This is a genomic window from Solibacillus sp., assembly GCF_040273735.1.
GTDB lineage: Bacteria > Bacillota > Bacilli > Bacillales_A > Planococcaceae > Solibacillus.
The window spans coordinates 1-57,671 of sequence record NZ_JBELZM010000015.1 but is presented as its reverse complement, the minus strand read 5'-3'; the positions used below and the strand labels follow the sequence as shown (position 1 = coordinate 57,671).

The window sequence follows — 57,671 nt, the reverse complement described above, 5'->3', positions numbered from 1 at the left end:
CCGAACTATTTCAAAAAGGCGATGAACTGGACATTCTGGTCACAGCTTTTAGTGCCGGTTGTTCTGTATATAATAGCGATCCCGTTATTGAAAGAGGTTACGACACTTAGCGCAGCGGAAATTTGGCTGACTGCTGCATTTATCGCAGTTTTGAAATTCATTAATGTTCGTGCCGAGTTCAACTACCGTTATGCGAATCGGGGTAATGCCATAATACTCGACCGTTTTGTACGGGCAATCGTGTCGATTATCGGAATCCAAATGACGTTGGCAGACGGTTTGATAGGCATCGTATTTCTTATTATGATGGCTTACTATACATTTACATTGAAGAAAAAAGTGCAGGATAATCCAGTGCCTTACGAACATTTTATTAAGCTTGAGCAAAACCGCATGATGCGTTTTTACCGTTTTGCCAACTACTTCACAGATGTCCCGCATTTAAAGGGCTCTGTAAAACGTCGTGCATGGCTCGATATTGCGTATAAAGCGATCAGCTATAAAAAGGAAAATACACAGGCATATTTAATTTACCGTACGTTTATCCGTACAGATGACCATTTTTATTTATGGGTACGGTTAACAGCGATTTCAGCTGTTATTGCAATGTTTATTACGATTCCATTTGTAACTTGGATCGTTGCAGGTGCTTTGGCATTTGCGACAACACTTCAGCTTAAGTATGCCCTCATGTCAGCAGGGGATTTCCGAATGGACATGCTTTACCCGATTCCTCGCGATACGAGAAAACAGGCTGTCGCAAAACTGCTTCGTCAACTAAGCATTGTACAGGCTATTATTGTGACACTTTGTGCAATGATGCAACCGCAGTTTTACATCGTTCCGGTTGTCATTATCGCAGTCAGTGAACTGACGATGAGAATGTCAAAATAAAAAAACGTAACAATAAATAAGGCACCCATTTTCTTGAGCGAAAATGGGTGCCTATTATGTTTATAACAAGAATCCTCCAATTAATAACCCGACGGCAATTACTATAATAGAAGGAACTTTAAATTTTTCCAAAGCAATATAGCTGCCGATAATCATTAAAATCGTTGGAATCAGTTTATTTGATTCATAGGAAGACTTTGCGAAATCGAAGGTTAATGTAATTAATAATACGGCAATTGCAGGTAATACAAAGCTTGATAACCGCATTACTTTAGGGGAATCTCTATATTTTTGTAGAAGATTCAATAGTGTGATCATCAAAATCAGGGTAGGGGCAACTGTCGCGAATAATGCTATAAAACTACCTAAAAATCCGCCGACTTCAAATCCGATATAGCCTGCCATCTTCGTTGCAATAGGACCGGGCAGTGAATTTGCCAGAGCAAGAAACTCACTGAATTCACTTTGCGTCATCCACTCATACCTGTCTACCACTTCATGTTCAATTAACGGGATTGACGCAGGTCCGCCACCGTATGCTAAAAGGTTCGGTATTAAAAATGCAATAAATAGTTCCCATAATATCATTGTTCTTTTCCTCCTTTAGCGGGCAATGCAAGCGCTAATATTAAGAGTGAACCAATGATGATCCCAGGGTGGAGATCAAATACGACTATTGTTATAAAGCTGAATAAGAAAATAATAGCGCTGATTTTTAGACCTAAAGCTTTATGCGATTTTTTTAAAAAGTCGAATGCATAAAGCCCCATCATAACTGTCACAATGGGTATTACCCCTTTAGACATATTATTGATAAAGTCAGAGTTGCTAAATTGGTTCAATGAATTTAATAGAATAATAATTAATAGTACAGTAGGCATTACCGAGGCAAACAGGGCATTGATTAACCCGAGCAATCCGCCAATACGGTAACCAATATAACCTGCCATCTTTGTCGCAATCGGTCCAGGCAATGTGTTTCCGATCGATAAAACATCAGAAAAATCATCATCCGTCATAAGTTTATATTTTTCCACCACTTCTTTGTGTAGTAATGGAATAATTGTCGGACCTCCACCGAAGCCAAGAATTCCAGACACGAAGAAAGCTTTAAACAACTGAATTTGAATTTTCACATCATAACCGCCTTTTAATTAGTTAGAAGCAGAATAGTTCGGAAAACGAAAGATTTTGTAAATATGTATTATTTTATATAAAAATGCTACGAAATACAATCGTAGCATTTTTCATAAAAGCATTATTCTTTTGAAGCTCCACTATATGTCGTAATATAAGAAGATGAGTTGAACATCGACTGTAACACTTGTGTCGTACCTTCAAAAACAGGGGCAAATGAAGTTTTATACTCATCGCTGGCTTTCCAAACTTCATAGGAAGCAGGTCCGCCCCATTGAATAATAAATATATAGGTTTCTGCTTTAACCGGACGCAATAACCGGTAGGCAATTACAGCGTCATTGGAATTCAATGCAGGGATGACGTCGAGAGCTTTTTTCTCGAAAACCGGGCGTTCATCTGACATAATGGGCATATTGAAAAAAGTAAAATAGCCCTTTTGTGTAAACTGCCCATCTTGTGCAATGACTTCGAATTTGCGAGGTACTGCGAAAATAGATTTTTTATCTGTTTCGTGCAACACCACCGAATTTCCATTTCCTTGCAATAAAATTAATGGGTGCTGTGGATTTTTTGTGATTAATTTTTCCATATAGTCAGGTGTTCCTGAAGTTACATAAAAATTCATATATACCGACCTCCTTACACTATTATTTCCATTTATAAAGATATTCAAGCCATTTGTCAAAAAGTTCTATAGCAGAAGAGACAAATTTATGACATTTATTGAAGAAATCTATACAATTATTTATGAAAAGTTTATAGTCGATGATGGATATCAATGACGTTTTTGAGGTATAGAATAAAAAAGAATTTACTTTAAGGGGTAGAAATCAAAAATGATGAAATTTAATGACACATTGTTACGTGCTGCTCGCGGTGAGCAAGTAGAACATACGCCAGTTTGGTTTATGCGCCAGGCAGGCCGTTCACAGCCAGAGTATCGTGAAATAAAAGAAAAATATTCATTAGAAGAGATTACAATGCAGCCGGAGTTATGTGCATATGTGACGCGTTTACCTGTTGAACAATACAATGTAGATGCAGCGATTCTTTATAAAGATATCGTTACCCCTTTACCAGGAATAGGAATTGATGTAAAAATAAAAGCAGGAATCGGTCCGGTAATTTCAAATCCTATCCGTTCAGCTGCTGATGTAGAAAACTTACGTGATTTCAACGCACAAGAACATACACCTTATGTGCTAGAAACAATTAAAATGTTAACAACAGAACAGTTAAATGTTCCGTTAATCGGTTTTGGCGGTGCTCCGTTCACGCTTGCGAGCTATATGATTGAAGGCGGACCAAGCAAAAACTACGCTAAAACAAAATCATTCATGGTTTCACAGCCTAAAGCATGGTTTGCTTTAATGGAAAAACTGGCTGACATGATTATTGTGGATATTACAGCGCAAGTAGAAGCTGGTGCAAAGGCAATCCAAATTTTCGATTCTTGGGTTGGTGCATTAAATGTGGAAGATTACCGTATTTTTATCAAGCCGACAATGACACGTATTTTTGCTGAATTGCGCGCATTAAATGTGCCGTTAATCCAGTTTGGTGTAGGTGCATCGCATTTAGTAAACGAATGGCATGACCTGCCAGTCGATGTAGTAGGTTTGGACTGGCGTTTACCAATCCGTGAAGCAGAAGCACGCGGCGTAACAAAAGCGGTACAAGGGAACTTGGATCCTACATTATTACTGGCAGACTGGAACGTAATCGAAGCACGAGCAAAAGATATTGTGGATCAAGGATTAGTGCATACAGGCGGACATATTTTCAACTTAGGTCACGGCGTCTTCCCGGAAGTAGATCCAGCTGTATTAAAACGACTAACAACATTTGTACACGAATACAGCCGCGAACAAATCGCAAAACGTTCATAATACAACAACAAATATAAATTTGATTATTCACCGGTGAAGGTGAGAAAACTGTATAGATGAAGGTTGACTGGAGAGCACCCCAAAATAAATGGGATGTAAAACCTTTAAAACTAATAAAAAAGAAACGTGTTTAAAAACATGCAGAGGTGAACTTACATGAAAGAAGTACGCGGGTTATTAGTAATGGCTTATGGTACGCCATATAAAGAAGAAGATATTGAACGTTATTACACACATATTCGTCATGGCCGCAAACCGAGCCAGGAACATTTGGACGACTTAACAGAACGTTACCGTGCAATCGGCGGTATTTCTCCGCTTGCGAAAATGACGGAAGCACAGGCCCATGCATTGTGTGCACGTTTGAACGAAGTACAGGACGAAGTGGAATATAAAGTATTTATCGGCTTAAAGCATATTGAACCATTTGTAGAAGATGCAGTAGAAGCAATGGTGAAAGAAGGAATCACTGAGGCGGTATCAATCGTTTTAGCACCACACTTCTCGACTTTCTCTATTAAATCGTACAATGGACGAGCGAAAGAAGCGGCGGAAAAATTGGGCGGCACGTTAAATATCACTTCTGTTGAAGCATGGTATGACGAGCCTAAGTTCATTGAATTCTGGAAAAATGCCGTGAATGGCGAGTTGGCAAAAATGACAGAAGAAGAGCGCGCAAATGCTTGCTTAATCGTGTCTAACCACTCATTGCCGGAAAAAATTAAACTTGCGGGCGATCCTTATGAAGAGCAGTTAATCGAAACAGCACGTTTAATTGAAGAGGCTTCTGATATTGTGAATGTTGAAGTAGGCTGGCAATCAGCTGGACAAACACCAGAGCCATGGCTGGGACCGGATGTACAGGACTTAACGAAGGAATTATTTGAGCAAAAAGGTTATAAAGCATTCATCTATACACCAGTAGGATTTGTTACAGAGCATTTAGAAGTGCTATATGATAATGACATTGAGTGTAAAGTTGTTTGTGACGAAATCGGTGCAAGCTACTATCGCCCGACAATGCCAAATACACATCCTTTATTCATTGATGCAATGGTAGATGCTATCAATAAAAAATTAGCGAAATAGTAGAGAGTGATGATGAGGGTGACTTTAAAAAGGAATAAGGTTGTTATCGTTGGCGGTGGCATCACTGGTTTGACGACGGCATACTATTTACAGCAAAAAACGAAGGCGCATAATTTACCGATAGATATCGTGCTGATTGAAGCGTCACTACGTTTAGGTGGTAAAATCCATACAGTGCGTCAAAATGGATATATTATCGAACGTGGGCCTGAATCGTTTTTTGATACAGGTAGCAGTGTCCGAGTGCTGGCACGTGATTTAAATATCGAACATGAGATGATTCAAAATAATTATGGTCGAACATTCATCGCAGTTGGTAGCAAGTTACACCAAATTCCGAGCAACATTCTGCTCGGAGGGTCACCTAAAATCTTCCCGTTCATGACATCGAATGTTCTATCTATAATGGGGAAATTCCGCGCAGCAGGCGATTTGTTATTACCGAAATTACCGCATGCGGCAGACGAACCGATCAGTGAATTTTTCAATCGACGCTTTGGTAAAGAAGTCGTAGAAAATTTAGTCGAGCCGGTGTTGGCAGGTACTTTTGCAGGTGATGTCGACCATCTTAGTATGCAATCGATGTTCCCGCAGTTTTATCAGTTGGAAAAAGAATACCGCAGTTTGCTTCTCGGTATGAAGAAAACCGGTAAAGGCATCTACGCGCTCGTAGATACTCCAGGTGAACTACATTACGAATCATTTGAAAACGGGCTGGAATCTTTAATTGAAACATTGGAAAATGCTTTAACCGATGTTACGATTTTAAAAGGATTGAAAGTGAACTCCATTGAAAAAAATAATGATGACACTCATCTTATTGAATTGAATGATGGGACGTCCATTCAAGCAGATAAAATTGTTGTTACGACACCGTTTAATGTAGCGAAAAGAATCTTCCCGGATTCAATAACAATGCAGCAAGTTCCGGATATGAATTATGCTACGATTGCTACGGTTACAATGGCATTTGAAAAAGGTTCGATGCAAAAATATGAAGATGCACTTAACTTCTTCGTTTCACGCAATAGTCATTTTGCAATTACAAGCTGTACGTGGAGTCACAGAAAATGGGGTAATGTTTCTCCGGAGGGCCATGAACTGCTTAGAGTTTACATTGGCCGTGTAGGGGATGAATCGATTGTAGAGCTGCCCGACAGTGAAATTGAAAAAATTGTATTGCAGGATTTGGAACGGGCGGTAGGTTTGGATGCCCAGCCATTGTTGACAACAGTTGCCCGCTGGAAAGAAGCAATGCCTCAATATACAATTGGTCATGAGTCTCGCATGTCAACTATGAAAAAACAGTTTTATCAAGAGTATCCGAATGTCTTTTTAACAGGAAGCTCCTATGAGGGAATTAGTATTCCAGACTGCGTATTGCAAGGGAGAAATACTGCCGAGCAATTACTCAACCAGTTGGCCGAGTCAAAATTAGCAATGTAACAATTCAATAGAATAGATGAAAGAATGCTGTATTAAAAGTAAACCGCTTTTAATGCAGTATTTTTGTTTGAATAATTTCCTAATGGTTCACAAATTTACCTTAATTATAGTATGCATCTGTGCGGAATTTTTAGTACGCTAATAAAGGTGGGGCAAAGATTGCAATAAATTACATAACAAGGATGGGAGATTTAACGATGAAAAAATGGTTTTACAGTTTAGTTGCAGTACCTTTTTTATTAGTAGGGTGTGGCGATGATCCTGAAGTGGAGACACTTGATACAGCCGAGGTACCGGCAATTGTAGATGTACATATTCAAACGGCTGATCATTTGAATGTAGGGGAAACGATTCAGCTTGCAGCACTTGTGACTCAAGATGAAGAAGCGGTAAATGATGCGAAAGAAGTGAAGTTTGAAGTATGGGAATCAGGTCTTCGTGATGAAGGGGAGATGCTGGACGGAGAGCTGACAGAAGACGGAATCTATGTCGCTGACTATAAGTTTGACCATGATGGCGTATATTATATGTTTGCCCATACGACGGCGCGCGGAATGCACGTGATGCCAAAGCAGGAGCTGATCGTCGGCAACCCTGATATGAGCAAAGTGCTGGAAGATACAAGTTCTGATTCGATGGAACATGACGAAGAAAATAAAGAAGAAAAAGAAGAAGATCATAATCATTAAGTATTGCAATATGAGAAGAACGGTGTATAATGGTGACTGGATGACCGAAGTGGTCTTTTGGTCACTTTTTTTGAGGAGGTGGATTTATGGATCGTCGACATGAAATTTTAATAGCTGCTACAAAATCTTTTACGTTATTTGGCTATAAAGCAACAACGATTGAACAAGTTGCAAAAATTGCAAATGTAGGAAAAGGGACTATTTATACTTTTTTTAAAAATAAAGAAGAGCTGTTTCAGGAAGTTGTCTTCCATTTAATCGGTGAAATGAAGCGCGAAACAGATCAGCTAATCGATATAAATGCGAGCTTTATGCAAAATGCCCATACAGCATTGATGAAAATGCTGCAGTTCCGTGAGCGTCATTTACTGTTTGCCAAACTAATAGATGAGGAGAGAGCACTGGGCACTCCTGAAGTACAGCAAATGCTGTTGAAAATCGAGTCGGAAATCATTTCATACGTCTCGATGCGCATTCGTAACGGCATTGCAAAAGATGAGGTCATTGACTGTAATCCTGAGCATGTAGCCTTTTTATTGTTTAAATCGTATTTGGCTTTTATTGTGGACTGGCAGTTGACACATAATGAACCACTCAATGAACAAGAAATTTTGACATTATTCAGCGAAACCATTTTCCGTGGTTTGGCAAAGAAAAATTAGTAGTCACTTCCTGGTGAAGTGGTTTCTTTTTACCATGAAATGACCGAATGACGATATTGGTCATATGGTTTTAGAAGGAGGAAATTATCGTGATAAAAGCAGAATGGCTGAAAATTTTTAAAACAAAGAAAATGCTTATTTCAGTTATTGCCGTTCTTTTTGTCCCTGTTATGTACAGCGGGATGTTCTTATGGGCATTTTGGGATCCATATGCCAATTTAAAGAGCCTGCCGGTTGCCGTTGTCAATGAAGACAAAGGGGCAATGATGGATGAGGAAACAATGGAGCTCGGTCAAACATTGGTCGATAAACTGATAGATAGCGAGCAATTCCAGTTTGAAGAAGTCGATGCAAAAGAAGCGGATCAAAAATTATTGGATCAAAAGTATTATATCTTAATTAAAATTCCGGAAAACTTCTCTGAGCATGCAACTACATTATTAGATGACGAACCACAAAAATTGGTTATTGATTATATTCCAAATGAAGGCTTCAACTTTTTAGGCGCACAAATTGGTGAAACTGCAATGGATCGCATTAAAGCGGAAGTAAATACACAGGTTTCAGCAACATATGCCGAAAAATTATTTGATTCCATTACACAGCTTGGTGACGGTTTTACCGAAGCGGCAGATGGAGCAGGGGAGCTGGATAAAGGTGCCGCTAAGCTGGCGGATGGCGCTGAGGAGCTAAAAGGTTATTTAGAACAATTGGCATCAAGCTCTGTCCAATTATCCGATGGTACTGACACTTTAGTTACCGGTGCTAAAAATGCTGCAAAAGGTGCTGGTGATCTGGCGGCAGGTGTAGCAAAAATTGCGGATGGCAGCAGCCAACTTGAAACAGGAGCAAAATCTGCAGCAGATGGCGCAAATACATTGCAGCAAGGTATTGAAAGCTATACTGATGGTGTTGCACAAGTAGCAAACGGACAAAAGGATATCACATCCGGTCAGGCGAGCTTAGCTGAAAACCTGAAATTATTAACACAGGGTACAGCGAATATTGATGACAAAGTAAAAGCGCTGGCAGATGGTTCAGCTAATGTAGCCGGCGGTATGGATCAATTGGCGGCTCAACTGGAAGCGATTTTACCTATGCTGCCTGAAGAAAATCAAGCAGCATTAAAAAATGCACTAGGGCAGCTGCAAGAAGGCAGTAAACAAGTAAGTGGCGGTTTAAGCCAGCTGCACGCAGGAACAAACGGATTGGACGATAAAATCGCGGCAATCAGTGAAGGTGCTAGTAAATTAAATGCAGGGCAGCAACAAGTAACAGCAGGTGTTGCACAATTACAGCAAAACTCAGCACAGCTAATAGAGGGTGCCAATTCATTAGCACAAGGCAATACGACAATTGCCGGAAAACTAAATGAACTAACAGCAGGCGCATCAAGTGCAGCAACAGGAGCCAACACGTTGGCACAAGGTTTGAACACATTAGTGGATGGTTCGAATAAACTATATGACGGTACTAGCTTGTTGGCAGAAAAGTCAGGTGAGTTGGCACAAGGTTCTACTACTTTAGCGGATGGCACGAAAGAATTGAAGGATGGTACGACAACTTTATCTGAAAAATTGACGGAAGCGGGCGAAAAAGCGGCTGTAAATCCGACTGAAGATACGTACGATATGGTCGGTTCTCCAGTGGAAGTTGAAAAAGATTCCGTAAACCATGTACCGAATTATGGTACAGGTTTTGCACCATACTTTATTTCCTTAGGATTATTCGTTGGGGCATTATTAATCTCGATTGTATTCCCATTTGTTGAACCAGCCGTTATCCCGAAAAACAGTGCAAGCTGGTTTGTAAGTAAAGTAACTGTATTAATCGGTGTTGGATTGGTGCAATCATTTATAACGATTGCAATTGTCGTTTGGGGGCTTGGACTTGAGGTAAATAATATGCCGCAGTTCATTCTGACAACAATTATAACAAGCTTTACATTTTTAGCTATGGTTCAATTGCTTGTGTCTGTATTTGGCGATCCAGGACGTTTTATTGCCATCGTCGTGTTAATTCTTCAATTAACAACAAGTGCAGGGACATTCCCGATTGAACTAGTACCAGAGCAATTGCATTTCTTCAATAAAATTTTACCGATGACATTCTCTGTACAAGGCTTCAAAGCAGCCATTTCAACTGGTGATACATCATTCCTAATGTTCAACTGGTCGATTTTAGGTGCAGTTATGATTTCATGCTTAGCAATCACTTTCGGTTACTTTGCATTGCTTTATAAAAAACGTTATTCAAAACAACATACAGAACTATAAAAGAAAAAGCATGGATTCGGGTTTTTCCCTTGAATCCATGCTTTTTTATACAGAAAAAACCACGAGCATTGAGCAAACTCGTGGTCCAGGTAAGCTATTATAGGCTCATCCTAGTTCTAAGATGAAGGTGTCAGTAATGCGAATTAAACAGTGTGTAAACAATTAAAGAGAGTTACATTTATCACAATTGTTGCTGTAGCACTCGCTTTGTTCTTCGATTTTATCACCGCATTGAACGCAAATTTTATCAGGTAAATTCTTGAAAAATTCCACTACGTTTTCTAACATTGTGTATGCCTCCTTTAAGTTTCTGTTATATTACTTCTGTTTATATATTGTATTGTATTATAACAGATTTAATTCGTCAACACAAAATGCCTAATTTAAGTTAAAATATAAATGGACGATTTTTGAAGGAGTGAGTCTCTTGTATTTTATCGATAATAAAGGAATTACAGATCCTCGTATTAACCTGGCTATAGAAGAGTATGTACTGAAAAACATGGATATCGAAAAGGATGATTATTTACTGTTTTATATTAATCAGCCTTCGATTATCATTGGAAAAAATCAAAACACAATCGAAGAAATCAATACAGATTACGTTGAAGAAAACGGAATACTTGTAGTACGTCGTCTATCCGGCGGCGGGGCGGTTTATCATGATTTAAACAATCTGAACTTCAGCTTCCTGACAAAGGATGACGGCAACAGCTTCAGCAACTATAAAAAATTCACACAGCCTGTCGTTGATGCACTTGCAAAATTAGGGGTTAACTCAGAGCTTTCAGGCCGTAACGATATTTTAGCTGAAGGGAAAAAGGTTTCAGGCAATGCCCAATATTCAACGCGCGGCCGCATGTTCAGCCATGGGACACTTATGTTTAATCTTGATATTGATGCTGTCGTGAACTCACTTAAAGTAAAACAGGACAAGATTGAATCAAAAGGAATCAAATCAGTACGCTCGCGAGTAGCAAACATCATTGATTTCCTGCCAGAAAAAATTACGGTAGAAGAGTTCCGTATGGAAATTTTAAAATCTATTTTCGGTGGCGAGGAAAATATCCAATATTACGAGCTAACGGAAGAAGATTGGGACAACATCCATGAAATTTCAAAAAACCGTTACCAGTTATGGGAGTGGAATTACGGAAAATCACCGCGCTTTAACATTCAAAAAACGAAGCGTTTCCCTTCAGGCAGCTTGGATATTCGTCTGGAAGTGAATAAAGGGGTCATTGAAGAGGCAAAAATCTTCGGAGATTTCTTTGGTGTTGGTGATGTGGATGAGGTTGGAGAACTTTTGGTCGGAACGAAATATGACCGTGCCGCAATTGCAGAAAAGCTGAAAGATATTGAAATCCCAGTATACTTTGGCGGGATTACGAAAGAGGATTTCCTTCATTTAATTTACTAGCAGCTTTTGTCAGTCATCAAATATGTAATAGAGAGTGTAGAAAAGGAGGCTCCTGTTTTCGGGAGACCTCTTTTTTTGATACAATGGAACAATATGAACAATTAACTTATGTAGGGATATTTTAGTTGAAAACCTATTGAAAAGGAGGTCATTCAGATGGAAAAACATCGAATTTTCATCGTTGAGGATGATCCTAAAATAGCTGCACTATTGGCAGACACATTAAGAAAATACCAGTATGAAGTAGAAACGATTAAAGACTTTGATTCATTGATGGAACAATGCTTAGCATTTTCTCCACATATCATTTTACTCGATATTAATTTGCCTTCCTATGATGGGTACTATTGGTGCCGGGAGCTAAGACAATTTACGAAATGTCCGATTTTATTTATCTCGGCTCGCTCGGGGGAAATGGATCAAATATTTGCATTGGAAAATGGCGGAGATGACTTTATTACGAAGCCGTTTAACTATGAAATCGTACTCGCTAAAATTCGTAGCCATTTACGTCGTACATATGGAGAATATTCTGCAAGACAGGAAGAGCGGAAAATTGTACAAGGACAGCTTACGTTGTATTTGGAACGGATGGAACTTCAATTGAAGGAGCTCGTCGTTCCGCTTCAGAAGAAGGAATGTGTCATTTTAGGATTATTAATGGGACAAGCGCCTAAAGTCGTGTCACGCGAACAGCTGTTGGAGGAATTGTGGGATGATCAGGCATTTGTTGATGAAAACACATTAAATGTGAATATGACGCGAGTCCGAAAAAAGCTGGCCGATTATGGCATTTCTTCTGTTATTGAAACAGTTCGCGGAGCAGGGTACCGCTTTTTATTAAGCACGGAGGAAATGTAATGACGATCAAATTATTTGTGAAGGAGCATCTATCCTACCTGATTTTTCAAATCGTCCTCACATTATTTTTACTTTCATTATTTTGGCTGGATGGCTTTCGCAGTGTCACTACTGCCATTTATGCGATTGCGATCAGCCTTCTTTTAATCGTCTCATTTTTAGTTTTGCGCTATATGTTGAGACGTCGTTATTTAGCGAAGATTTCCACGCTGCCGCAAACGATGGAGGATGCGCTTCAAAAGAATGCGAAAACAACGGAATATATGGAGACAGAACGTTATTTGCATGAACTGTACAAATTGTATCAGCATGAAGTACAGGCGCTCTATGCGACCCAGTCCAGACAATATAAATTTATGAACCAGTGGGTACACCAGATGAAAACCCCAGTCTCCGTTTTGGAGCTTTTGCTGCAGCAGGAAGAAGAGTTGGATAAAAAAAGTGTGCAGGAAGAAGTCGAACGGTTGAAACGCGGACTTGAAATGGTTTTAGTGAATGCACGCTTGGAAAACTTTTCGGATGATATGCAAATCGGAAAAGTGCAGCTTAAATCGGCAATCATGGCGAATGTCAATGACCATAAACGTCTTTTTATCGCCAACCGGGTGTTTCCGGAAGTGAACATCGACGATGATTTAATCGTCATGAGCGATATAAAATGGCTGAACTTCTTAATAGGACAGTTCATTACAAACTCGGTGAAATATACATTTGAGCCGAATAAAAAACTGTATATTACGGCGGTGCAAAAAGAACAGCATGTCCATTTGCTCATACGTGATGAAGGGGTCGGCATTCCCAAATCCGATTTACCCCGTGTAATGAAGCCGTTCTTTACCGGTGAAAACGGCCGGAAAACTGGAGAATCTACCGGCATGGGACTCTATATCGCAAAGGAGATTTGTGATAAGCTCGGACACCAGCTTTTGATTACATCGGAAGTTGGTAAAGGTACACAAATTGAAGTGATTTTTCAGTCATGAGGAATTATTATTGATTGAAAGAAACAGACTTGGTTAAAAGGAGTTACTATGTCTATTTTACAAATACAAGATGCTACGAAAGTATATGAAGGAAAAGTGACGAAGCGAGCACTCAACCAGCTTAGCTTTGAAGTGGAAAAGGGTGAGTTTGTCGCAATTATGGGTCCATCCGGAAGCGGGAAAACGACGTTGTTAAATATGGTATCCATGATCGATACGCTGACATCCGGCGAGATTGTCTTTAATGGCATGAAACCGCAAAAGCTGAACAGTGAGGAACTGGCCTATTTCAGACGCCGCCAGCTAGGTTTCGTCTTTCAGGATTTTAATCTGCTGCCGACATTGACGGTGGAGGAAAATATCATTTTACCGCTGACAATTGATGAACAGCCGATATCTGTCATGGAGGAACGGCTGCACTATTTAAGTGAGCTGCTCGATTTAACGTCAATTTTAATGAAGCGTCCGAATGAAATATCAGGAGGACAAGCCCAGAGAACAGCAATTGCACGTGCACTGATCCATCAACCGATGCTCGTTTTAGCCGATGAGCCGACAGGGAATCTGGATTCAAATGCATCGCGAGAAGTGCTGGAGCTTTTAGCAAGAATGAATAAAGAAAACGATACGACGATTTTAATGGTGACACATGATCCGATCGCAGCGAGTTATTGCGATCGTGTAATTTTTATTAAAGACGGCGAGTTTTTCAATGAAATTTATACAGACGATCGTCGACAAACATTTTTCCAGCGCATTTTAAATGTATTAAGTTTATTAGGGGGACATGTAGGTGACTTTTCTTCAATTCGCTTACCGTAACGTTTTCCGGAATTTTCGTAACTATGCCGCCTTTTTTATGGCCAGCTTTTTCAGTGTTTTTGTGTTCTTTATTTATTCGATGCTCATGTTCCACCCTGAAATCGAACGTGGCTTTTTAGGGGAAGTGTCGATCGCCGGAATGGTTTTTGCTGAAATTGTTCTCGTACTGTTTTCATGGTTTTTTATTTTTTACTCGATGCGCGCTTTTTTGGAAGCGCGATCTAAAGAGTTTGCGATTTTGCTTCATCTTGGGATGGACCGGAATCAGTTAGGAAAACTGGTTATTATCGAAACAATGACGATCGGGATTTTTTCCTGCATTTCCGGTATTGTTTTCGGGTTCGCGTTTTCGAAGTTTTTCTTTATGATTGTCCGTGAAATTTTAAATTTAAATGCGTTGCCGCTCTATTTGTCATGGGAGCCGTTTGTGCTGACATTATTCGTCTATTTGAGCGCATTTGTTGTCATCTCGACGTTGAGCATCCTGTTTACGCCGGACATTAAAATACGGAACTTTATAAGAGGACCAAAGTTTGTGGATGCTGCCGCGACCTATTCAAAGCGTAATGCCATTTTAGGAATTATCCTCATTTTATGCGGATACGGTCTTGCACTCATTACAACGAAGTCATCTATTTTTTCGTATACATTACTGATCCCTGTTTTCGTGACATTGGGGACGTATTATTTCTTCACAGATACGACACTTTATATTATTGACCGGTTGAAGGGACGGAAGCAGTTTTACTGGAAACGGGCCCGTATGCTGGCGATCGCCGAACAGGTGCAGATTTTACGCTTCAACTCACGCATGTTTTTCATTGTGACACTCGTCTCAACACTTGCTTTTTTAACAGTCGGTGTTTTATCGGCGATGTCTTCTTACACATCACAGTATGACAAAATCAATCCGATCGGCCTCATGTATAAAGGGGAAATGGATAATCCATATGAAATTGAACATATTTTATCCATTATCGATGAGCTTGAGTTTAATGGCATCAGTTATCATATGACGCGCTTTACGGTCATGCGCCAGACATCATCGTATACATCAAATCCGGTGGAAGTTTTCCGGGAAACGGATGTTAACCACCTGCTGTTTTCATATAAATATCCTCTAGTGAATTTAAAAAGTGGGGAAGCAATGTTCATCCCTTATTCGGAAGATTCGATTGAAAAGCTGGAGAAAACGGAAGTAAAGACAGTGCTGAAGGAAAATAATGTGGACCTGACGATTAACAGTGTGTACCCGAAAATGTTTTTCCCGACAGCTATTATTAGCAGTAACTCCATCATTATTAGTGATGAAGACTTTGAAAAGCTGACAAATGAGTTTGAGATGGCACCATATGTCGAGCCTGGCTATCATCTATTTACGTTTGATATCCCTAACTGGACAGAAACGGAAAATGTCGGAATCGATATTCAGCAGATGGTCGCCCGCGATTATCTGATAAACAGTGAATATACGTTGCCGTTTTACTTTGAAAATGCCGGTTTAAATTATTCTTATATATTAGCTACGTATTCTTTATTAACACTTATCGGTATATTAGTAGTAGCTGTGTTTCTACTTGCGTCGGGAAGTTTCGTTTATTTCAAAATTTATGCGAACTTGGACCGAGAGAAAAAGCAGTTTGACATGCTCATTAAAGTAGGGTTAAGCGGTAAAGAACTGAAGCGCCTCATTACGAGGAATTTAATGATTCAATTTTTCCTGCCATGGGGGTTAGCCTTTGTACATAGTGCATTTGCGTTCTATGTTGTGCAAACCGTATTGAACGATGTCATGAATTTATCGATCGTAAAAGAAGTTGTATTTTCGTTTACAATGTTTGCCCTTATCCAGATTGTGTACTTTTTCCTAATTCGCTGGCGCTATATTTCACATGTGCGCGGGTGAGTTTGAAATAGAGAAAAAATGATTTTAGTACAATATTTGTGAATAAACGAGATTTTCATATTGTTTTATCAATATACTTATTCTATAATGCTAATAGAGTGAATATTTTTTCATTTTACGCATAGGGGGATGGGTGTATTGAATTTAGTTGAAAAGGTAAGACAACAAGCTTTCGAACAACCAGAAAAAACAGCGTACTACTTTTTAGGTAAAGGCACATCTTACGGTGAATTGGAGCAATCGGTTGCACGGTTTGCAGCTGCTTTGGAGGATTTAGGTGTAAAAAAGGGCGACCATATCGCATTTTTATTAGGTAATACACCTCATTTCATCATCAGTTTATACGCGTCAATGCGTATTGGTGCTGTGGCAATTCCGATTAATCCAATCTATACAGCAGATGAAATTTCATACATCATCCAAAATGGTGATGTGAAGGTTGTCATCGCACTTGATTTATTATTACCGCTTGTGGAAGCAGGGGTGCATAGATTCCCGCAAGTAGAACAATATATTATTTGCGAAACGACAGAGGACATCGGTGAAAAATATGCCGCGCTTTCAGATGGGGCGAAAGAAAAGACGAAGCTGTTTTCACAAGTATTAGCAACAACAGCACGTACAACGGATCCAGTAGAAGTAGCGCCGGATGATACGGCCATTATTCTATATACTTCCGGTACGACAGGTCATCCGAAAGGTGCCATGCTGACACATAACAATTTATTCTCAAATGCCAGAGATATTGGCGATTACTTAAAAATGACATCAGAAGACCGTATTGTGGCAACATTGCCGGTTTTCCATGTCTTTGCATTAACGGTAGTAGTTAATTCACCGTTAACACGCGGAGCAACAATTTTATTAGCACCACGCTTTAGTCCAGGAGAAATTTTTGAGTTGATTTCAACTTATAAAGCGACGGTATTTGCTGGCGTTCCGACGATGTACAATTTCCTTTATCAATATGACAAAGCGGATGTTGCTGCATTTTCGACAATTCGTATCGCGATTTCTGGTGGTGCTTCATTACCTGTATCATTGCTACATAACTTCGAGCAAAAGTTCAATGTACGAATTTCTGAAGGATATGGCTTATCGGAAGCTTCACCGGTTACTTGTTTCAACCCGACAGACCGTGAGCGTAAACCAGGGTCAATCGGACAGTCGATCAGCAATGTTGAAAATAAAGTGGTCGATGAAAATGGCGATGAAGTAGGCATAGGTGAAGTAGGCGAGCTAATCGTGCGCGGGCCGAATGTCATGAAAGGCTACTACAACATGCCGGAAGAAACAGCTGTGGCAATTCGCGATGGCTGGTTATATACAGGTGACTTGGCTCGAAAAGACGAGGAAGGTTACTTCTATATCGTAGACCGCAAAAAAGATATGATTATTGTAGGCGGTTACAATGTATACCCTCGTGAAGTAGAAGAAGTATTGTTCTCACATGAAGGGATTGTGGAAGCCGCAGTCGTAGGTTTCCCGGATCCGGATTTCGGTGAGGCGGTACATGCTTACGTTGTATTAAAGGATCCGACTTTAACTATGGAAGCGGTTCGCGAATTTTGTGCAGACCGTATTGTGAAATACAAAGTGCCGACTGTCATTGAAATTTTGGACGAGCTGCCAAAAAACACAACAGGCAAAATTCTGCGCCGTTCTCTAAAAGAAATAGCAAGAACATAACATTCCAACACCTGCCATACTTTGTGGCGGGTTTTTTTTAGATGGGAAATAAGGTGTCGTTGAGGGGTTGTTCTTATAAAGTTTCAAGGCTATCATTTTTTATAAAGAAAGATTAACTTTGTGCGTAGAACCGGCGCCTACTGCTGCTATGCGGCCCCCGCCAAAAGAAAACCGGAACTAAATAAGAATCTCTATGAGAAAGGGATAAACTTTTAATCTATATATTTGTATTTTATATTTTGAAATTTCAAATAAAAGATGGTACATTGTTATTACGGAAATCGAAATAAATGAAGAGGTGTTTTAATGACAAAGTATATTACAAAAGAAAGCTTATTCGAAATTCAATCCATTACAAATCCGGTACTTGCGCCAAATGAGCAAGAGGCGGTATTTATTCGTACACAGATCAATAAAGAAGAAAATAATTACAATGCCCATTTGTACCATATCGATCTTGAGTCAGGGGAAACAACGCAATGGACTTACGGCAATGAACGTGTGACGAATCCGCAATGGTCGCCGGACGGCAAACAAGTAGCATTTTTAGTGAAGCGTAATGAAAAACAGCAATTATACATATTAAACCGTCGTGGCGGGGAAGCACAGGAAATTACGACACTTCCAAATGGAGTCAATTCATTTTTATGGAGCCCTTGTGGTAAGAAAGTTTGGATTACAAGCACAGTTCAAAAAGGGCTGGATATTACGAAAGAGGAAGAAAAGGAAGATACAAAATTCCCGAAAGCCTATGTCGTGGATAAAATGAAATACAAAGCAGACAGTGTCGGGTTATTGAAGCAGGGCCGCTATACACAAATCGCTTCTGTTGATTTAGCTACGAAAGAAGTGAATACTTTTACAAAAGGCGATTATTCACATAGCTTACAAGGCATTTCACATGACGGGAAAACATTAGTAATCGGTGTGAACCGTGAAGAAAATACGGATGATGTTTTCCGTACACCGCTTTACCTTGTTAATGTAGACACGAAAGAAGAAACGGTACTAATTGATGAAGATGGCTACTTTGGTGGAGCTGAGTTTTCATTTGATGATCGTTACATTGCATTTGGCGGTTCGGATCATACATTCAGAAATGCTACACACGGCCATGTTTATATTTATGATACAGAAACGAAAACAACTCAAAAACTTACGGAAATGCTGGACTTGCCGGTTGGCGACTATGCGGTTGCAGATATTCAGCAAGGTGTATCTGCGCCATCTGTTGTATGGACGGAAAACAATGATTTGTATTTCCAAGTATCTACTGAAGGGGATATCCGCTTATATTATGCAACGTTGGAGGGTGCACTTTATCCTGCGTCACCGGAAAATGAGCATATATACGGCTATGCAATCTTTAAAAACGGCAACCGTGCATTATTGACGGTATCCAATGGAACATTCCCTGGGGAGCTGTTTGACTTTGATATTACAACGGGTGAGCGCAAGCAGTTAACAGCATTTAACGAAAAATTTCTACAGGAGACTACTCTGTCTGAACCGGAAGCGATTTCGTATACATCAAAAGACGGGTTGACTGTACATGGCTGGATCATGAAGCCTGCACAGTATACAGAGGGAGAAAAATATCCGTTAATTGTTGAAGTGCACGGCGGACCCCATACTTTATATGCGAATACGTTTTTCCATGAGATGCAGCTATTGGCGGCGAAAGGGTATGGCGTGCTTTATGTAAACCCGCGAGGCAGTCATGGCTACAGCCAGGAGTTTGTCGATGGTGTGCGCGGCAATTATGGTGATGGAGACTATGAAGATATTATGGCTGGTGTTGATTATGCACTGGAAAATTATGCGTGGATCGATGAGTCACGTTTAGGGATTACTGGTGGAAGCTATGGCGGCTTTATGACGAACTGGGTTGTTGGTCATACGAACCGCTTTAAAGCAGCTGTTACCCAACGTTCGATTTCTAACTGGATTAGCTTCTACGGTGTATCGGATATCGGTTATTATTTCTCGGAATGGCAAATGCTCGCAGATATGAATGATGTGGAAAAACTGTGGCACCACTCACCGTTGAAATATGCGGCTAATGTGGAAACACCGCTGCTTATATTGCACAGTGAACATGATTTCCGCTGCCCGATTGAACAGGCAGAGCAACTTTATATTACGCTTAAGAGAATGGGCAAAGAGGTCGGTTTTGTCCGTTTCCCTGAATGTGACCATAACTTATCACGTACAGGTATCCCGAACTTACGATTAGAACGACTTGAGCAAATTACAGGCTGGTTTGAGAAATACTTATAAAAAATAAAACAGGGCTTCCTACTAGAGGGGGCCCTGTTTTATTTAGTATATATTTATCTTCCTTTAAACTGTGGGGTTCTTTTCTCGGCAAAGGCATTCAGTGCTTCAATGCGGTCTTCAGTAGGGATTGTCAGTTCATAGGCTTTTCGTTCAATTTGAAGACCTGTTTGAATATCAGTTTTCATCCCTTGTTTTACAGCAAATTTAGCTTGCTGAATCGCAATCGGCGCATTGCGTAAAATAAGTGCGGCAAAGTCGGCCGTAACTTCATGTAAACTTTCAACCGGTGCCACTTTCGTTACGACACCATAGTCAAGTGCTTCATGCGCAGTCATTCGTTTTGCTGTCAAAATAAGCTCCAATGCTTTCGCTTCACCGATTAATCGCGGAAGTCGCTGTGTTCCGCCAGCACCCGGGATGATGCCTAACCCCGTTTCTGTTAAGCCAAGCGAAATTGTTTCGGCAGCGATACGAAAATCGCATGCAAGTGCAAGCTCAAGTCCGCCACCAAAGGCATAGCCGTTTAATACACAAATCGTCGGTTGCGGTAATTGCTCAATAAGCGTGAATACTTCACCGAACCGGTTTAAGTTACGTTTCACAAGTGTATCCGGCAATGTTTTTCGTTCTTTTAAGTCCGCGCCAACCGAAAAGGCTTTATCACCGGAACCTGTAATGATGACAAGTCGAATATCAGGGTGGATTTGAATGGATTCGATAACATTGCGTAATTGTTCCAGCATTTCATAGTTAAAAGCGTTTAACATATCGGGGCGATCAAGTGTTACATATGCAATAAAGTCTTTTTGCTCGTATTTTACAGTGTTCACATTTACTGCCTCCTTGAAATTTGTTAATCTAATTTTATAGTACATGGGAAAATTGCAAAATAACAGCAAATTCCATAATAAATAGAGAGAAAATAAACGAGTATTGGGGAAATTAAAAAATGGAAGTATTTGTTGGGCGACAACCTATATTTAACAGACATGAAGAAATCGTAGCGTATGAGTTGTTGTATCGAAATAATTACACCAACCAGTTTCCGAATATTGATGCAGATACAGCAACCGTTGAGCTATTAATCAATTCATTTCTTTCAATCGGCATTAAAGAAGTAGCCAATGGAAAGCCATCATTCATTAATTTTACGGAAAACCTGATTATGCAGGAATCGGTGGATTTTATTGAGCATGGACAAATTGTCATTGAAATATTGGAAGATATTCCGATTACAATGGCGTTAATCGAACGGATTAAACAATTAAAAAATGCGGGAAATAAAATTGCGCTTGATGATTTTGTAATTAACGAACAAGTTTTGATCTATGATGAGCTCTTTCGGCACATTGATTATATTAAAATCGATTTTTTAAATACAGGTGAAAATGAGAGAGCGGCATTAGAAAATACGATTAAATCGAAATTTCCTCATATTAAATTATTGGCAGAAAAAGTGGAAACGCGGGAGCAGTATGAAATGGCCAAAGAATCCGGTTATTTTTTATTTCAAGGCTATTTCTTTGAAAAACCGCAAATACTGACGGCTACAGACATACCGGCAAATCTGTTTCAATACTTCCAGATCATTTCGCTATTGCGGGATGATGAGGCAAATATTGATGTATTGGCGGACAATATTGAACGTGAAATTTCATTATCATACCGTTTGCTCAAATTAATCAATGGTTCGTCAAGACGTCCGAAAACGAAAGTCCGTTCGATTAAGCAGGCCATTTTATTACTGGGGTTAACGGAGTTGCGGAGATGGATTTATTTACTGGCAATGCGGGAATCCGACGTGAATCGTAATAACGATGTATTTCAGGAGTTAATGTATGCATCTTTGTTCAGAGCAAAAGCATGTGAAAAAATTGCCCGTCTTAGTTACAAAAAGAATTTCTCTGAGTATTTTTTAGTAGGTCTGTTTTCATTGATCGATTCCTTATTAAAACGGCCGATGAATGCAATCGTTACGCAATTGCCGCTATCGGAAACGATTTTGGAAACAATCTCCGGTGAACATACGGAGATGACGCCGTATTTACAGTTTGCTACCGCATTAAGTAAATTGGACTGGAAAAATGTTATTCCTTTAGCACAGCAATTAAACATACCTGTCGACGAGCTTTTACCGATGTATGAAGAAGTGAAAGCATGGGTTGATGAGGCATTAATAATTCAATAAAAAGTTGAAGAGAATGCGTCCTTTTATAGGGCGCTTTTCCTTTAGTTAGATGAAGTTCTCATTTAATGCAGGATTTGTTATAATTCAATGGAATTTACAAAAGAAGCGAGGATTTGTATGACATATAGCTCACAAAGTTCAGTGAAAAACAGTGTAATGGAATATGTATTTGTCATTGTCGGCGCAGCGGTTATTGCGTTCGGCTTTAATGTGTTTTTATTTCCAAATCAGGTCGCATCCGGCGGAGTAAGCGGAATCAGTACAATCCTGCATGGAATGTTCGGGTGGAATGCCGGAATTGTTCAGTATGCATTCAATATTCCTTTATTTATAGCAGGCGTGCTTGTACTAGGGAAAAAGTTTGGAATCAAATCCTTCATTGGTACGATTGCTCTTCCCTTCTTCGTTATATTAACGGAAAGCTGGGATCCTTGGACGCTGAACCCGTTATTAGGGGCCATCTTTGGGGGGATTGTTGTCGGTTTAGGGATAGGACTTGTTTTTAAAGGGAATGCTTCAACTGGCGGTACGGATTTGCTTGCTCAAATTATTACGAAATATACAGGCTTAACATTAGGGACAAGTGTACTGTTCATCGATGGCCTGATCGCGGTTAGTGCGGCAATTGTGTTTGACCTTGAAAAAGGGCTGTATGCGTTAATTGGTCTATATGTCACAACAAAAACGATTGATATTGTGCAGCTAGGTTTTAGCCAATCGAAAATGGTTTACATTATTACACAAAAAGAAACGGAAGTGCGCGATGCGATTTATAAAGAAATCAACCGCGGGATTACAAGGCTTCCGGCATTTGGCGGATATACAGGTGAGGAGCGCCCGGTATTAATGGTCGTTGTTTATCAAACAGAGTTCACAAGGTTGAAACAAGTATTGAAAACTGTTGATCCTCAAGCGTTTGTCATCGTTTCGGATGCATATGAAGTGTTAGGCGAAGGTTTCAAAAAGGTATAAGTTTGTTATAATTGATAGTGCAATAGTAGTTCATTTTTGGAGGGGTTCAGAATGAAAAAGAGTTTACTTACATTAGTTTTCGGTTCAGCAATTTTCCTTGCTGCATGCGGTGGAGATGATTCGGCATCAAACGGCGAAACAGCTGAAATCGATGGAAAAAGTGTTGTTCAGCAATCGTGCGCAACATGCCATGGCGGTCAATTACAAGGCGGTAATGCGCCAGCGTTGAACCAATTAGGTGCAAAATATTCGGAAGAAGAAATTTTGGATATTATTTTAAATGGTAAAGACCGTATGCCTCCAGGTATTGTAAAAGGTGAAAAAGCGGAAGCAGCTGCAGAGTATTTATCAACATTAAAGTAAGTTATACATAAAAAAGATGGAGCTTTATTCGCTTCATCTTTTTTTACCTTTTCAGCGAATAACCACCTGATGTGATTGATAATTTAAAAAACTAAGCGCGTTATATATTGGAAATGGGATAGACATGATAAAATACAGTGGAGATGCTAGAAGATAGGAGCGTACCAAATTTATGATTCAAGTAATTGCGAAAGATGTTATGGAAAAGTTTAATTTGGAGCTAGTCAGTGGGGAAGCCGGGGTTGGACGATACATAACGACGAGTGATATATCCCGCCCAGGTTTGGAAATGGCCGGTTACTTTACACATTATCCAGCTGACCGTGTTCAGCTGTTAGGTAAAACAGAGCTCTCGTTTTTTGAAATGTTGCCTGAAAAGGAAAAAAGAAGCCGGATGAAACAGCTTTGCTCGGATGAAACGCCGGCAATTATTATTTCGCGCGGTTTGGACGTGCCTCAGGAGCTAATCGATGCATCGAATGAAAATCATGTCCCGGTGCTCGTTACGAAGCTGACGACTACTAGATTTTCGAGCCGATTGACGAACTTTTTGGAGAGCAAGCTTGCCCCTACAACTGCTATTCACGGGGTACTTGTTGATGTATATGGAATTGGTGTCCTTATTATTGGAAAAAGTGGTGTTGGTAAAAGTGAGACGGCACTAGAGCTTGTAAAAAAAGGGCATCGGTTAGTGGCAGATGACAGTGTGGAAATTCGTCAGGAAGGCGAAAACATGCTTGTTGGATTCCCGCCCCCATTATTGGAACATCTGCTGGAAATTCGCGGTATTGGAATTATCGATATTATGACATTGTTTGGTGCAAGTGCAGTGCGTCCCTACAAGCGTATTACATTAATAATAGAGCTTGAAACATGGGATCCGGATAAGTTTTATGATCGTCTAGGCTTGGATGAGGAAAAGATGAAAATTATTGACTCAGAAGTAACAAAGCTGACAATTCCAGTACAGCCAGGACGAAATGTATCTGTAATTATTGAAGTAGCTGCGATGAACTACCGTCTGAAGAAAATGGGAGTCAATGCAGCTGAGGAATTTTCACGTCGTCTGGACGATATGCTTGTACCGAATGATGAAATAGACGATTATTAATAGGTAGTTGAAGGGAGAAGTTTATGGTTACAAATTTATTAGCAATTAATCCGGTAGCATTCCATTTAGGACCAATACCGGTGAACTGGTACGGAATCATTATCGGGCTCGGGATTGTCGTTGCCTACTTCCTGGCACAAAAAGAGTCGGTCCGCCGTGGGTTGGATCCGGAATTTTTCGCCGACCTGCTCATCTGGGCGATTCCGATTTCAATCTTGTCAGCCCGCGTGTATTACGTTGTGATGAAGTGGGACTACTATAGCCAGCATCCGGGCAGTATCATTCAAATTTGGAATGGCGGTATTGCAATTCACGGTGCGTTAATCGGAGCGTTTATTACAGCATACATATTTACGAAAAAGCGCAAAGTGAGCTTCTTAAAACTGGCCGATATTGCAGCACCGAGTATTCTCGTTGGTCAAATTATTGGACGCTGGGGCAACTTCGTGAACCAGGAAGCATATGGCGGCCCAGTATCACGAGAATTTTTAGAAGGCCTGTTTTTACCGAACTGGCTGATTGAACAAATGTACATTCGAGAAGACGGGAACTATGTACACCCGACTTTCTTATATGAATCATTATGGAACGTAGTCGGTTTAGTCATCTTGCTGTTTGCCCGCAAGTTGAACTGGCGACGCGGTGAAATGTTTTTCTTCTATTTAATCTGGTATTCAATCGGACGTTTCTACATCGAAGGCTTGCGTACAGATAGCTTATACTTAGTAGGCGATTTGCGCTCAGCACAAGTTGTTTCGATCATCGGTATTGCAGTCGGTATTATTGCCATTGTTTATCGCCGCATGAAAGTAAAACCGGTTATTCATTATTTAGATGAAGAAAAACCTGCTGCGACTAAAAATAATAATAAAAATAAGAAGAGCAAGAAGAAATAATTTTCGAAATAAAAATCACCTCCAATTGGGGAAATAATATTTAACACCGTTTGCATTAGTGCGAGCGGTTTTTTAAAAGGGAGCATACTTCAGTATGAAAACAAAAGCCTTGCTGTTTGATTTTGACGGCACATTATTAAATACTAATGATTTAATCATCCAGACCTTCATGTATATTTTTGACGAAAAATTTCCCGGGCAATATTCGACAGAAGACTGCCTAAGATTCATCGGTCCGTCATTAAAACAGACGTTTGACGAATTAACACCGGGCGAAACCGATGTAATGATTGGGAAATATAAAGAGTGGAACGCAATCAACCATGACCGTTTAGTAACAAGCTATGAAGCAGTAGTCGAAACATTGGAAGAGCTCCATAATTTAGGCATCAAAATGGCGATTGTTTCAACGAAAAGCAGAGAAAGCCTTGCCCGCGGTTTGAAAGTTCTTTGTGCAGAACAGTTCTTTGATATTATTGTCGGGTTAGATGACGTGGAACATGTGAAGCCACATCCGGAACCGGTTCTTCTAGCACTCCAAAAGCTAGGTGTCGGTAAAGAGGAAGCAATCATGATTGGTGACAATTCGCATGATATTGAAGGCGGGCAAAATGCAGGTGTCCGAACAGCGGGTGTTGCGTGGTCTGCTAAAGGTGTCGACTATTTAATGTCCTATAAGCCGACCTATATGCTTCATCATATGCGTGATTTATTGGAAATTGTGAAAGGGGAATAGGCATGCGCAGAACAGAACGCTACAAAGTTCAAGGTGCGAATTCACTATGGAAAGTTTATAATACCGTTTCCTTTTGGAAAGTCATGAAATGCTTTATTGTTATCCAAATTGGACGGGTTACCCCGGTTATGGCTTGGAAAAACTGGCTGTACCGCTCGTTTTTAAAGATGAAAATCGGCAAGCAGGCATCGTTGGCATTGATGGTCATGCCTGATTCCATGTTTCCGGAGCGTATTTCTGTCGGCGATAATTCAATCATCGGCTTTAATACGACAATTTTAGCGCATGAGTATTTAATTGAAGAATACCGGCTTGGTAATGTCGAAATTGGCAGCAATGTTATGGTTGGAGCAAACTCGACGATTTTACCGGGTGTGAAAATTGGAGACGGGGCGATCGTTTCTGCGGCAACATTGGTACATAAGGATGTACCGGCAGGCGCAATGGCAGGCGGCAATCCGATGCGCATTATTTTCACTGCGGAAGAAATGGCAGAACGAAATAAGAATGACAAGCGGGTTTGGCAAAATTAAATGCAGAATATCCATTTTTCCACTAATGCGGAGATGGATATTTTTTTATGTCTTTTCCGCCACAAAACTAAATTCGGCAAAAGATGATGTATAATATAAAAATATATCAGAAAATTAAATTAACTAAATATTTGTATGAATCCATTGACTACGAACATAAGTAGCAGTAAAATACTTTCATACACTAGTGATTTAACACTCTAGTATACTAAAGTGTAGTATACAGAATTTAGCCAAGTATAAAAATTAGGATGTGTGAAAATGTCATCGATTAAAATGTTTGAAAAGCCACTTGGAATGCGTGATACGTTACCGGAAATTTACGAAAAACTTGAATTAATCCGCTCAACAGGACGAGCACTGCTACGTGAGCGCGGCTATGAATTTATAAAAACACCATCTGTTGAATATTACGATACGATCGGAAAAGCATCTGCAATTTCCGATGCCCGACTTTTTAAATTGGTTGATAGCCAAGGGAATACCCTTGTACTACGACCTGATATGACAACACCGATTGCCCGTGTTGCAACATCGAAGTTACTGAAAGAGAAAATTCCGCAACGCCTTGCTTATTTTGCAAATGTATTCCGTGCACAGCAGCGTGAAGGCGGGCGCCCGGCTGAATTCGATCAAATGGGAATTGAACTGATTGGTGACAATTCCGTGTATGCCGATGCAGAAGTGATCATGACGGCAATCGATTTAGTAAAGGCCTACCAAATTACAGATTTCAAAGTAACAATCGGACATGCAGGAGTATTAAGCTGCATTTTAAAGGACTATACAGAAAGTGATGCACAGGCAGATGATTTAAATGATCTACTTGTTCAACGAAATTTTGTCGGATTTGAAGAAGCGGTACTGGCATTTGATTTGCCGAAAACAAAATCCGATGCACTGTTAGCCTATATTGAAGATGCGATCAGTCTTCCTTCAATTGAAGCAATCGAAAAATATGTGCGCAAAAATGATGCGCTGGAATATATGCGAAACTTGGCGAGAATATTGGATGCTGCCGGCTATGAGGAGTACATCGCTTTCGATTTCACATTATCAAGCCATATGAGTTATTACACAGGGATGTTATTTGAAGTGTTTGCTTCAGGCAGCGGGTTCCCGTTAGGAAATGGCGGACGTTATGACGGCTTAATGCAGCATTTTGGTTCGCAAGCCGGTGCAACAGGTTTTGGTTTACGTGTTGACCGTGTATTTGAAGCAATGCCGAAAATCAACGTCGAAAAAGATGAAGTGCTTGTATTGTTTGCGGCTGAACGTTTTGCAGAAGCATTACAGGCAGTACAGCTGCTTCGTGAGCAAGGAAAACAAGTGACTTTCCAATCATATGAAGGCATCGAAAATATTGAAGCATTAAAAGCTCACTTTAAAATCGTTAATGAATACAATAGCAGGGAGGCGTAAACAAATGACAAAGCTAACAATTGCGATGCCAAAAGGCCGTATTTTCGAAGAAGCTTATGAAATGCTGCTGGAGGCTGGCTTTAACCTTCCTGAAGAAGTGGAAATGTCGCGTAAACTTATGATTGAAATACCTGAGGAAAACATTAGCTTTATTTTAGCGAAACCGATGGACGTACCGGTTTATGTCGAGCATGGGGTTGCGGATATCGGAATTGCGGGTAAAGATGTTTTACTTGAGCAGCGCCGGACTGTCCATGAGCTGCTCGATTTGAAGATCAGTGAATGCTATATCGCTTCAGCAGGTTTGCCAAATACAACAATTAATGAAATTGCGCCGCGTATTGCGACGAAGTATCCGAATATTGCGATGAAGTATTACAAAGGAATCGGCGAGCAGGTAGAGATTATCGAGCTGAACGGATCGATTGAACTAGCACCGATGATTGGCCTGGCTGATCGCATTGTCGATATTGTTTCAACGGGTCGTACATTGAAGGAAAATGGCTTAGTGGAATATGAGCATATTGCCGAAGTTTCATCCCGTTTAATCGCGAATCCTGTAAGCTATCGCATGAAAAGTGACCGCATTCAAGATTTAGTTACACGATTGAAAAAATGTGTGAAATAAGAGGGGCCGACGAGATGAAAATAACAATTTTGGATAACGATATTTCTTTAAAACGCCAACTCGAGCAAGGCAATGAACAGCAGCTGCAAACGGTACGTGAAGTCATTCAGGATGTGCGTACAAAAGGTGATGCGGCGATTAAATACTACAGTGAAAAATGGGACGGTTTTGCACCTGAAAACTTACGCGTAGCCGAAAGTGAAATCGTTGAAGCGGTTAAAAACTTTAATCCGCAATTATACGGTGATTTACAGGAAGCGGCAGATAATATTTATCGCTATCATAATGAACAAAAACGTACGGGATTCCAGTTGCCGCTAGAAGACGGGTCTTATTTAGGGCAAAGGATTACACCGCTTGATGCAGTAGGGTTATATGTTCCTGGCGGATCAGCAGCATACCCTTCTTCTGTATTAATGAATGTTATCCCGGCGCAAGTTGCGGGAGTAAAACGCATTGTCATTACATCACCTGCAGGAAATGACGGGAAATTGCCGGAAGCTGTACTCGTTGCAGCACATATTTTAGGTGTGACGGAAATTTACAAAGTAGGCGGCGCACAGGCAATTGCTGCATTAGCATACGGAACGGAATCGATTGCCCCGGTAGATAAAATTACAGGTCCGGGCAATATATTCGTAGCATTGGCAAAGCGTGAGGTATTCGGTGAAGTGGCAATTGATATGATTGCCGGTCCGTCAGAAATTTGTATTTTAGCGGATGAAAGTGCGTATGCCGATGAAATTGCTGCTGACCTGCTATCACAGGCAGAGCATGACACATTAGCATGTGCTGTTCTGATCACAACAAGCGATGACTTGGCGGATGCAGTGGCAGATCAGGTCGAGATTCAATTATCAAAATTACCGCGACAGTCGATTGCGCGAAAATCAATTGAAAACTTCGGTCATATTTACGTAGCGGAATCCATTAAAGATGCGGTACGTGCTGTTAATTCATTGGCACCTGAACATTTGGAAGTCATTACGGAAAATGCTGAAAAGGTTTCGGAAATGATTACACATGCCGGTGCTATTTTTATCGGCCGCTATAGCTCGGAGCCGGTAGGAGATTACTTTGCAGGCACGAATCACGTATTACCGACGAACTCAACAGCGCGTTTTGCAAGTGGCTTAAATGTCGATGATTTTATTAAGCGCACGAGCGTTGTATATTATAGCGAAAAAACTTGGCAACAAAATGCGCCGAAGATTGCGCGCCTTGCACGACTTGAAGGGTTGGAAGGACATGCAAGGGCGGTAGAATCGCGCGGCTGGGATAAAGGAGAAGAATAATGACACGTTTTGCAAAAATCGATCGCGATACAAATGAAACAAAAATTAAAGTAGAGCTCAACTTGGACGGTACAGGTCAAGCCGACATTAAAACAGGTGTTGGCTTTATGGACCATATGCTCGATTTATTTATAAAGCACGGATTGTTTGACGGCAAAATACTGGCGGACGGCGATACATGGATTGATGATCACCATACGACAGAAGATATCGGGATTGTTTTAGGACAAGCATTCCGTGAAGCGTTAGGCGATAAAAAAGGAATCAAACGCTACGGTACTGCATTTGTACCGATGGACGACGCTTTAGCACAAGTTGTCGTTGACTGCTCAAACCGTCCGCATTTGGAATACCGCGTTACACCGGAACTCAATGCGAAAGTAGGAAACTTTGATACAGAGCTTGTCCATGAGTTTTTATGGAAGTTTGCACTGGAGGCACGCATTAACCTGCATGTCATCGTTCCATACGGCCATAATACACACCATATTATTGAAGCGATTTTTAAAGCAACGGCACGTGCATTGGATGCTGCGGTAGAAATCGACCCTCGTGTAAAAGGTGTGCCATCAACAAAGGGGCTGTTAACGTGAAGATAGGTGTAATTGATTATGGAATGGGCAATCTGTTCAGTGTCGAACAGGCATTAAAGCGATTGGATGTACGAGTAATTGTTTCAAGCGATATTGAACAGTTGGAAGCGGCAGATGCTTATGTGCTGCCGGGTGTAGGCGCTTTTCCGGATGCGATGAAACGCCTGGAAGAAACGGGGCTCATCGATTTCATTAAAACGACGAAAAAGCCACTGCTTGGCATTTGTCTTGGGATGCAGCTGATGTTTGAGGAAAGCGATGAAGTGTCGCAAACGAAAGGTCTTGGCATTTTCAAAGGACGTATTCAGCGCTTTACTGATGTTACACGCATTCCGCATATGGGCTGGAATGAGCTGAAGTTAAACCAAACACCAGCGTGGTTAAATAAAGAAGACTTGCCGCAAGAACGCCATGTCTACTTTGTTCACTCGTACTATGCGAGCGGTATTGATGATATGGAGCTGATCGCCTCAGCTGATTATGAGCATGTACAAGTACCGGGCATCGTGGCAAAAGATAATTATACAGGTATGCAGTTCCATCCAGAAAAGTCAGGGCCGTTTGGTGTGTATTTATTGACGGCTTGGACACAGGGAGTGAAAGAGGGCGTATGTTAACAAAACGAATTATTCCATGTCTTGACGTGAAAGAAGGACGTGTTGTAAAAGGGGTACAGTTTGTAGAATTGCGTGATGCAGGCGATCCTGTAGAGTTAGCTAAATTTTATGATGAACAAGGCGCCGATGAGCTTGTATTTCTTGATATTTCCGCTTCGCATGAAGGTCGGGAAACGATGGTAGATGTTGTCCGTCAAACGGCAGCAACATTGGCGATTCCGTTTACAGTAGGAGGCGGAATAAGAACAATCGATGATATGAAGCGTATTTTACGTGCGGGTGCCGATAAAGTATCGGTCAACACATCTGCTCTGGAACGCCCGCAGCTTATTAAAGAAGGTGCGGATTACTTTGGGGCACAATGTATCGTTTGTGCGATCGACGCGAGGTACAGTGAAGAAGACGGAACATGGATGGTTTATACACATGGCGGCCGCAATAAAACGACATGGACAGCAGTCGATTGGGCGAAAGAAGCGGTACGTCTAGGTGCCGGAGAAATTCTCCTTACATCGATGAATCAGGACGGCGAAAAATCAGGCTTTGATCTGGCTTTAACGAAAGCGGTCCGTGATGCGGTAACAGTACCGGTCATCGCGAGCGGCGGAGCAGGGAATGCCGAACACTTCCGAGAAGTACTGCAGGATGTTGATACAGATGCCGCATTGGCAGCGAGTATTTTCCACTATAAAGAAACGAGCGTAGCAGAAGTGAAAAGCTACTTAAAAGAAAAAGGGGTTCGTGTACGATGAACGTAAAATTTAATGACCAAGGCTTAATTACAGCCGTAGTACAAGATGCACAGTCAAAAGAAGTATTAACAGTAGCTTATATGAACGAAGAATCACTCAAAAAAACGATTGAAACGAATGAAACTTGGTTTTACTCACGTTCTCGTCAGGAGCTTTGGCATAAAGGCGCAACGAGCGGCAACACGCAAACAGTAGTTTCAATCAAAACAGACTGTGATAAGGATGCACTTGTAATTGAAGTAATCCCAGCTGGTCCGGCTTGTCATAACGGAACGACTTCATGCTTTACTGAAAGCTTGGTAGAAAATGAACGTCCAGGCTCTGTTGCAATTCTTCCGCAGCTTGTAGAAGTGATTAAACAACGTGAAATCGATATGCCTGAAGGGGCGTACACAACGTATTTATTCGATAAAGGGATCGATAAAATCTGTAAAAAAGTCGGCGAAGAGGCTACAGAAGTTGTCATCGGTGCAAAAAACCGCGATGCAGAAGAAGTGAAATGGGAATCGGCAGATCTTCTTTATCACTTATTAGTGTTGCTTCAAGAGCAAAAGGTCGATGTTTATGAAGTGCTGGATGTATTGCAGAAACGTCATGAAGGAAAGAAGCAGTAACAACCGGAAAAATAACACCGCTTTGTCAGACGTGTTTTTAGTACATATGTGCCGGATATGCTATAATAGTTAGAATTGATTAAGGGACCACACCTGTGCGTTCCTTATTTCTTTGTTTACAAACAAATGACCTGCGTATTTGATGATATAGAATGTATTGAACGGAATGACTCGGAGGAATATTATTGGAAAATAAACGTTTAAAAACAAAAGCTACTAATGTCGTGTCGTTTGTTCCGAATGGTGATTATTATTACAAGAAAGCTTTAAAGGCAATTGAACGAGACGAAATGGATAAAGCATATAAATTTATAAAGCGCGCGGCGGATTTAAGTCCGGATGACGCGCATGTGTTACTACAGTACGGGATACTTGAAATGGAACTGCAGAATTTTGAGCATGCATATGAGCTGATTCACACAGCCTATAGTTTAGAGCCGAATGAATCCGAAATCATTTTCATGCTGGCGGAAGTGTCGGGCTGTATCGGTCATATTGCTGATGCCCAAAAATACGCAGCCCAATATTTAGAAATGGAACCAAATGGCGCATATACGGAAGACGCCTCCGAAATATTGGAGTTTGTCGACTATGTGGGCGAAGAAATGGAAGACATGGACGAATTTGATGGGGCGAAGCATGTGGCACAGGAAAAGGCACGCCGTTCTATGGAGCAGGGGGACTTTAAGACGGCAATCGAAATGCTGGAGCAAATCATTGAAGAGTATCCTGACCTTTGGAATGCCTATAATAACCTTGCTTTAGCTTATTTTTATGTCGGAGACGCGGAACAGGCACGCGCACTTTTATATCGAGTGCTGCGGGAAAACAAAGGTAATCTTCATGCACTTTGCAATTTGGCCGTATTTGCGTATTACGAAAAAAACAGTGAAGAGCTGAACGAACTGGTCGGTTTATTGAAGAAAATCCAACCGTTCGATTGGGAAAACCGTTATAAGCTCGGTGCGACATTTGCGTTAATCGGACAATATGAAGAGGCCTATAGATGGCTGCGTTCAATGAGTAAAAAAGGCTATGATGGAGAGCCTGGATTTTATTTCTGGCTTGCCCAGTCAGCCTACTTCTCGGGACATGAATCCATTGCAAAAGAAGCCTGGAAAATGCTCATTCAGTTGGATCCATCAAAAGAAGGAACGGAACCGTGGGCAAATGGTGAAGGTTCTATTTTACGGAATTCCGCGGAAAACCATCGTGACTTCATCATTCGTCAACTAACAGATGAGCATCAGTCAAGTCGAATATTTGGCATGTTTTTATTGAAGCGGTCTGCACATAAGCAAGAGATTGTCGCACACCCTTCTCTTTTAAATGTCTCGAATTTTACGGCTATCGAAAAGCTATGCATGGCGTATGCACTGGATTATGATTTCAGTGACGGCAGCAAGGAAGAACAGCAATTCCTGCGTTTTATGGAAGTTGCAGAACTGATTACAGAAACGAATGATTCGATATCATTGGAAGTGGCGCAAGTGTTAAGTACATGGTTTGCACTTGGGGAAATCGCATACGAACAAGGCTATACGTTCAAAAACCGCGCGGCGCTGGCTGCTGCTGTTGAATACTCGTTCCATACGGCACTGGAACACAAAGTGACGAAAAAAGCAGTTGCGGGTAAATATAATATTTCGACTGCCACATTATCGAAATACAATGATGAATTATATGAATTTGTACCGTCGGACTTTGAATAGGCAGTATATTTGTATTTATCCAAGCAATCTTATACGATAAAAATATATAAAAGGTATACGTAAGAGGAGGATCTTCATGTCAGAAGAAAAAATTTATGATGTAGTCATTATCGGAGCGGGTCCAGCAGGGATGACTGCTGCGGTATATGCATCACGCGCTAACTTATCAACATTAATGATTGAACGTGGGATTCCCGGCGGACAAATGGCTAATACAGAAGCAGTGGAAAACTACCCTGGCTTCGATACAATTTTAGGGCCTGAGCTATCGACAAAAATGTTCGAGCATGCGAAAAAATTCGGTGCTGAATATGCTTACGGTGATGTGAATGAAATCATCGACGGTGAAGAATATAAAATTATCATTTCTGGTAAAAAACAATATAAAACACGCACAATTATTATTACAACAGGTGCAGAATACAAAAAACTGGGCATTCCTGGCGAAACAGAGCTTGGCGGCCGCGGTGTAAGTTATTGTGCTGTATGTGATGGCGCATTCTTCAAACAAAAGAAACTGATCGTAATCGGCGGGGGCGACTCTGCAGTTGAAGAAGGTATTTACTTAACGCGCTTTGCGGATAAAGTAACAATCGTACACCGTCGCGATAAACTACGCGCACAAAAGATTATTCAGGACCGTGCATTTGCCAATGAAAAAATTGACTTCGTCTGGAACACAACAGTAAAAGAAATTCATGAAGTTGACGGTAAAGTAGGGAAAGTGACGTTAGTTTCAACAGTTGACGGCACTGAAACGGAAGAGGCTGCAGATGGCGTATTCGTATATGTTGGCATGCTTCCATTAACAGCGCCATTTGCTTCTTTGAATATTTTAAATGAAGCAGGCTATATTGTAACAAACGAAAAAATGGAAACGGCAGTTCCAGGTATTTATGCAGCGGGCGATGTTCGTGAAAAAATGCTTCGTCAAATTGTTACAGCTACAGGTGATGGCAGTATTGCAGCTCAATCAGCTCAACATTACGTGGAAGAAATAAAAGAAAAAATAAATCAATAATTCTTTAACACAAATGTAATCATATCGTTACAAAATAAGGGTATACTAAAAGTGGAATTTGTTTTAACCCCCTTATATTTTTATCCTAAGGTTGTTTCAAGCGGTTTACGCTGAAGCAACCTCTTTTTTTGTGGCTTTCCGGCATAAATGTTGACATTATAAATGAAACGCTTGCTTTTACTGAATGCATAGGACAAGGTATAATAGAAATAAGCTTTAGAAAAACACAATTCGCTTCACATAGCGAAATTGTGTCTTTACTTATGTGGAATTCGTGAATATTATATATTCACTTATCCATTAAATGAAAAAGTTGAGGTGTTGTGTATGCAACGTATTACAAATTTACTCGCTATTAAAGATGGTCAAGTATTATTGCTGCAAAAGCCGAGAAGAGGCTGGTTTGTGGCACCGGGTGGGAAAATGGAGCCAGGAGAGTCCATCTATGACTCCGCTATACGCGAATTTCAGGAAGAGACAAATCTAACACCAAAAGACGTTCATTTAAAAGGCGTATATACAATGGTTATTAAAAATGGAGATACAGTCGTCGATGAGTGGATGCTGTACACATTTATTGCAACAGATGTTGAAGGGACACCATTTGTCGAAACACGGGAAGGCATTTTAAGCTGGTATGAAATTGATCGTTTAAAGGATCTTCCGATGGCAGCAGGTGACCGTACGAATTTATTATTTGCAGCATTAAATAAAGGTACACAATATGGTACATTTGAATATACAGAGGATTTTGAGCTAATTAGCGAAAAAATTCAAAACTCGACGGAACAAAACTAGAGGAGATGAAATAAGTGGCTAGTTCGAGCTATACACATGAGTTAGTTATTATTACAGGAATGTCAGGGGCGGGCAAAACGGTAGCAGTTCAAAGTTTTGAGGATTTAGGTTATTACTGTGTAGATAATTTACCTCCGGAGCTTTTAACTACTTTTTTAGCGCTAATGAAGGGTTCCGAAAAAAAGATTTCACGTATGGCGGTTGTCATGGATTTACGTGGGAGAGAATTTTTTGGCTCATTGATCGAATCGCTCGACGCACTACTGGATGAAGAAGATATTTTACTCCGTATTTTATTTTTAGAATCCGATGATGCCACATTAGTTCGCCGCTATAAAGAATCACGCCGATCACATCCGCTTGCACCTCAGGGATTACCGCTGGAAGGGATTCAATTGGAGCGCGAATTGCTCTCTGAAGTAAAAGGTCGCGCCAAATCAATCGTCAATACTTCCAAGTTAAAGCCACGCGAATTACGTGAACGTATCGCCCAGGAATTCAGCAATATGAGCAGTCCTACGTTTTCACTAAACATTATGTCATTTGGTTTTAAGCATGGTCTGCCGATTGATGCGGATTTAGTATTCGATGTCCGTTTTTTAAAAAATCCTTACTATGTTGAAGAGTTACGGCATAAAACAGGGCTGCAAACAGAAGTTTCCTCTTACGTACTGGCAACGGAAGAAACACAACAGTTAATAGCCAAACTGACGGACTTGTTCACATTCATGATCCCCCATTACCGTAATGAAGGCAAATCACAGCTTGTCATCGCTTTCGGCTGTACGGGCGGACAACATCGCTCGGTTACACTTGCTGAATACTTCGGGAAGCTATTGGCAAAAAATGATCAAGTCATCGTTACACATAGAGATATCAATCATAGGAAGGATTGATGAAATGAAAAAAAAGAGAACAAGAATCGTCGTAATTGGCGGGGGGACAGGCCTTTCTACAATTTTACGCGGCCTAAAGCAACATCATTTTGATATAACGGCCATCGTGACGGTTGCAGATGACGGTGGCTCTTCTGGACGTTTGCGGGATGACTATGATATCCCGCCGCCAGGAGATGTGCGAAATGTAATTGCCGCATTATCAGATGTAGAGCCGTTAGTAGAGCAAATGTTTCAATACCGCTTTTCCCAATCAAACGATTTAGGCGGTCATTCGCTCGGGAATTTGATGTTGACTGCTTTAACTGAAATTACAGGTGATTTTAACCATGCGATTGCTGAAATGAGCAAAGTACTGAATGTGCACGGAAAGGTCATTCCAGCAGCGAATAAAAAGGTTACATTACATGCCGAATTAGCGGATGGGTCAGACATTATAGGAGAGTCTAAAATTCCATCAGGCCATGCACCGATTAAACGGGTATACTTGGAGCCGAGTAATCTCAAACCTTTACCTGCTGCAGTTCATGCGATTGAACGGGCAGATTTTATTTTGATTGGACCTGGAAGCCTTTATACGAGCATCATTCCGAATTTATTAGTTAAAGGAATCGGGCAGGCAGTTATTCGTGCAAAAGGTGAAAAGATCTACATTGCGAATTTAATGACACAGCAAGGTGAAACGAGAAGTTTTACTGCCTCACAGCATATTGAAGCAATTCATGAGCATGTAGGAGAAGCATTTATTCAATCGGTACTGATCAATGAAAAGGAGCTGCCTCCTTCGATATACGAAAATTACCGTGAAGAAAATGCCGAACCTGTAAAGTTTGATATTGAAAGACTGCAGGAAATGGGCATCAATATTATTCCAAAAGAGATTGCGCTTATTGAAAATGGAACAGTACGCCATGATGCGGTAAATCTCGCCGAGTGGCTATGTGAATATACAATACAGAAAAAACAAACGATGCAAGAATAGTAGTATTGAAAGAAACGCTACATAGGTTGCTAGGAAAGGGGGAGCGAATCCATGTCATTTGCATCTGAAACTAAGAAAGAACTGACGCAAGTAGAAGCCGGTGATAGCAGTTTAAAGGCTGAAGTATCTGCCCTTATACGGATGAATGGTTCGTTAAGTTTTGCGAATCGTCAAATAAGCTTAGATGTACAGACAGAAAATGCGGCAATCGCACGTCGGCTTTATACAATTGTAAAGAAGCTTTATCCATATAATGTCGAGTTGCTAGTTCGAAAAAAGATGCGTCTTAAAAAGAACAATGTGTATATATGCCGTGTTCGTGAAGGCGCACGGGAAATTCTTGCGGATTTAGAAATTGTCTCAAATTCATTTGAGTTTAATCATACAATCGCCAAATCAATCATACCGAAAGAAAATGAACGCCGTGCTTATTTACGTGGTGCCTTCTTGGCGGGAGGCTCGGTGAACAATCCGGAAACCTCTTCCTACCATTTGGAGATTTATTCTTTATATAAGGAGCACGGGGAAGCGTTGGCAGAGCTGATGAACCGATACGATTTAAATGCGAAAACGATCGAACGTAAAAAAGGCTTTGTGACGTATTTGAAAGAAGCCGAAAAAATTTCGGATTTTATGAATTTAGTCGGTGCTGTACAGGCAATGCTGAAGTTTGAGGATGTACGGATCATAAGAGATATGCGTAACAGTGTGAATCGTATCGTAAACTGTGAAACGGCCAACTTAAACAAAACAATAGGCGCGGCGTTGAGGCAAGTGGAAAATATCCGCTATATTGATAATGCGGTAGGTCTTGATCAACTGCCGGAAAAACTGCGTGAAATAGCACGTCTTCGTGTGGAATATCAGGACGTGACGTTAAAAGAGCTCGGTGAAATGGTTTCAACTGGCGTTGTCAGTAAATCAGGCGTCAATCATCGTCTGCGCAAAATCGATGAAATCGCGGATGCGCTCCGTCGTGGAGAGAGTATTTAAATTCACATAAAGGTACGGAGCAAGTCGACGAGGCGTAAAAGAAAAAATTGGTAATGATTTCATAAAAGATGTTTCCAATTGTTGTTCTTTTCGGACAATTTCGTTAAGATAAACTTAGAAGCGATGAACGGTTGTGAAAGGGAGTATTTCAACATGATTGAAAAACAAGTAGAAGTAAAGTTAAAATCGGGCTTACAAGCAAGACAGGCCGCTTTGTTCGTCCAAGAGGCGAATCGTTATAAAGCAGATGTCTTTTTACAAAAAGATACGAAAAAAGTGAATGCAAAGTCGATCATGGGCATTATGAGCCTAGCTGTTGCAAAAGGCACAGTTGTCACATTATGGGCAGACGGCCATGACGAAGAAAAAGCGATCGACTCACTACAACTTCTAATTGAAAAAGCGGATTAAAACAAAAGGATAAAGCGCCCGTTCAACTCCGAGTGGGCAAAACGCCACATCCTTGTGGCATGCCCCCAATGACTCACATCGTGTGAGCCCAAGCCATTGGAGGGCCCGACGCAAAAGTAAAAGCTCCACCACTTTTGCATGAGGGACCGAACTGGCCAAGGAATTGGCGCTTTATCCTGGACGTGGACAAATATATTATTTAAGCGTTAAACAAAGTACGATAACGAATTTTATTTACAAAACAAAAGCACAGCTGTTCAGTATTTTTGAACGGCTGTGCTTATTTTTTGAACACAAAAAAGCATACAAGATGAATCTTGTATGCTTGAATGGATCGATTATTTTAATTGGTTACGCTCATAAATTTTATCGATAAGACCGTACTCTAATGCTTGCTCTGCAGACATGAAGTTGTCACGATCTGTGTCGCGTGCCAACGTTTCGTAATCTTGGCCACTGTTTTCAGCCATGATGCGGTTTAATTTTTCACGTAAGTGTAAAATACGTTTTGCAGCGATTTCGATTTCTGTTGCTTGACCTTGTGCTCCGCCAAGTGGTTGGTGAATCATTACTTCTGCGTTTGGTAAAGCAACACGCTTGCCTTTTGCACCAGCAGAAAGCAGGAATGCACCCATTGAAGCAGCCATACCGATACAGATTGTTGATACATCAGGTTTGATGAAGTTCATCGTATCGTAGATCGCCATACCTGAAGTGATAGAGCCACCTGGTGAGTTGATATACAGGTAGATGTCTTTATCTGGATCTTCAGCTTCTAAAAATAATAGCTGTGCTACGATTGAGTTCGCAACATTATCGTCAATCCCACTACCTAATAAAATGATGCGGTCTTTAAGTAAACGTGAATAAATGTCATATGCACGTTCGCCGCGGTTTGTTTGTTCAATAACTGTAGGAATTAAGTTCATTGAAAAATCCTCCCTTTGTTAAAGCTTATATTCGATTACTTTTGCTGAAATTGACAAATATTTCAGCTGTAAACCTATCATACACGTATTAGTCAGTTATGGTCAAATATAAACTCTGATTTTTACAGTTGAAAATAAGGGGTTCCATCTGTATAATGAAAAAAGTTGCTCATATACTTATATGTCCTCGTGGTGTAATGGATAACACTTCAGATTCCGGTTCTGAGGCTGGGGGTTCGATTCCCTCCGAGGGCGCTTTCTTTTTAAAGATTATTATTGATCAGCATGAAGTAAAAATAATCTTTCTCTTCCATTTTTCTACAGTTTATTTTTAACGCTACACTATAAGTTTCCGAAACTAATCTAATTTAAACGCTCTTCACCTAAAAAATAAAATTTCTTTTTAAAAAGCACATTTTCTACTTGAAATATATGTAGAAAATTAGTACATTATTAAATGTTGTGTTTTTACAAAACTAGTTAGATAGACCATACTATCATGTCCTTTAGGGGGCACCATTTTACTGTTTTAATATACGTTTCAATATCAATTGCAAAAATCATCTGAGATTTTTTTGCAATGGAGAATGAAGTTTCAGCAGGATAGAAGGAATCACTGTACCGGTTCTTTTTATCCTTCATTCGTTCTCTGAACTAAATAATAATCCAAGGCTGCATGAGAGGGATTTCCTCTTATGCAGCCTTTTTCATTTTAGTTAAAAATTACCCGGCAGATTAACATTTATTTTAAAAAAACAGGGAATATATGTAATGATAAAAGAGCCTTTTTGAAGGAGGAAATACAATAATGAAATAGTAAACGAGTGAATAAATATTAAATTATATGCAAATATACCGTCAATTTTGTTATAATAATTCATCGTACTGCAATAATAATCAATTTTTTAAAAATTAAATGTTGTATATTAATTGTGTAATTAATATAATTGAACATGTTATTAACAAAAAAACTACTACATCCAGGAGGATATTCATAATGAGTACAAGAAAACTATTTAAATGGGCAGCACCTTTAGCCGCAGCTTCAATGATTTTGACAGCGTGTGGAGCTGATGAGTCTACATCAACAGGGGATAAAGAATATAAGAAAATTGTTGCAGGTACGGAAGCTACATATGCACCATTTGAATATTTAGACGATAAAGGAAATGTTGTCGGATTAGATTCAGAGATTTTAGCAGCGATCGGCGAAGAGATGGGCATTGAAACAGAAGTGAAGAATGTAGGCTGGGACTCAATGATGAGCCAAGTAACAACTGGTGAAGTGGATATGGGTGCAGCGGCTATTACAATTACAGATGAGCGTAAAGAATCATATGACTTTACAGATCCTTATTATGAAGCGACTTTATTGATCGTAACAAAAGAAGGTTCGACAGTTGCATCGTTAGAGGATATTAAAGACAAAAAAATCGCGGTGCAAATTAATACGACAGGTCATATCGCAGCACAGGAACTTCAAGGCGTTGCAAGCTCAAAAATTTTGGCTTATGAAAACTTCTCTGTTGCTTTAACAGAAGTGCTGACAGGTGCAGCAGATGCCGCTATCGGTGATAATGCAGTAATTTTAGATTACCTTGAAAACAATCCTGATTCAGGCTTAAAAGCGGTGGAAGATACTTCATTTGAAAAAGACTACTTCGGCTTTATGGTGAAAAAGGGCAACAAAGAGCTATTGGATATTTTAAATGAAGGTCTTCAAAAAATTAAAGACAACGGCAAGTTAGCTGAAATTACAGGTACGGAAATCGAATAAGCAACATTTTAATTTATTGGAGGGTTTCAGATGGATTTTTTTGATTTTTTCCGTTGGGATATAATCTGGAACTACCGTGAACTATATGCAAAAGGACTTTGGGCGACTATTGTTTTAACAGCATGTGGTTATATTGGTGGTATCATATTCGGTCTAGTTTTAGGATTAGGCCAGGTTTCAGCAAAAAAATGGATTTACTGGCCGGCTAAAATATATGTCGACGTATTCCGTGGTACGCCAATGCTCGTACAATTATTATTAATTCACTTAGCTGTTATTCCAACTATTTTTGGAACATCACAAGGTTGGTGGGTATCGGGTATTGTCGGCCTGATTTTAAACAGTGCCGCATACAATGCAGAAATTTTCCGTGCAGGGATCCAGTCGATCGACAAAGGTCAAATGGAAGCTGCAAGATCTTTAGGGTTAACGCAAAGCCAGGCGATGCGCAAAGTTATTTTACCGCAGGCGTTCCGTCGTATGATTCCACCTTTAGGGAATGAATTTATCGCACTATTAAAAGATTCTTCACTTGTAACGGTAATCGCCGGAGCCGAAATTTTATACGTAAGTAAAGTTGTAGCCGGAACGTATCAGCGTTTCTGGGAGCCGTACTTATTCGCGGCGTTCCTATACCTTGTATTGACGTATGCTGTAACGAAGCTCATTGCATTTATCGAAAAACGAGTTGATATTAATTACAACCCACGTAAGAAAAAGGAGCGCGCATAAATGATTAAAGTAGAAAACTTACACAAGCATTTTGGCAAGCTCGAAGTGTTAAAAGGGATCGATTATGAAGTACATGAAAAAGAGGTAGTTTGTGTTATCGGGCCATCCGGTTCTGGGAAATCAACGTTTCTTCGCTGCATGAACTTGCTGGAAGAAGTAACGGATGGTGCAATCTATATTGAAGGTACTAAAATTAATGATCCGAAAACAAATATTAACGAGATCCGTACAGAAGTAGGAATGGTGTTCCAGCAGTTCAACTTATTCCCGCATATGTCGGTCATCGATAATATTACGATGGCTCCAATGCAAATTCGCCAACTGAACAAAGCCGAGGCCGAAAAACTGGCACTGGAGCTATTGGATAAGGTCGGTTTGCGTGAAAAGGCATATAACTATCCGCAGCAGTTATCAGGCGGTCAGCAGCAGCGTGTAGCGATTGCCCGTGCGTTAGCGATGAAGCCAAAAGTGATGCTGTTTGACGAACCAACGTCAGCCCTCGACCCGGAAATGGTAAAAGAGGTTTTGGAAGTAATGAAAAACCTTGCAAAAGAAGGTATGACAATGGTTGTCGTAACGCATGAAATGGGCTTCGCACGTGAAGTGGGCGACCGTGTACTGTTCATGGATGGCGGCTATATCGTAGAGCAAGGCCACCCGGATGAAGTATTCGGCAACCCGCAAAACGAACGTACAAAAGCCTTTTTAGGAAAAGTTCTATAAATGTATGGAAACTATCTTCTATTATGTTGAGTAGTAGAAGATAGTTTTTTATATTTAGTAGAGAGCACAGATGGTTGGAATGTAGGGGAGACGACTCCTAGAGGAATCTTTATAAATTAAACTATCAGAAGATTTAGAATTGCATATTGTGTGGCTTTACTAAAAAATGTATAATCTTAACAAAAATAGAGGGGGTTTTATAATGTTCAAAACAAAGAAGTTTTTAATAACAATGCTGCTCATGACATTAACAATCATTTTAGCCGCATGCGGTACAGCAGACGATGAAACATCAGGAAGTGCAACATCTGGAGAAGGTGACGGTAAAAAGCTGCTAGTCGGAACAGAAGCAACATTTGCCCCATTTGAATCGATGAACGATAAAGGTGAAATTGTCGGTATCGATGTTGATATTATGAAAGCAATCGGTGAAGAAATTGGTTCGGAAATTGAATTCCGAAATGTAGGTTGGGAGCCGGTATTCCAACAAATTACGAATGGTGAACTGGACTTAGGTGCATCAGGCATCACAATTACAGATGAGCGTAAAGAAACGTATGACTTCACAGATCCATATTATGAAGCGTCATTAATGATCGTTGTGAAGGAAGATTCAACAATTAAAACATTGGATGAGTTAAAAGATCAAAAAATCTCTGTTCAAATTAACACGACAGGCCATATTGCAGCACAAAACCTGCAAGGGAAATCAAGTTCAAAAATTTTAGCGTATGAAAACCAGCCAGTGGCATTCCAGGAAGTAATCAATGGTGCAACAGCAGCAGCGTTTGGCGATAATGCAGTTGTTATCGAGTACTTAAAGAACAATCCGGATTCAGGGCTAAAAGCAATTGAATCGGATCAGTTCGAAAAAGAGTATTACGGCTTCATGGTGAAAAAGGGGAACACGGAATTACTGAACCGTTTAAACGAAGGTCTAGCAAAAATTAAAGAAAACGGTAAATTAGAAGAAATTACAGGTCAGAAGATCGATTAATAGCAAACACAGGCATGAAACCTTTTGGAAAGGAATTCATGCCTGTGTTTTTATTTTATATTAGAAAATTCTTTAACCGAATCGCTCTGGAAAACAAGTTTGCGTCCCTCCCCATTTTCGTTGAGGGGGTTTTGTATTGATTTAAACATTGTTGAAAAATTGCGTCACAATACCTTTTATCATATCCGTATGCATAGCAGGCATCATGGTTTAGGCAGCAATTGTCTACTGCATTCGTTGGTGCACCAGGTCCGCTGCAGCCCGGTCCGCAGTAACGATAACCAGGGAAGCAGAAACCCACTGCAGGACGTCTCATCATCATCCCACCTCCTTATAGTAGGTACCATATAGTATGTTCACCTAATAAGAAAAGGAGGGCAAAACTATTGATTTCATCATAAAAACCTTTACTTCACACTAGCAGACTTAACGGGTGAAACCGAAGATTCGGCTACTTTCAATATTGCATTAACAAGGACATCTGCACCTTTTGAACATTCCTCGTAGGAAGTATATTCATCTTCCCGGTGACTATAGCCTTTCGCACTTGGAACGAAAATCATCGTAGAAGGAATGTACTCGGCCATAAATTGAGCATCGTGGCCGGCACCGCTGAACATATGATGGCGTGAATAACCTAGTTCATCTGTACTTGATGCTACAGCGTGGACAACTTCCGGTGCGAAATACACCGTATCCCGGCTCCATAGTTTTTTGTAGCTCAGCTCGCAATTTTCAATTTCTTTCGGCAAGTCAAAAATGATTTGCTCCACTTGTTGAATGACAGCCGGATCTTGATGGCGGGATTCCAACGAGAATGTTACTTTACTCGGGATAACTGTATGAATATTCGGGTAGGCATTGATGCGCCCGATTGTATAAACAAGATCTTCAGGAAGCTGTTTTAATTTATTTTGTAGGATGGAAATGATTTGCATTGCAGCAAACATACTGTCTTTACGCATGGAAATAGGGGTAGTGCCCGCATGGTTCGATTCGCCGGTTAACGTAATATCATAGCATACCATGCCAAGAACGCCTTCCACGACACCGATCTCTTTTTTGTAATGTTCCAGCACGGGACCTTGTTCAATATGAAGCTCCAAATAGGCATGTGCCTCTGTCAGACGGTTTGCGACATCACCTTCATAGCCGCTTTCTTTCAGGGCTTGTTCAAATGTCACGCCTTTACGGTCTGTTGAAGCGAGCATCTTTTCCTTTTCGAATTTTCCTGAAAGTACACCTGAAGCCATTAATGACGGTTCAAAACGTGCACCTTCTTCGTTTGTGAAGTTTACGATCGTTATAGGGTGATTCAGTTCGAGTTTTCCATCAATAATCGTTTGGACGGCTTCCAGTGCAGTTAGAACACCAAGCACTCCATCGAAGCGTCCGCCTTTAATGACTGAATCCAAGTGTGAGCCGATGACAATCGGTAAATTATCGGAGTTGGAAGGAAGTGTTGCATACATAGTGCCCATATCATCAACGGTTACGATCATACCAAGCTGTTCGCAAATTTCCTTGAACTTGTTGCGCGCAAGAATATCTTCGGGAGATAGGCTTAAACGTGTGACACCATTATTTTCAGTTGCCCCAAATTGGCTAAATAATTCAATCGTGTTTTGAAGTCGTTCGCGATTTGTTTTTAACATAAATTTCCCCCTTAAATTCAATAATATATAAACATTAGCACTAGCATATAGGAAATTAATATATACTTAATGTAAAATGATACAATAATTGTATGGACGAATTGTTAATGATAGGGGGCTGCTTATGTTAACCGTAAAAGAAGTTCTTAATCGAAAATACTTTGAATCGGCGAAGGTCGTCGCAGGTCAAGCCGGCTTAAACAATAAGATCAAATGGATTCATATATTGGAAGTAACCGATGTGAAGCTGCTTATAAGAGGGAATGAACTGATTCTGACGACGGGTGTCATTTTAAAGGATAATGAACAAGGCTTTTTGAATTTTGTGAAGCAGCTTAGCGAATTACATGTAGCCGGACTTTGTATTGAGCTGGGGATGTACATTCAAACCGTTCCGGAAAGTGTCATCAGTCTGGCAAATGAACTGGATTTTCCGCTCATTGTTTTTCAGGAGATCGTCCCGTTCGTCGGTATTACGCAAGATTTGCATACAGCAATCATTCATCAGCAATACGATATTTTAAGGCAGCTCGAAGATTATTCCCAGAAGATTAACAACTATGTTCTGAAGGTGAATGACAAAGTAAAGATTTTGCAGTATATGCAAAAGTATTTGAATGTGGATATTTATTTTGATGTGAAAAAAGGAACAAGTCTCGCAATCCCGGATAAAAAGATTGAAAATTGCAAAAAGTATATTGATAGTTTAGGCAGTAAATATAAAGCGAATATTGAAGTGAATTTATTTGATCAATTGTACGGCACGGTCTATATATACTCTGAAAAAAGAGAAATGACTGAGTTGGATTTGCTCATTTTGGACCGCACTGTTGTTACACTGTCGCAGTTTATTTTAAGAGATTTATATATCGAAGAAAAACTCGAAAGCGAAAACCGAAAGTTCTTTGAAAAATGGCTCGATGGTGAAAACAGCGATGATGAGTTGCTTTATTTTATAGAAGAAATCGATCAAAAATTGAAGCATAACGGCTGGATGGTTATGATTCATCAGCTGAGAAGGAAAAATGCGAAAAAAGATTTAACAAATTACAAAATCAATCTTCGTCAGGCATTGCAGAAGGAAGGATTTTACACATTTATTGTCGAGCAGTCCCAATATTTGATTTTCATCGTAAACGATCTGGCGCAGGGAGCTACGTATAAAGAGCGGATGAACCGCGTGATGAATGAGATGATCCAGCAAAATAAACAGGATATGCTTATAGCTGTTGGGAAATATGTTTCGCATTACAATGAATTGAAAGAAAGCTATCAAACAGCGCAGGAAACCCTTCAGATCCGGATGAAACATATGGAGCATTCATATTTCTACGATGAACTGGTGCTGTACCATATGGTGAAAGTGCTGCAAAACAACAGCAGTCTTATGCAGGCAGCAAAGGAAAAAATCGAAAAGCTTAGTCAGTATGACAGCAAGCATAATGCGAATCTGATCCAAACGCTCGATGTGTATTTTCAGTGTAACGGACTAAAAAAGGAAACCGCCGAAAAACTGTTCATCGTCCGCCAAACCCTTTATCACCGCCTGGAAAAAGTGGAGCAGATCATCGGCAATGATTTTATGAAATACGAAAACCGCCTCTGCCTGGAAATCATGCTCCTCATGACGAAGCATAATTATTATGAAGGTGTGAAGGTGTGAAGGTGTGAAGGTTTGAAATGTCCGTGATTTAGAAAGCTCTTTGACCTAAATGTGAAATCGAGGCAAACATCCATTTTACACTATGTATAATGCCCTTAATCTTCCGATAAGCGAAAATAGAAATAGAGTTTAGGAATGTAGGAGGGAAATGCATGAGCCAATATGTAGAGTATAACTGGAAAGCAAATGACGAAAAACATGTATGGCACTCGATGAAGCCTTATAACCCGGAAGCGACATTTATCGTTGAACGCGCGGAAGGGGCTTGGCTGACAGACATCGATGGCAATAAATATTTAGATGCAATGGCAGGGCTTTGGTGTACAAATATTGGTTATGGTCGTAAGGAAATTGCCGACACTGCTTATGAGCAAATGCTTAAAAATTCATATACACCGCTAACGAATGGGCACATACCAGCGATTTTACTGAGCCAGAAAATCAGCGAGCTGCTTGGTGAGGAATATGTAGTCTTCTATTCTAACAGTGGATCGGAAGCAAATGAAGTGGCGTTTAAAGTGGCAAGACAATATCATCAGCAAAAAGGTGATACGAACCGCTATAAAATCATTTCCCGCTACCGTGCATATCATGGGAGTTCAATGGGCGCTTTGGCTGCGACAGGCCAAGCGCAGCGAAAATATAAATACGAGCCGCTTGCACCCGGATTTTTACATGTAGCACCACCTGATCAGTACCGTAATCCGGAAGAAGCAGTAAACGGCGATGCAACGACATTGCCTAGTGTGAAAAACATTGATCAAGTGATGACTTGGGAAATGTCCGAAACGATCGCCGCGGTTATTATGGAGCCGATCATTACAGGTGGCGGTGTCATTGTGCCGAATGAAGATTACTTGAAAGGCGTAAAGGAAGTGTGCGAGAAACATGGTGCGCTCTTGATTGTTGACGAGGTCATCTGTGGCTTCGGGCGTACAGGTACAGCGTTCGGATTCCAAAACTATGGCATTAAGCCGGATATTGTGACGATGGCTAAAGGTTTGACAAGTGCCTACATGCCATTATCAGCAACTGCGATCCGCCGCGAAATTTACGAGCAGTTTGTCGCGAATGGGGACTATGAGTTTTTCCGCCATATTAATACATTTGGCGGTTCACCGGTCGCATGTGCAGTGGCATTGAAAAACATTGAAATTATGGAGCGCGAAAATTTGTTCGAGCAATCCGTTGTACTCGGAGAATCACTTAAACGCACTTTGAAAGAAAATTTAGAGAATCATCCTTTTGTAGGCGATATCCGCGGAAAAGGATTATTGGTCGGTATTGAGCTTGTTGAAAATAAAGAAACGAAAACACCGCTTGATGTCGCGCGTGTAAATGCAGTGATTGCCTACTGTAAGCAGAAGGGTGTCATTATCGGGAAAAACGGTGTAACGGTAGCGAACTTCAATAATGTATTAACACTGTCACCACCGCTTTCAATTTCATTGGAGGAAAAGGACCTTATCGCCAATACAGTGATTGAAGCAGTGAACAGTATTAAATAAAGGGGGATCTTCATAATGACAGAAGCAGTTTCGGTAAAAAAATTAACACATTTTATCAATGGGGAATTGGTCGAAGGGAAGAACGACAACTATTCGAAAGTTTATAACCCGACGACAGGCGAAGTAATTGCCGAAGTTCCGATTGCGACAGCTGAAGAAACACGTGAAGCCATTGCAGCAGCAAAAGCGGCTTTCCCGGCATGGCGTGATCTGTCTGTTGCGAAGCGTGCTGAAGTGTTGATGCGCTTCCGATTTTTACTGACAGAAAATATGGATCAGCTGTTGGACATTATTTGTACGGAGAGCGGGAAAACGCTGGAGGATGCGCGCGGTGAAGTGACACGTGCACTGGAATCGGTTGACCTGGCAATCGGTGCACCTCATTTAGTGAAAGGGGAATATTCGGTAAATGTAGGTGGTCAAATTAATGCCTACTCTGCGAAGTACCCTTTAGGTGTCGTTGCAGCGATCTCGCCATTTAACTTCCCAATCATGGTGCCGTTAGCGCAAACATCGATGGCAGTCGCTGTTGGGAATGCGGTTATTTTAAAAGCATCCGAAAAGGTGCCGATGACTTCGTTGTTTGTCAGTGAGTTATGGAAAAAAGCAGGATTGCCGGACGGGATCTGGACAGTAGTAAACGGCAGTAAAGATGCGGTAAATGAGCTGCTGGAAAACCCGACTGTTCAAGCGATTTCATTTGTCGGCTCTACGCCTGTTGCAAAATATATTTATGAAACGGGTTCAAAATACGGCAAGCGCGTTACTGCTTTAGGCGGCGGGAAAAATAATATGGTCGTTATGCCGGATGCGGATTTAGAGCAAGTGGCGAATGCGTTTATAGGTGCTGCATATGGCGCGGCTTCCCAACGCTGTATGGCGATTTCTACAATTATGCCGGTTGGTGAAGAGACGGCTGATCGACTTGTTGCGATTTTGAAAGAGAAAATCAGCAACTTAAAAGTTGGCAGCTATAAAGAAGAAGGCACGGATTTTGGTCCGGTCATTTCGAAAGAGTCGAAAGAGAATATTTTGAAAGCAATCGATTTAGCTGAACGTCAAGGTGCGACGGTAGTAGTTGACGGCCGTGAGCTGGATATCGTGAAAAACTCGGAAGGCTTCTTCGTAGGTCCGACATTGCTGGACAATATTACGAAGGAGATGGAGATTTTCGATGAGGAAGTTTTCGGTCCGGCTCGTAATGTCGTGCGCGTAAATTCGCTTTCGGAAGCGATTGATTTCATTAACGGCCAGGATTTGGCAAATGGGGTCACGATCTTCACGAATGATGGGGCGGCGGCGCGCAAGTTTACAACGGAGATTGATGTCGGGATGGTCGGCGTCAATGTGCCGATTCCAATCCCTGTCGGCTATCATAACTTTGCCGGCTTTAAAGGATCGCGCTTTGGTGAGGGGCATATGTTTGGTCCGGATCAGGCCCGATTCTTTACAAAAACGAAAACGGTATCGGAACGCTGGCCAGATACAACAGAAACGACAGCATCGACATTCGCTTTCCCTAGCAATAATTAAAATACATGCAGAAACAGCCTGATTCCGGATATGGGGTGAGGCTGTTTTTGTTTTTATTAGGACAATAAGGTTGGGTATTAGAAGGAGTTTGCCGATACTGATTTAGGCGCGGGTAGAGGCGGATTTATATTTTATTAGAACATTTGTTAGGGCTATTAGAAGAAGAGGGCAGTTTATTAGAACAGTTAGGGTGTTTATTAGAAGAATGGGCGTTAATTGGGTTGGCGGACGCAGATTTAAGCTCGGGTGAATGCGGGTTTATAGTTTTATTAGAACATTGCCGGCGGATATTAGAAGAAACGGTGTGGCTATTTGATGATTGGGAGAGGATATTAGAATATTGCGCACACATATTAGAACAATAGAACGATATATTAGAAAATCCAAATTTTATTAGAACAAATAAAAATATATTAGAACATCCTCCCGATATATTAGAAAACCTTCTTAGGCACCCCGCTCCTATGTGAAAACTGATACATTATGTTAGAAAAACTTACACAAAGATAGCATATATCCTTACAACTTTTAACCTTTTGTCTAAAATATTTGCGGAAAAAATTACCTTTTGTATATTAATTTTAGTCGAAATATTCAGTAAAGTTATATATATGAAGGATTCACAAGGATTTACTAACGGAAAATATTTATTTAAATTTTTTTCTGTTAATTAGATATTATGTTACTAATTGTTACATATAATACTTTATATTAAATTATATGCTTAAAAACTAGTAAATATTCTCAAAAGTTGGTTCTACTAGGATGCACTTTGGTTTTTCATTTTTTCAATAGAAATTACTAGAAAACTAGGAGGGTTCATATGAAAAAGATTATTACTGGGGGAACAATTGTTACTGCTGCGGATACGTTTAAAGGGGATGTGCTGATTGAGGACGGAATCATCACTCAAATTGCAGCAAAAATAGATGATGCGGAAGCGGAAATTATTGATGCAACAGGAAAGCTTTTATTCCCGGGTGGTATTGACCCTCATACCCATCTCGATATGCCGTTCAACAACACGGTAACGGATGATGACTGGCAATCAGGAACGATTGCTGCGGCATACGGAGGAACAACGACGATTATCGATTTCTGTATTAGTGCAGGCTCGCCAACATTGATGGATGCAATCGATACATGGCACGGCAAAGCAAAAGATAAGGCTGTAATCGACTACGGCTTCCACTTAATGATCGGTGATTTAAATGAAAAGCGCCTGCAGGAATTACCGGAAGCCCTGGAAAGAGGCGGGATCAGCTCGATCAAAGTGTTCCTTGCATATGCGAAGGAATTCCAGGCGACGGATCGGACGTTATTCCAGGCATTTAAAGTCGGGAAGAAGCTTGGCGCAACGGTTATGGTCCATTGCGAAAACGGATCGGTTATCGATGAATTAGTAGAAGAAGCGAAAGCGAATGGCCAGACGGAGCCGATTTATCATGCGCTAACTCGTCCGCCAGAAGTAGAAGGCGAAGCGACGAAGCGTGCGATTGAGCTGGCAAACTTGGCTGGAGCGCAATTATATGTCGTGCATGTAACGTGTAAAGAAGCGGTAGATGAAATCATTTCGGCACGTAATAAAGGCTACAACGTGTTAGGTGAAACTTGTCCACCGTATTTAGTGCTTGACCAGACAGCATTGGAAAAGCCGAACTTTGAAGGTGCAAAATACGTCTGGTCACCGCCGTTACGTCCTGTAGAGCATCAGGAAGTATTGTGGAATGCATTGAAAGCGAAACAGCTGCAAACAATTGGTTCGGATCAATGTTCATTCAGCTTCAACGGCAAGAAAACATTAGGGAAAGATGACTTCTCGAAAATCCCGAATGGCGGGCCGTTTATCGAAGACCGTTTCTCTGTACTGTATTCAGAAGGTGTTGCGAAAGGCCGCATTACGGAAAACGAGTTTGTCGATATGATTTCAACGCAGTCTGCGAAGATTTTTGGGCTATTCCCTAAAAAAGGAACGATCGCGGTCGGTTCGGATGCGGATATCGTATTATTCGATCCGACAGTAAAACGTACGATCTCTGCAGAAACACATCATATGAATGTGGACTACAACGCATTTGAAGGGCTGGAAGTGACGGGTGAGCCAACAAGTGTGCTAGTACGCGGTGAATATGTCATTCAAGATAAAAAATTCGTCGGACAGCTTGGAAGCGGCAAGTATATCCGTCGTGAAGTAAAAGGTTCCACTAAAGTAACTTCATGATCAATAGCTAAAAGTAATAACAAATCAAACTGGAGAGGGTTGTTATGAAATGAGCAATAGTTTAGCGAAAAACTTTGAAGAAATATTTGGTGGCTTAACAACATACGCAGCAACTGTTGAAGCGAATCGTTGTTTGTATTGCTATGATCCACCTTGTGTGCAGGCATGTCCAACGAGCATTAATATTCCAAGCTTTATAAAGAAAATTGCTTCGAATAATATGAAAGGTTCTGCGCGTGTCATCATGGAATCAAATCCGGTAGGCGCAAGCTGTGCGCGCGTTTGTCCAACAATCGAGCTTTGTGAGGGGGCTTGTGTGTTGAACAGTGAAGAAAAACCGATTCAAATTGGTCACCTTCAGCGCTATGCAACGGATTGGCTGCGTGAGTCGAATGTCAATCTGTTTACGCCACAACGGGCAAACGGCAAGAAAGTCGCGATTATCGGAAGCGGGCCGGCAGGGTTATCTGCTGCACGTGAACTGGCATTGCTAGGTTACGGTGTGACGATTTTCGAAGCAGATGAAAAAGCGGGTGGCCTGAATTATTACGGCATCGTTTCATTCCGTCTGCCGCAAGATGTTGTGGAATGGGAAGTGCAGCAAGTACAAAACCTAGGCGTTGAAATCAGAACGAGCACGAAAATCGGCGAAGATGTATTGGTTGATGAACTGCTTGAAAATTATGACCGCATTATTGTAGCGGTTGGTATGGGGAAAGTACCGGTGCTGGGCGTTGAGGGAGAAAACCTGGATGGTGTGTATGATGCGATTGATTTTGTAAAGGAATCAAAATCTTCATTCACGGATCGAGTGCTAGGCAAAAAAGTGCTCGTTATCGGTGCCGGCAATACTGCGATTGATGCAGCGACATGTTCTGTAAGATTGGGTGCTGAACAGGTGCAAATCGTTTACCGTCGTACTTCAAACGAAATGACGGCATATGATTTTGAGTTTGATTTTGCGAAGCAGGACGGTGTTGAATTCAGATGGCTGACATTGCCGAAGCGTATCATTGGCGACGAAAACGGTAAAGTGATCGGAATGGAATGCATCAAAATGAAACTGACGGATATCGAAAATGGAAAAGGAACGTTAATGGAGATTCCTGGTTCTGAATTTGTGATTGAGGCGGATGCGGTTATTCGGGCGATCGGCCAAACGAAACAGTATGAGCTGATTGAGCATTTAGGGTTGGCAAATACACGCGGTGTGATTGATGTGGATCACCATAGCCTGAAGACATCAAATCCGAAAATCTACGCTTGCGGTGATGCGATTTACGGCAACGGGTACGGTGAGGCGACAGTCGTATCGGCGGCGCAGCAAGGCAAAGATTCGGCTTACGCGATTCATTATGAACTAAACGCAAATTCAGAAATTGCATAGGGGGAATTGAAATGGCAGATTTACGAATAGATTTTGCTGGTATTAAGTCACCGAATCCTTTTTGGTTGGCATCGGCACCACCGACAAACTCCGGCTATCAAGTGCAGCGTGCATTTGAAGCGGGCTGGGGCGGCGCAGTATGGAAAACGTTGGGGGACCCTATTTTAAACGTTTCTTCACGCTTTGCTGCTGTTAGTTTTAACGGTCAGAAGGTGGCGGGTTTCAACAATATTGAGCTCATCACAGACCGACCACTGGAAGTGAACTTAAAGGAAATTTATGAAACGAAAAAGCGGTTCCCGGACCATACGATCATCGCTTCGTTAATGGTGGAGCCGAAAGCCGAAAAGTGGCATGAAATCGTGAAAAGAGTCCAGGATGTTGGGGTAGATGGCTTCGAATTAAACTTCGGCTGCCCACATGGTATGGCGGAACGTGGGATGGGAGCCGCTTCGGGTCAAGTGCCTGAACTGGTGGAAAAGCAGACATATTGGGCGAAAGAATATGCTGAAGTGCCGGTCATCGTCAAACTGACACCGAATATTACGGATATTACTGTAACGGCGGAAGCAGCGGTACGCGGCGGTGCGGATGCGATTAGTATGATCAACACGATCAATAGTTTGGCGGGTGTTGATCTGAACTCTTGGAACACGATTCCGCATGTTGGCAATAAAGGGGCGCACGGAGGTTATTGCGGACCGGCCGTTAAGCCAATTGCACTGAACATGGTGGGCGAGTGTGCAAGAAGTCCGTATATCAATTTACCGATCTCCGGGATTGGCGGTATTTCGAACTGGCAGGACGCTGCAGAGTTCATCTTGATGGGGTCGACTAGTGTACAAGTTTGTACGGCGGCAATGCACCATGGCTTCAGCATTGTTGAAGATATGATTGATGGATTAAGCAATTATTTAGACGATAAAGGCTTAACATCGGTTATGGATTTAGTCGGCAAAACGGTACCGAAATATTCGGATTGGGGAGATTTAGACTTAAATTATAAAGTTGTTGCAGAAATCAATAATGATGTTTGCATTAACTGTAATAAATGCCATATTGCCTGCGAAGATACGTCCCATCAATGTATCGATCTGTATACAGAAGATGGCCGTCCAATGCTGAAAGTGCGTGAGGAAGACTGCGTTGGCTGTAATTTATGTTCGATTGTCTGTCCGGCAGAAGGTGCGATTACGATGAAGGAGCTTGTTCCGACACAGCCGCCGATGACATGGAATGAAAGACAGACATTAATCGCAGGATTTGCTCCAAGCAGTTCAAGTGTTGCGAGGTAGTTGGCACCAATTTTTTAAAGGCATGGATGTCAGCCTAACAGCGTCGCATTGTGCGTCAACGGCTGACTGACCCACGTCCTGTAGTCCCAAAAATTGAATAAAGAGAGGTGTAGCGATGTCAGACAGAAAAGACACAAATAGTAACTATTTAAAATCACCGGATTTACTTCCTGTCACACATGAAAATCGCAGTATTGGCATGATGGGCTTTGGTGTCATCTGGGTAGGGATGGCCATCGTACTCGCCGCATTTGCGATCGGTGCAGGTGGGATTGTTAATCTAAGTATGCCGATGCTTATCCTTGCGACATTGGTCGGTTCGATTCTAATCGGGATTTTCATGGTCATTATCGGGGATATCGGTGTAGAGCACGGATTATCGTTTCCTGTTTATATGCGTGCCCCATTCGGAACGCTCGGCACACATTTACCGTCATTTGCCCGTGCATTTACAGCATCGTGCTGGTTCGGGATCAACACGTATTTCGGGGCATTGGCGATCAATGGTATCCTGAATATTATGGTTGGTTTTGACAACTGGTTTGTATGTTTCCTTGTATTTGCGACATTGCAGTTGTTCAACGTGTCGCTAGGGATTAAATCAATTGAACGTTTCGCCGATTTCGCTGCACCGATCATTATCTTTATTTCGATTTGGATGTATTTGCAATTATCAGCTGAAGCGAAAGAGCAAGGAAAAGCAGTATGGTCTTGGGTGGAAGCTCCGCAAACAGGTTTTGAACAGTTTACGGCATTCATGGTTGTCGCGATGGCGATTATGGGCTTCTGGGCTACATTGGCTGCGGATATGCCGACGCTTTCCCGTCACTTCAAAGCACCGAAAAATGAGCGTAACTGGTTCAAACGAAATAAAACACAGTTACTTGGCTCTTTAGTAGTTCAGCCGATTTTCAATACGCTGATGATTGTCATCGGTGCGGTATGTTATATGGCGACTGGTTCAGGTGATCCGGTCAACGCACTTCAGCAAGCGGCAGGCGGTATTGTCCTAGTGATGCTGTTATCGATGATCGTATTGGCACAATGGTCGACAAATACTTCTGCGAACGTTATTCCGGCTGCGACGATTTTCTCGAATATCGGCGGACCGAAAGTACCGTTCTGGGTAGGTGTAGTCATTGCCGGTATTGTTGGAACGATTGTCCAGCCTTGGAGTTTGTTCGATATTTTAAATAGCGTTCTGCTCGTTGTAGGGGGTATCCTTTCTTCGATTGTTGGTATTTTATTCGCTGACTATTACTTGCTCCGTAAGCGACGAGTAAATGTAAAGGACCTTTATGAGGTGGAAGGGCAATATCGCTATTTAAAAGGTGTCAATGTAGCGGGTATTATTGCTTGGGTGCTTGGCGGTCTTATCGCGAATATTTGGCCATCGTTTTCTTCACTAGTCGGCTTCTTTGTGGGGGCAGCAATCTATTATGTGCTGGCGAAATACTGGTGGTTCAAGAAGTATCCGCAAGCTGAAATCGTCAATCCGAGCGATGATGAGTATTTAGGCATTACAGCGGGACGCAGCTGGGAAATTGATGCTGTTCCAGAACCGATTGGTGTAGAGCAAACAGCTTCCACAGATTAAATGTAAACGAGGTGCAATCATGTCAGAATTTCATTTTGTAGAAAAAGAAATTCAGCAAATTGATGAACTGCTTGC

Annotated in this window: 54 protein-coding genes and 1 tRNA gene (1 of these 55 running past the window's edge); 47 read left to right on the top strand and 8 right to left on the bottom strand. The window is 41.0% G+C overall.

What is annotated here, in order from left to right; translation table 11 throughout:
- A protein-coding gene (locus ABS917_RS14565) for an ABC transporter permease (protein ID WP_350479670.1) crosses the window boundary here: on the top strand, positions 1–894 show its 3' portion. The gene continues 285 nt to the left of window position 1, outside the view; the window shows 894 of its 1,179 coding nt (coding positions 286–1,179); its start codon lies beyond the left edge, outside the window; the stop codon is at positions 892–894.
- A gap of 60 nt (positions 895–954) precedes the next feature.
- Here ABS917_RS14565 and ABS917_RS14560 read toward each other — a convergent pair whose 3' ends face one another.
- The 3 genes from ABS917_RS14560 to ABS917_RS14550 form a co-directional block, all read right to left on the bottom strand.
- Positions 955–1,482: a chromate transporter gene (locus ABS917_RS14560; protein ID WP_350479669.1), complete on the bottom strand. Its 528-nt coding sequence runs from the start codon at positions 1,480–1,482 to the stop codon at positions 955–957.
- On the bottom strand, positions 1,479–2,030 hold the full coding sequence (locus ABS917_RS14555) for a chromate transporter (protein WP_350479668.1): 552 nt from the start codon (positions 2,028–2,030) through the stop codon (positions 1,479–1,481). The genes ABS917_RS14560 and ABS917_RS14555 overlap by 4 nt, the downstream gene beginning before the upstream one ends.
- Positions 2,031–2,152: 122 nt before the next feature.
- A complete protein-coding gene (locus ABS917_RS14550; RefSeq protein ID WP_350479667.1) occupies positions 2,153–2,659 on the bottom strand; it encodes an antibiotic biosynthesis monooxygenase family protein in 507 nt (168 codons plus the stop codon).
- A 211-nt stretch (positions 2,660–2,870) separates the two neighbouring features.
- Between ABS917_RS14550 and hemE the strand changes: the two genes are divergently transcribed.
- The 6 genes from hemE (at position 2,871) to ABS917_RS14520 (ending at position 10,085) form a co-directional block, all read left to right on the top strand.
- The gene (gene hemE / locus ABS917_RS14545; protein ID WP_350479666.1) at positions 2,871–3,923 is read left to right on the top strand and encodes a uroporphyrinogen decarboxylase; all 1,053 of its coding nucleotides are present in this window, start codon (positions 2,871–2,873) and stop codon (positions 3,921–3,923) included.
- 156 nt (positions 3,924–4,079) lie between these two features.
- Positions 4,080–5,012, top strand: coding sequence for a ferrochelatase (gene hemH, locus ABS917_RS14540; RefSeq protein WP_251690373.1), 933 nt, complete (start codon positions 4,080–4,082; stop codon positions 5,010–5,012).
- Between the two features lie 12 nt (positions 5,013–5,024).
- Complete coding sequence (gene hemY / locus ABS917_RS14535; protein ID WP_350479665.1) at positions 5,025–6,458, top strand: protoporphyrinogen oxidase; 1,434 nt, start codon at positions 5,025–5,027, stop codon at positions 6,456–6,458.
- A 197-nt stretch (positions 6,459–6,655) separates the two neighbouring features.
- On the top strand, positions 6,656–7,147 hold the full coding sequence (locus ABS917_RS14530; protein WP_350479664.1) for a FixH family protein: 492 nt from the start codon (positions 6,656–6,658) through the stop codon (positions 7,145–7,147).
- Between the two features lie 86 nt (positions 7,148–7,233).
- On the top strand, positions 7,234–7,809 hold the full coding sequence (locus tag ABS917_RS14525; RefSeq protein WP_350479663.1) for a TetR/AcrR family transcriptional regulator: 576 nt from the start codon (positions 7,234–7,236) through the stop codon (positions 7,807–7,809).
- A gap of 89 nt (positions 7,810–7,898) precedes the next feature.
- Positions 7,899–10,085, top strand: a complete 2,187-nt coding sequence (locus ABS917_RS14520; RefSeq protein ID WP_350479662.1) for a YhgE/Pip family protein — start codon at positions 7,899–7,901, stop codon at positions 10,083–10,085.
- Between the two features lie 162 nt (positions 10,086–10,247).
- On the opposite strand, the gene yhfH is transcribed toward ABS917_RS14520, so the two are convergent.
- Positions 10,248–10,373 (bottom strand): protein YhfH, encoded by a 126-nt coding sequence (yhfH, locus tag ABS917_RS14515; RefSeq protein WP_008406441.1) that lies wholly within the window; start codon positions 10,371–10,373, stop codon positions 10,248–10,250.
- 139 nt (positions 10,374–10,512) lie between these two features.
- Between yhfH and lplA the strand changes: the two genes are divergently transcribed.
- From lplA to ABS917_RS14480, 7 genes are all read left to right on the top strand, one after another.
- On the top strand, positions 10,513–11,505 hold the full coding sequence (gene lplA / locus ABS917_RS14510) for a lipoate--protein ligase (protein WP_350479661.1): 993 nt from the start codon (positions 10,513–10,515) through the stop codon (positions 11,503–11,505).
- Between the two features lie 156 nt (positions 11,506–11,661).
- Positions 11,662–12,366, top strand: coding sequence for a response regulator transcription factor (locus ABS917_RS14505; RefSeq protein ID WP_350479660.1), 705 nt, complete (start codon positions 11,662–11,664; stop codon positions 12,364–12,366).
- Positions 12,366–13,349 carry a sensor histidine kinase gene (locus ABS917_RS14500; protein WP_350479659.1) on the top strand — a complete coding sequence of 328 codons (984 nt, stop codon included), beginning with the start codon at positions 12,366–12,368 and terminating at the stop codon, positions 13,347–13,349. The genes ABS917_RS14505 and ABS917_RS14500 overlap by 1 nt, the downstream gene beginning before the upstream one ends.
- A gap of 48 nt (positions 13,350–13,397) precedes the next feature.
- A complete protein-coding gene (locus ABS917_RS14495; protein WP_350479658.1) occupies positions 13,398–14,171 on the top strand; it encodes an ABC transporter ATP-binding protein in 774 nt (257 codons plus the stop codon).
- Positions 14,143–16,077, top strand: coding sequence for an FtsX-like permease family protein (locus ABS917_RS14490; protein ID WP_350479657.1), 1,935 nt, complete (start codon positions 14,143–14,145; stop codon positions 16,075–16,077). The genes ABS917_RS14495 and ABS917_RS14490 overlap by 29 nt, the downstream gene beginning before the upstream one ends.
- A gap of 138 nt (positions 16,078–16,215) precedes the next feature.
- Positions 16,216–17,766: a fatty acid--CoA ligase family protein gene (locus ABS917_RS14485; protein ID WP_350479656.1), complete on the top strand. Its 1,551-nt coding sequence runs from the start codon at positions 16,216–16,218 to the stop codon at positions 17,764–17,766.
- Between the two features lie 306 nt (positions 17,767–18,072).
- The gene (locus ABS917_RS14480) at positions 18,073–20,046 is read left to right on the top strand and encodes a S9 family peptidase (RefSeq protein WP_350479655.1); all 1,974 of its coding nucleotides are present in this window, start codon (positions 18,073–18,075) and stop codon (positions 20,044–20,046) included.
- Positions 20,047–20,099: 53 nt separating this feature from the next.
- Here the strand turns inward: ABS917_RS14480 and ABS917_RS14475 are convergent, their stop codons facing one another.
- Complete coding sequence (locus tag ABS917_RS14475; protein ID WP_350479654.1) at positions 20,100–20,876, bottom strand: enoyl-CoA hydratase-related protein; 777 nt, start codon at positions 20,874–20,876, stop codon at positions 20,100–20,102.
- A 119-nt stretch (positions 20,877–20,995) separates the two neighbouring features.
- On the opposite strand from ABS917_RS14475, the gene ABS917_RS14470 reads away from it, so the two are divergent.
- The 21 genes from ABS917_RS14470 (at position 20,996) to ABS917_RS14370 (ending at position 39,579) form a co-directional block, all read left to right on the top strand.
- Entirely contained in the window at positions 20,996–22,234 is a 1,239-nt protein-coding gene (locus ABS917_RS14470; RefSeq protein WP_350479653.1) for an EAL and HDOD domain-containing protein, read from the top strand.
- 117 nt (positions 22,235–22,351) lie between these two features.
- Positions 22,352–23,206, top strand: a complete 855-nt coding sequence (locus ABS917_RS14465) for a YitT family protein (RefSeq protein WP_350479652.1) — start codon at positions 22,352–22,354, stop codon at positions 23,204–23,206.
- Between the two features lie 51 nt (positions 23,207–23,257).
- Positions 23,258–23,569 carry a cytochrome c551 gene (gene cccB / locus ABS917_RS14460; RefSeq protein WP_350479651.1) on the top strand — a complete coding sequence of 104 codons (312 nt, stop codon included), beginning with the start codon at positions 23,258–23,260 and terminating at the stop codon, positions 23,567–23,569.
- A gap of 172 nt (positions 23,570–23,741) precedes the next feature.
- On the top strand, positions 23,742–24,680 hold the full coding sequence (hprK, locus tag ABS917_RS14455) for an HPr(Ser) kinase/phosphatase (protein WP_350479650.1): 939 nt from the start codon (positions 23,742–23,744) through the stop codon (positions 24,678–24,680).
- Between the two features lie 23 nt (positions 24,681–24,703).
- Positions 24,704–25,576, top strand: coding sequence for a prolipoprotein diacylglyceryl transferase (gene lgt / locus ABS917_RS14450; RefSeq protein WP_350479649.1), 873 nt, complete (start codon positions 24,704–24,706; stop codon positions 25,574–25,576).
- A 94-nt stretch (positions 25,577–25,670) separates the two neighbouring features.
- Positions 25,671–26,312: a pyrophosphatase PpaX gene (gene ppaX / locus ABS917_RS14445; protein ID WP_350479647.1), complete on the top strand. Its 642-nt coding sequence runs from the start codon at positions 25,671–25,673 to the stop codon at positions 26,310–26,312.
- Positions 26,313–26,314: 2 nt separating this feature from the next.
- The gene (locus tag ABS917_RS14440; RefSeq protein WP_350479646.1) at positions 26,315–26,845 is read left to right on the top strand and encodes an acyltransferase; all 531 of its coding nucleotides are present in this window, start codon (positions 26,315–26,317) and stop codon (positions 26,843–26,845) included.
- A gap of 261 nt (positions 26,846–27,106) precedes the next feature.
- Positions 27,107–28,267 carry an ATP phosphoribosyltransferase regulatory subunit gene (locus ABS917_RS14435; RefSeq protein ID WP_350479645.1) on the top strand — a complete coding sequence of 387 codons (1,161 nt, stop codon included), beginning with the start codon at positions 27,107–27,109 and terminating at the stop codon, positions 28,265–28,267.
- 4 nt (positions 28,268–28,271) lie between these two features.
- Complete coding sequence (gene hisG, locus ABS917_RS14430) at positions 28,272–28,895, top strand: ATP phosphoribosyltransferase (RefSeq protein WP_350479644.1); 624 nt, start codon at positions 28,272–28,274, stop codon at positions 28,893–28,895.
- Between the two features lie 14 nt (positions 28,896–28,909).
- Positions 28,910–30,190, top strand: coding sequence for a histidinol dehydrogenase (hisD, locus tag ABS917_RS14425; RefSeq protein ID WP_350479643.1), 1,281 nt, complete (start codon positions 28,910–28,912; stop codon positions 30,188–30,190).
- Positions 30,190–30,783, top strand: a complete 594-nt coding sequence (gene hisB, locus ABS917_RS14420; protein ID WP_339173426.1) for an imidazoleglycerol-phosphate dehydratase HisB — start codon at positions 30,190–30,192, stop codon at positions 30,781–30,783. Before hisD ends, hisB begins: the two co-directional genes overlap by 1 nt.
- The gene (gene hisH / locus ABS917_RS14415) at positions 30,780–31,400 is read left to right on the top strand and encodes an imidazole glycerol phosphate synthase subunit HisH (RefSeq protein ID WP_350479642.1); all 621 of its coding nucleotides are present in this window, start codon (positions 30,780–30,782) and stop codon (positions 31,398–31,400) included. The genes hisB and hisH overlap by 4 nt, the downstream gene beginning before the upstream one ends.
- Positions 31,394–32,152 (top strand): imidazole glycerol phosphate synthase subunit HisF, encoded by a 759-nt coding sequence (gene hisF / locus ABS917_RS14410; protein WP_350479641.1) that lies wholly within the window; start codon positions 31,394–31,396, stop codon positions 32,150–32,152. Before hisH ends, hisF begins: the two co-directional genes overlap by 7 nt.
- On the top strand, positions 32,149–32,766 hold the full coding sequence (hisIE, locus tag ABS917_RS14405; RefSeq protein WP_350479640.1) for a bifunctional phosphoribosyl-AMP cyclohydrolase/phosphoribosyl-ATP diphosphatase HisIE: 618 nt from the start codon (positions 32,149–32,151) through the stop codon (positions 32,764–32,766). The genes hisF and hisIE overlap by 4 nt, the downstream gene beginning before the upstream one ends.
- 185 nt (positions 32,767–32,951) lie before the next feature.
- Positions 32,952–34,478: a tetratricopeptide repeat protein gene (locus ABS917_RS14400; RefSeq protein ID WP_350479639.1), complete on the top strand. Its 1,527-nt coding sequence runs from the start codon at positions 32,952–32,954 to the stop codon at positions 34,476–34,478.
- A gap of 76 nt (positions 34,479–34,554) precedes the next feature.
- Positions 34,555–35,499, top strand: coding sequence for a thioredoxin-disulfide reductase (gene trxB, locus ABS917_RS14395; protein ID WP_350479638.1), 945 nt, complete (start codon positions 34,555–34,557; stop codon positions 35,497–35,499).
- A gap of 327 nt (positions 35,500–35,826) precedes the next feature.
- Positions 35,827–36,297, top strand: a complete 471-nt coding sequence (locus ABS917_RS14390; protein WP_350479637.1) for an 8-oxo-dGTP diphosphatase — start codon at positions 35,827–35,829, stop codon at positions 36,295–36,297.
- A 14-nt stretch (positions 36,298–36,311) separates the two neighbouring features.
- Entirely contained in the window at positions 36,312–37,193 is an 882-nt protein-coding gene (rapZ, locus tag ABS917_RS14385; protein WP_340716338.1) for an RNase adapter RapZ, read from the top strand.
- 4 nt (positions 37,194–37,197) lie between these two features.
- Positions 37,198–38,175 (top strand): gluconeogenesis factor YvcK family protein, encoded by a 978-nt coding sequence (locus ABS917_RS14380; protein ID WP_350479636.1) that lies wholly within the window; start codon positions 37,198–37,200, stop codon positions 38,173–38,175.
- Positions 38,176–38,226: 51 nt separating this feature from the next.
- A complete protein-coding gene (gene whiA / locus ABS917_RS14375) occupies positions 38,227–39,168 on the top strand; it encodes a DNA-binding protein WhiA (RefSeq protein WP_339173409.1) in 942 nt (313 codons plus the stop codon).
- 153 nt (positions 39,169–39,321) lie between these two features.
- The gene (locus ABS917_RS14370) at positions 39,322–39,579 is read left to right on the top strand and encodes an HPr family phosphocarrier protein (protein ID WP_350479635.1); all 258 of its coding nucleotides are present in this window, start codon (positions 39,322–39,324) and stop codon (positions 39,577–39,579) included.
- Positions 39,580–39,917: 338 nt separating this feature from the next.
- Here the strand turns inward: ABS917_RS14370 and clpP are convergent, their stop codons facing one another.
- Positions 39,918–40,508, bottom strand: coding sequence for an ATP-dependent Clp endopeptidase proteolytic subunit ClpP (gene clpP / locus ABS917_RS14365; protein WP_339173403.1), 591 nt, complete (start codon positions 40,506–40,508; stop codon positions 39,918–39,920).
- A 183-nt stretch (positions 40,509–40,691) separates the two neighbouring features.
- On the opposite strand from clpP, the gene ABS917_RS14360 reads away from it, so the two are divergent.
- The 5 genes from ABS917_RS14360 to ABS917_RS14340 all read left to right on the top strand — a co-directional run bounded on the left by ABS917_RS14360 (position 40,692) and on the right by ABS917_RS14340 (position 44,737).
- Positions 40,692–40,763 (top strand) — tRNA-Arg (locus ABS917_RS14360).
- A gap of 742 nt (positions 40,764–41,505) precedes the next feature.
- The gene (locus tag ABS917_RS14355) at positions 41,506–42,285 is read left to right on the top strand and encodes a basic amino acid ABC transporter substrate-binding protein (RefSeq protein WP_350479634.1); all 780 of its coding nucleotides are present in this window, start codon (positions 41,506–41,508) and stop codon (positions 42,283–42,285) included.
- Between the two features lie 30 nt (positions 42,286–42,315).
- A complete protein-coding gene (locus ABS917_RS14350) occupies positions 42,316–43,017 on the top strand; it encodes an amino acid ABC transporter permease (protein WP_350479633.1) in 702 nt (233 codons plus the stop codon).
- Positions 43,018–43,740, top strand: a complete 723-nt coding sequence (locus ABS917_RS14345) for an amino acid ABC transporter ATP-binding protein (protein ID WP_350479632.1) — start codon at positions 43,018–43,020, stop codon at positions 43,738–43,740.
- Positions 43,741–43,942: 202 nt separating this feature from the next.
- The gene (locus ABS917_RS14340; RefSeq protein WP_350479631.1) at positions 43,943–44,737 is read left to right on the top strand and encodes a basic amino acid ABC transporter substrate-binding protein; all 795 of its coding nucleotides are present in this window, start codon (positions 43,943–43,945) and stop codon (positions 44,735–44,737) included.
- 55 nt (positions 44,738–44,792) lie between these two features.
- On the opposite strand, the gene ABS917_RS14335 is transcribed toward ABS917_RS14340, so the two are convergent.
- Together ABS917_RS14335 and ABS917_RS14330 are read right to left on the bottom strand one after the other, a co-directional pair.
- Positions 44,793–45,056, bottom strand: a complete 264-nt coding sequence (locus tag ABS917_RS14335) for a Parvovirus coat protein VP1-like protein (protein ID WP_350479630.1) — start codon at positions 45,054–45,056, stop codon at positions 44,793–44,795.
- 88 nt (positions 45,057–45,144) lie between these two features.
- Entirely contained in the window at positions 45,145–46,392 is a 1,248-nt protein-coding gene (locus ABS917_RS14330; protein ID WP_350479629.1) for a Zn-dependent hydrolase, read from the bottom strand.
- 124 nt (positions 46,393–46,516) lie between these two features.
- Between ABS917_RS14330 and ABS917_RS14325 the strand changes: the two genes are divergently transcribed.
- From ABS917_RS14325 to ABS917_RS14295, 7 genes are all read left to right on the top strand, one after another.
- Positions 46,517–48,055 carry a PucR family transcriptional regulator gene (locus ABS917_RS14325; protein ID WP_350479628.1) on the top strand — a complete coding sequence of 513 codons (1,539 nt, stop codon included), beginning with the start codon at positions 46,517–46,519 and terminating at the stop codon, positions 48,053–48,055.
- A gap of 152 nt (positions 48,056–48,207) precedes the next feature.
- Positions 48,208–49,563: an aspartate aminotransferase family protein gene (locus tag ABS917_RS14320; protein WP_350479627.1), complete on the top strand. Its 1,356-nt coding sequence runs from the start codon at positions 48,208–48,210 to the stop codon at positions 49,561–49,563.
- Between the two features lie 15 nt (positions 49,564–49,578).
- A complete protein-coding gene (locus ABS917_RS14315) occupies positions 49,579–51,096 on the top strand; it encodes a CoA-acylating methylmalonate-semialdehyde dehydrogenase (protein WP_350479626.1) in 1,518 nt (505 codons plus the stop codon).
- 823 nt (positions 51,097–51,919) lie between these two features.
- Positions 51,920–53,317: a dihydropyrimidinase gene (hydA, locus tag ABS917_RS14310; RefSeq protein ID WP_350479625.1), complete on the top strand. Its 1,398-nt coding sequence runs from the start codon at positions 51,920–51,922 to the stop codon at positions 53,315–53,317.
- 49 nt (positions 53,318–53,366) lie between these two features.
- Positions 53,367–54,704 (top strand): NAD(P)-dependent oxidoreductase, encoded by a 1,338-nt coding sequence (locus ABS917_RS14305; RefSeq protein WP_350479624.1) that lies wholly within the window; start codon positions 53,367–53,369, stop codon positions 54,702–54,704.
- Between the two features lie 11 nt (positions 54,705–54,715).
- A complete protein-coding gene (preA, locus tag ABS917_RS14300) occupies positions 54,716–55,999 on the top strand; it encodes an NAD-dependent dihydropyrimidine dehydrogenase subunit PreA (RefSeq protein WP_350479623.1) in 1,284 nt (427 codons plus the stop codon).
- 115 nt (positions 56,000–56,114) lie between these two features.
- The gene (locus ABS917_RS14295; RefSeq protein ID WP_350479622.1) at positions 56,115–57,596 is read left to right on the top strand and encodes an NCS1 family transporter; all 1,482 of its coding nucleotides are present in this window, start codon (positions 56,115–56,117) and stop codon (positions 57,594–57,596) included.
- Positions 57,597–57,671 lie beyond the last annotated feature (75 nt).

Coding starts and splice junctions, on each gene's coding strand:
- ABS917_RS14560 (WP_350479669.1), bottom strand. CDS start 1,482: ATGATATTATGGGAACTATTTATTGCATTTTTAATACCGAACCTTTTA.
- ABS917_RS14550 (WP_350479667.1), bottom strand. CDS start 2,659: ATGAATTTTTATGTAACTTCAGGAACACCTGACTATATGGAAAAATTA.
- hemE (WP_350479666.1), top strand. CDS start 2,871: ATGATGAAATTTAATGACACATTGTTACGTGCTGCTCGCGGTGAGCAA.
- hemH (WP_251690373.1), top strand. CDS start 4,080: ATGAAAGAAGTACGCGGGTTATTAGTAATGGCTTATGGTACGCCATAT.
- hemY (WP_350479665.1), top strand. CDS start 5,025: ATGAGGGTGACTTTAAAAAGGAATAAGGTTGTTATCGTTGGCGGTGGC.
- ABS917_RS14530 (WP_350479664.1), top strand. CDS start 6,656: ATGAAAAAATGGTTTTACAGTTTAGTTGCAGTACCTTTTTTATTAGTA.
- ABS917_RS14525 (WP_350479663.1), top strand. CDS start 7,234: ATGGATCGTCGACATGAAATTTTAATAGCTGCTACAAAATCTTTTACG.
- yhfH (WP_008406441.1), bottom strand. CDS start 10,373: ATGTTAGAAAACGTAGTGGAATTTTTCAAGAATTTACCTGATAAAATT.
- ABS917_RS14505 (WP_350479660.1), top strand. CDS start 11,662: ATGGAAAAACATCGAATTTTCATCGTTGAGGATGATCCTAAAATAGCT.
- ABS917_RS14500 (WP_350479659.1), top strand. CDS start 12,366: ATGACGATCAAATTATTTGTGAAGGAGCATCTATCCTACCTGATTTTT.
- ABS917_RS14495 (WP_350479658.1), top strand. CDS start 13,398: ATGTCTATTTTACAAATACAAGATGCTACGAAAGTATATGAAGGAAAA.
- ABS917_RS14480 (WP_350479655.1), top strand. CDS start 18,073: ATGACAAAGTATATTACAAAAGAAAGCTTATTCGAAATTCAATCCATT.
- ABS917_RS14470 (WP_350479653.1), top strand. CDS start 20,996: ATGGAAGTATTTGTTGGGCGACAACCTATATTTAACAGACATGAAGAA.
- ABS917_RS14465 (WP_350479652.1), top strand. CDS start 22,352: ATGACATATAGCTCACAAAGTTCAGTGAAAAACAGTGTAATGGAATAT.
- cccB (WP_350479651.1), top strand. CDS start 23,258: ATGAAAAAGAGTTTACTTACATTAGTTTTCGGTTCAGCAATTTTCCTT.
- hprK (WP_350479650.1), top strand. CDS start 23,742: ATGATTCAAGTAATTGCGAAAGATGTTATGGAAAAGTTTAATTTGGAG.
- lgt (WP_350479649.1), top strand. CDS start 24,704: ATGGTTACAAATTTATTAGCAATTAATCCGGTAGCATTCCATTTAGGA.
- ppaX (WP_350479647.1), top strand. CDS start 25,671: ATGAAAACAAAAGCCTTGCTGTTTGATTTTGACGGCACATTATTAAAT.
- ABS917_RS14440 (WP_350479646.1), top strand. CDS start 26,315: ATGCGCAGAACAGAACGCTACAAAGTTCAAGGTGCGAATTCACTATGG.
- ABS917_RS14435 (WP_350479645.1), top strand. CDS start 27,107: ATGTCATCGATTAAAATGTTTGAAAAGCCACTTGGAATGCGTGATACG.
- hisG (WP_350479644.1), top strand. CDS start 28,272: ATGACAAAGCTAACAATTGCGATGCCAAAAGGCCGTATTTTCGAAGAA.
- hisD (WP_350479643.1), top strand. CDS start 28,910: ATGAAAATAACAATTTTGGATAACGATATTTCTTTAAAACGCCAACTC.
- hisB (WP_339173426.1), top strand. CDS start 30,190: ATGACACGTTTTGCAAAAATCGATCGCGATACAAATGAAACAAAAATT.
- hisF (WP_350479641.1), top strand. CDS start 31,394: ATGTTAACAAAACGAATTATTCCATGTCTTGACGTGAAAGAAGGACGT.
- hisIE (WP_350479640.1), top strand. CDS start 32,149: ATGAACGTAAAATTTAATGACCAAGGCTTAATTACAGCCGTAGTACAA.
- trxB (WP_350479638.1), top strand. CDS start 34,555: ATGTCAGAAGAAAAAATTTATGATGTAGTCATTATCGGAGCGGGTCCA.
- ABS917_RS14390 (WP_350479637.1), top strand. CDS start 35,827: ATGCAACGTATTACAAATTTACTCGCTATTAAAGATGGTCAAGTATTA.
- ABS917_RS14380 (WP_350479636.1), top strand. CDS start 37,198: ATGAAAAAAAAGAGAACAAGAATCGTCGTAATTGGCGGGGGGACAGGC.
- whiA (WP_339173409.1), top strand. CDS start 38,227: ATGTCATTTGCATCTGAAACTAAGAAAGAACTGACGCAAGTAGAAGCC.
- ABS917_RS14370 (WP_350479635.1), top strand. CDS start 39,322: ATGATTGAAAAACAAGTAGAAGTAAAGTTAAAATCGGGCTTACAAGCA.
- clpP (WP_339173403.1), bottom strand. CDS start 40,508: ATGAACTTAATTCCTACAGTTATTGAACAAACAAACCGCGGCGAACGT.
- ABS917_RS14355 (WP_350479634.1), top strand. CDS start 41,506: ATGAGTACAAGAAAACTATTTAAATGGGCAGCACCTTTAGCCGCAGCT.
- ABS917_RS14350 (WP_350479633.1), top strand. CDS start 42,316: ATGGATTTTTTTGATTTTTTCCGTTGGGATATAATCTGGAACTACCGT.
- ABS917_RS14345 (WP_350479632.1), top strand. CDS start 43,018: ATGATTAAAGTAGAAAACTTACACAAGCATTTTGGCAAGCTCGAAGTG.
- ABS917_RS14340 (WP_350479631.1), top strand. CDS start 43,943: ATGTTCAAAACAAAGAAGTTTTTAATAACAATGCTGCTCATGACATTA.
- ABS917_RS14335 (WP_350479630.1), bottom strand. CDS start 45,056: ATGATGAGACGTCCTGCAGTGGGTTTCTGCTTCCCTGGTTATCGTTAC.
- ABS917_RS14330 (WP_350479629.1), bottom strand. CDS start 46,392: ATGTTAAAAACAAATCGCGAACGACTTCAAAACACGATTGAATTATTT.
- ABS917_RS14325 (WP_350479628.1), top strand. CDS start 46,517: ATGTTAACCGTAAAAGAAGTTCTTAATCGAAAATACTTTGAATCGGCG.
- ABS917_RS14320 (WP_350479627.1), top strand. CDS start 48,208: ATGAGCCAATATGTAGAGTATAACTGGAAAGCAAATGACGAAAAACAT.
- ABS917_RS14315 (WP_350479626.1), top strand. CDS start 49,579: ATGACAGAAGCAGTTTCGGTAAAAAAATTAACACATTTTATCAATGGG.
- hydA (WP_350479625.1), top strand. CDS start 51,920: ATGAAAAAGATTATTACTGGGGGAACAATTGTTACTGCTGCGGATACG.
- ABS917_RS14305 (WP_350479624.1), top strand. CDS start 53,367: ATGAGCAATAGTTTAGCGAAAAACTTTGAAGAAATATTTGGTGGCTTA.
- preA (WP_350479623.1), top strand. CDS start 54,716: ATGGCAGATTTACGAATAGATTTTGCTGGTATTAAGTCACCGAATCCT.
- ABS917_RS14295 (WP_350479622.1), top strand. CDS start 56,115: ATGTCAGACAGAAAAGACACAAATAGTAACTATTTAAAATCACCGGAT.